The organism is Lysinibacillus sp. NPDC093712 (assembly GCF_050280025.1).
GTDB lineage: Bacteria > Bacillota > Bacilli > Bacillales_A > Planococcaceae > Lysinibacillus.
Genome location: NZ_JBNNUU010000009.1, coordinates 78,120 through 135,790, shown reverse-complemented (window position 1 = coordinate 135,790; position 57,671 = coordinate 78,120). Strand labels below are relative to the sequence as shown.

General features: G+C 36.6%; 52 protein-coding genes and 2 riboswitches (1 of these 54 only partly in view). Of the genes, 40 read left to right on the top strand and 12 right to left on the bottom strand.

Features of this window, described 5'->3' with window-relative positions; translation table 11 throughout:
• Nucleotides 1–18: 18 nt before the first annotated feature.
• Genes phnC through phnE (ACQKNX_RS22360) form a run of 3 tightly spaced genes read left to right on the top strand, consistent with a single transcriptional unit; the run spans nucleotide 19 to nucleotide 2,411 of the window.
• Nucleotides 19–804 (top strand): phosphonate ABC transporter ATP-binding protein, encoded by a 786-nt coding sequence (gene phnC, locus ACQKNX_RS22370; RefSeq protein ID WP_427430742.1) that lies wholly within the window; start codon nucleotides 19–21, stop codon nucleotides 802–804.
• Entirely contained in the window at nucleotides 779–1,594 is an 816-nt protein-coding gene (gene phnE / locus ACQKNX_RS22365) for a phosphonate ABC transporter, permease protein PhnE (RefSeq protein WP_427430741.1), read from the top strand. Before phnC ends, phnE (ACQKNX_RS22365) begins: the two co-directional genes overlap by 26 nt.
• A 10-nt stretch (nucleotides 1,595–1,604) precedes the next feature.
• Nucleotides 1,605–2,411 (top strand): phosphonate ABC transporter, permease protein PhnE, encoded by an 807-nt coding sequence (phnE, locus tag ACQKNX_RS22360; RefSeq protein WP_427430740.1) that lies wholly within the window; start codon nucleotides 1,605–1,607, stop codon nucleotides 2,409–2,411.
• A gap of 312 nt (nucleotides 2,412–2,723) precedes the next feature.
• Here the strand turns inward: phnE (ACQKNX_RS22360) and ACQKNX_RS22355 are convergent, their stop codons facing one another.
• The gene (locus tag ACQKNX_RS22355) at nucleotides 2,724–3,182 is read right to left on the bottom strand and encodes a hypothetical protein (protein ID WP_427430739.1); all 459 of its coding nucleotides are present in this window, start codon (nucleotides 3,180–3,182) and stop codon (nucleotides 2,724–2,726) included.
• A 40-nt stretch (nucleotides 3,183–3,222) separates the two neighbouring features.
• Between ACQKNX_RS22355 and ACQKNX_RS22350 the strand changes: the two genes are divergently transcribed.
• Nucleotides 3,223–3,369, top strand: coding sequence for a hypothetical protein (locus ACQKNX_RS22350; RefSeq protein WP_427430738.1), 147 nt, complete (start codon nucleotides 3,223–3,225; stop codon nucleotides 3,367–3,369).
• A gap of 271 nt (nucleotides 3,370–3,640) precedes the next feature.
• On the opposite strand, the gene ACQKNX_RS22345 is transcribed toward ACQKNX_RS22350, so the two are convergent.
• Nucleotides 3,641–3,781, bottom strand: coding sequence for an amidohydrolase family protein (locus ACQKNX_RS22345; protein WP_427430737.1), 141 nt, complete (start codon nucleotides 3,779–3,781; stop codon nucleotides 3,641–3,643).
• A gap of 223 nt (nucleotides 3,782–4,004) precedes the next feature.
• A complete protein-coding gene (locus tag ACQKNX_RS22340; protein ID WP_427430736.1) occupies nucleotides 4,005–4,949 on the bottom strand; it encodes an urea transporter in 945 nt (314 codons plus the stop codon).
• Between the two features lie 513 nt (nucleotides 4,950–5,462).
• Here ACQKNX_RS22340 and ACQKNX_RS22335 point away from each other — a divergent pair.
• The gene (locus tag ACQKNX_RS22335) at nucleotides 5,463–6,311 is read left to right on the top strand and encodes an MBL fold metallo-hydrolase (RefSeq protein ID WP_427430735.1); all 849 of its coding nucleotides are present in this window, start codon (nucleotides 5,463–5,465) and stop codon (nucleotides 6,309–6,311) included.
• A gap of 329 nt (nucleotides 6,312–6,640) precedes the next feature.
• On the opposite strand, the gene ACQKNX_RS22330 is transcribed toward ACQKNX_RS22335, so the two are convergent.
• Nucleotides 6,641–7,819 carry a NupC/NupG family nucleoside CNT transporter gene (locus ACQKNX_RS22330; RefSeq protein WP_427430734.1) on the bottom strand — a complete coding sequence of 393 codons (1,179 nt, stop codon included), beginning with the start codon at nucleotides 7,817–7,819 and terminating at the stop codon, nucleotides 6,641–6,643.
• A 387-nt stretch (nucleotides 7,820–8,206) separates the two neighbouring features.
• On the opposite strand from ACQKNX_RS22330, the gene ACQKNX_RS22325 reads away from it, so the two are divergent.
• The 3 genes from ACQKNX_RS22325 to ACQKNX_RS22315 all read left to right on the top strand — a co-directional run bounded on the left by ACQKNX_RS22325 (nucleotide 8,207) and on the right by ACQKNX_RS22315 (nucleotide 10,854).
• Nucleotides 8,207–8,914, top strand: a complete 708-nt coding sequence (locus tag ACQKNX_RS22325; RefSeq protein WP_427430733.1) for a DNA alkylation repair protein — start codon at nucleotides 8,207–8,209, stop codon at nucleotides 8,912–8,914.
• A gap of 52 nt (nucleotides 8,915–8,966) precedes the next feature.
• Nucleotides 8,967–9,428, top strand: a complete 462-nt coding sequence (locus ACQKNX_RS22320; RefSeq protein ID WP_427430732.1) for a GNAT family N-acetyltransferase — start codon at nucleotides 8,967–8,969, stop codon at nucleotides 9,426–9,428.
• A gap of 556 nt (nucleotides 9,429–9,984) precedes the next feature.
• Nucleotides 9,985–10,854: a M23 family metallopeptidase gene (locus tag ACQKNX_RS22315; protein ID WP_427430731.1), complete on the top strand. Its 870-nt coding sequence runs from the start codon at nucleotides 9,985–9,987 to the stop codon at nucleotides 10,852–10,854.
• 73 nt (nucleotides 10,855–10,927) lie between these two features.
• On the opposite strand, the gene ACQKNX_RS22310 is transcribed toward ACQKNX_RS22315, so the two are convergent.
• Both ACQKNX_RS22310 and ACQKNX_RS22305 read right to left on the bottom strand, forming a co-directional pair.
• Nucleotides 10,928–11,299, bottom strand: coding sequence for a hypothetical protein (locus ACQKNX_RS22310; RefSeq protein ID WP_427430730.1), 372 nt, complete (start codon nucleotides 11,297–11,299; stop codon nucleotides 10,928–10,930).
• A 1,139-nt stretch (nucleotides 11,300–12,438) separates the two neighbouring features.
• The gene (locus ACQKNX_RS22305; RefSeq protein WP_427430729.1) at nucleotides 12,439–18,243 is read right to left on the bottom strand and encodes an NPCBM/NEW2 domain-containing protein; all 5,805 of its coding nucleotides are present in this window, start codon (nucleotides 18,241–18,243) and stop codon (nucleotides 12,439–12,441) included.
• A 243-nt stretch (nucleotides 18,244–18,486) separates the two neighbouring features.
• Nucleotides 18,487–18,570: riboswitch (cyclic di-GMP riboswitch) on the bottom strand.
• A gap of 379 nt (nucleotides 18,571–18,949) precedes the next feature.
• On the opposite strand from ACQKNX_RS22305, the gene mntA reads away from it, so the two are divergent.
• The 3 genes from mntA to ACQKNX_RS22290 all read left to right on the top strand — a co-directional run bounded on the left by mntA (nucleotide 18,950) and on the right by ACQKNX_RS22290 (nucleotide 21,315).
• The gene (mntA, locus tag ACQKNX_RS22300) at nucleotides 18,950–19,237 is read left to right on the top strand and encodes a type VII toxin-antitoxin system MntA family adenylyltransferase antitoxin (protein ID WP_427430728.1); all 288 of its coding nucleotides are present in this window, start codon (nucleotides 18,950–18,952) and stop codon (nucleotides 19,235–19,237) included.
• A gap of 358 nt (nucleotides 19,238–19,595) precedes the next feature.
• Nucleotides 19,596–20,630, top strand: a complete 1,035-nt coding sequence (locus ACQKNX_RS22295) for an ABC transporter permease (protein ID WP_427430727.1) — start codon at nucleotides 19,596–19,598, stop codon at nucleotides 20,628–20,630.
• A gap of 1 nt (nucleotide 20,631) precedes the next feature.
• Nucleotides 20,632–21,315 carry an ABC transporter ATP-binding protein gene (locus tag ACQKNX_RS22290; protein WP_427430726.1) on the top strand — a complete coding sequence of 228 codons (684 nt, stop codon included), beginning with the start codon at nucleotides 20,632–20,634 and terminating at the stop codon, nucleotides 21,313–21,315.
• A 202-nt stretch (nucleotides 21,316–21,517) separates the two neighbouring features.
• On the opposite strand, the gene ACQKNX_RS22285 is transcribed toward ACQKNX_RS22290, so the two are convergent.
• Nucleotides 21,518–21,967 carry an AraC family transcriptional regulator gene (locus tag ACQKNX_RS22285; RefSeq protein ID WP_427430725.1) on the bottom strand — a complete coding sequence of 150 codons (450 nt, stop codon included), beginning with the start codon at nucleotides 21,965–21,967 and terminating at the stop codon, nucleotides 21,518–21,520.
• A 167-nt stretch (nucleotides 21,968–22,134) separates the two neighbouring features.
• Between ACQKNX_RS22285 and ACQKNX_RS22280 the strand changes: the two genes are divergently transcribed.
• The gene (locus ACQKNX_RS22280) at nucleotides 22,135–22,773 is read left to right on the top strand and encodes a hypothetical protein (RefSeq protein WP_427430724.1); all 639 of its coding nucleotides are present in this window, start codon (nucleotides 22,135–22,137) and stop codon (nucleotides 22,771–22,773) included.
• Nucleotides 22,774–22,949: 176 nt separating this feature from the next.
• On the opposite strand, the gene ACQKNX_RS22275 is transcribed toward ACQKNX_RS22280, so the two are convergent.
• Complete coding sequence (locus tag ACQKNX_RS22275) at nucleotides 22,950–23,849, bottom strand: 3-hydroxyacyl-CoA dehydrogenase (protein WP_427430723.1); 900 nt, start codon at nucleotides 23,847–23,849, stop codon at nucleotides 22,950–22,952.
• 479 nt (nucleotides 23,850–24,328) lie between these two features.
• Between ACQKNX_RS22275 and ACQKNX_RS22270 the strand changes: the two genes are divergently transcribed.
• Nucleotides 24,329–25,387 (top strand): S-layer homology domain-containing protein, encoded by a 1,059-nt coding sequence (locus tag ACQKNX_RS22270; protein WP_427430722.1) that lies wholly within the window; start codon nucleotides 24,329–24,331, stop codon nucleotides 25,385–25,387.
• A 138-nt stretch (nucleotides 25,388–25,525) separates the two neighbouring features.
• Here ACQKNX_RS22270 and ACQKNX_RS22265 read toward each other — a convergent pair whose 3' ends face one another.
• The gene (locus ACQKNX_RS22265) at nucleotides 25,526–26,212 is read right to left on the bottom strand and encodes a zinc transporter family protein (RefSeq protein ID WP_427430758.1); all 687 of its coding nucleotides are present in this window, start codon (nucleotides 26,210–26,212) and stop codon (nucleotides 25,526–25,528) included.
• A 284-nt stretch (nucleotides 26,213–26,496) separates the two neighbouring features.
• Here ACQKNX_RS22265 and ACQKNX_RS22260 point away from each other — a divergent pair, with 284 nt between their 5' ends.
• The 3 genes from ACQKNX_RS22260 (at nucleotide 26,497) to ACQKNX_RS22250 (ending at nucleotide 30,993) form a co-directional block, all read left to right on the top strand.
• Nucleotides 26,497–27,201: a tryptophan-rich sensory protein gene (locus ACQKNX_RS22260; protein ID WP_427430721.1), complete on the top strand. Its 705-nt coding sequence runs from the start codon at nucleotides 26,497–26,499 to the stop codon at nucleotides 27,199–27,201.
• Nucleotides 27,202–27,347: 146 nt separating this feature from the next.
• Complete coding sequence (locus ACQKNX_RS22255) at nucleotides 27,348–29,036, top strand: FAD-dependent oxidoreductase (RefSeq protein WP_427430720.1); 1,689 nt, start codon at nucleotides 27,348–27,350, stop codon at nucleotides 29,034–29,036.
• Nucleotides 29,037–29,304: 268 nt separating this feature from the next.
• On the top strand, nucleotides 29,305–30,993 hold the full coding sequence (locus tag ACQKNX_RS22250; RefSeq protein ID WP_427430719.1) for a GNAT family N-acetyltransferase: 1,689 nt from the start codon (nucleotides 29,305–29,307) through the stop codon (nucleotides 30,991–30,993).
• A gap of 75 nt (nucleotides 30,994–31,068) precedes the next feature.
• Here ACQKNX_RS22250 and ACQKNX_RS22245 read toward each other — a convergent pair whose 3' ends face one another.
• Nucleotides 31,069–31,674, bottom strand: coding sequence for an NUMOD4 domain-containing protein (locus tag ACQKNX_RS22245; RefSeq protein WP_427430718.1), 606 nt, complete (start codon nucleotides 31,672–31,674; stop codon nucleotides 31,069–31,071).
• 202 nt (nucleotides 31,675–31,876) lie between these two features.
• Between ACQKNX_RS22245 and ACQKNX_RS22240 the strand changes: the two genes are divergently transcribed.
• From ACQKNX_RS22240 to ACQKNX_RS22190, 11 genes are all read left to right on the top strand, one after another.
• Nucleotides 31,877–32,080 carry a helix-turn-helix transcriptional regulator gene (locus ACQKNX_RS22240; protein WP_340822660.1) on the top strand — a complete coding sequence of 68 codons (204 nt, stop codon included), beginning with the start codon at nucleotides 31,877–31,879 and terminating at the stop codon, nucleotides 32,078–32,080.
• Nucleotides 32,081–32,163: 83 nt separating this feature from the next.
• Nucleotides 32,164–32,382, top strand: coding sequence for a hypothetical protein (locus tag ACQKNX_RS22235; RefSeq protein WP_427430717.1), 219 nt, complete (start codon nucleotides 32,164–32,166; stop codon nucleotides 32,380–32,382).
• A gap of 40 nt (nucleotides 32,383–32,422) precedes the next feature.
• Nucleotides 32,423–32,875, top strand: a complete 453-nt coding sequence (locus tag ACQKNX_RS22230) for an SACOL1771 family peroxiredoxin (RefSeq protein ID WP_427430716.1) — start codon at nucleotides 32,423–32,425, stop codon at nucleotides 32,873–32,875.
• 162 nt (nucleotides 32,876–33,037) lie between these two features.
• Complete coding sequence (locus ACQKNX_RS22225) at nucleotides 33,038–33,673, top strand: sugar transferase (protein WP_427430715.1); 636 nt, start codon at nucleotides 33,038–33,040, stop codon at nucleotides 33,671–33,673.
• Nucleotides 33,674–33,691: 18 nt separating this feature from the next.
• A complete protein-coding gene (locus ACQKNX_RS22220) occupies nucleotides 33,692–34,816 on the top strand; it encodes a glycosyltransferase family 4 protein (protein WP_427430714.1) in 1,125 nt (374 codons plus the stop codon).
• A gap of 1 nt (nucleotide 34,817) precedes the next feature.
• Entirely contained in the window at nucleotides 34,818–36,491 is a 1,674-nt protein-coding gene (locus ACQKNX_RS22215; RefSeq protein ID WP_427430713.1) for a GNAT family N-acetyltransferase, read from the top strand.
• Nucleotides 36,472–37,218: a hypothetical protein gene (locus ACQKNX_RS22210; RefSeq protein ID WP_427430712.1), complete on the top strand. Its 747-nt coding sequence runs from the start codon at nucleotides 36,472–36,474 to the stop codon at nucleotides 37,216–37,218. Before ACQKNX_RS22215 ends, ACQKNX_RS22210 begins: the two co-directional genes overlap by 20 nt.
• Nucleotides 37,206–38,222 carry a polysaccharide deacetylase family protein gene (locus tag ACQKNX_RS22205; RefSeq protein WP_427430711.1) on the top strand — a complete coding sequence of 339 codons (1,017 nt, stop codon included), beginning with the start codon at nucleotides 37,206–37,208 and terminating at the stop codon, nucleotides 38,220–38,222. The genes ACQKNX_RS22210 and ACQKNX_RS22205 overlap by 13 nt, the downstream gene beginning before the upstream one ends.
• 220 nt (nucleotides 38,223–38,442) lie before the next feature.
• Nucleotides 38,443–39,711, top strand: a complete 1,269-nt coding sequence (gene hutI, locus ACQKNX_RS22200; protein WP_427430756.1) for an imidazolonepropionase — start codon at nucleotides 38,443–38,445, stop codon at nucleotides 39,709–39,711.
• A gap of 1 nt (nucleotide 39,712) precedes the next feature.
• Entirely contained in the window at nucleotides 39,713–40,711 is a 999-nt protein-coding gene (locus tag ACQKNX_RS22195; RefSeq protein ID WP_427430710.1) for an agmatinase family protein, read from the top strand.
• 309 nt (nucleotides 40,712–41,020) lie between these two features.
• Nucleotides 41,021–41,908, top strand: coding sequence for a 5'-3' exonuclease (locus ACQKNX_RS22190; protein ID WP_427430709.1), 888 nt, complete (start codon nucleotides 41,021–41,023; stop codon nucleotides 41,906–41,908).
• Here the strand turns inward: ACQKNX_RS22190 and ACQKNX_RS22185 are convergent.
• Complete coding sequence (locus ACQKNX_RS22185) at nucleotides 41,901–42,404, bottom strand: C39 family peptidase (protein WP_427430708.1); 504 nt, start codon at nucleotides 42,402–42,404, stop codon at nucleotides 41,901–41,903. The two genes, ACQKNX_RS22190 and ACQKNX_RS22185, sit on opposite strands and share 8 nt — an antisense overlap.
• Before the next feature lie 301 nt (nucleotides 42,405–42,705).
• Entirely contained in the window at nucleotides 42,706–43,050 is a 345-nt protein-coding gene (locus tag ACQKNX_RS22180; protein ID WP_340826431.1) for a thioredoxin family protein, read from the bottom strand.
• A 461-nt stretch (nucleotides 43,051–43,511) separates the two neighbouring features.
• On the opposite strand from ACQKNX_RS22180, the gene ACQKNX_RS22175 reads away from it, so the two are divergent.
• The 13 genes from ACQKNX_RS22175 to ACQKNX_RS22115 form a co-directional block, all read left to right on the top strand.
• A complete protein-coding gene (locus ACQKNX_RS22175) occupies nucleotides 43,512–45,896 on the top strand; it encodes a 3-hydroxyacyl-CoA dehydrogenase/enoyl-CoA hydratase family protein (protein WP_427430707.1) in 2,385 nt (794 codons plus the stop codon).
• A gap of 44 nt (nucleotides 45,897–45,940) precedes the next feature.
• On the top strand, nucleotides 45,941–47,113 hold the full coding sequence (locus ACQKNX_RS22170; protein ID WP_340822676.1) for an acetyl-CoA C-acetyltransferase: 1,173 nt from the start codon (nucleotides 45,941–45,943) through the stop codon (nucleotides 47,111–47,113).
• Between the two features lie 71 nt (nucleotides 47,114–47,184).
• Complete coding sequence (locus ACQKNX_RS22165; protein WP_427430706.1) at nucleotides 47,185–48,969, top strand: acyl-CoA dehydrogenase family protein; 1,785 nt, start codon at nucleotides 47,185–47,187, stop codon at nucleotides 48,967–48,969.
• Between the two features lie 142 nt (nucleotides 48,970–49,111).
• Nucleotides 49,112–49,279 carry a hypothetical protein gene (locus ACQKNX_RS22160; RefSeq protein ID WP_427430705.1) on the top strand — a complete coding sequence of 56 codons (168 nt, stop codon included), beginning with the start codon at nucleotides 49,112–49,114 and terminating at the stop codon, nucleotides 49,277–49,279.
• Between the two features lie 259 nt (nucleotides 49,280–49,538).
• Nucleotides 49,539–49,892, top strand: a complete 354-nt coding sequence (locus ACQKNX_RS22155) for an arsenate reductase family protein (RefSeq protein ID WP_340822678.1) — start codon at nucleotides 49,539–49,541, stop codon at nucleotides 49,890–49,892.
• A gap of 81 nt (nucleotides 49,893–49,973) precedes the next feature.
• Nucleotides 49,974–50,354: a glycine cleavage system protein GcvH gene (gene gcvH, locus ACQKNX_RS22150; RefSeq protein ID WP_340822679.1), complete on the top strand. Its 381-nt coding sequence runs from the start codon at nucleotides 49,974–49,976 to the stop codon at nucleotides 50,352–50,354.
• A 240-nt stretch (nucleotides 50,355–50,594) separates the two neighbouring features.
• A complete protein-coding gene (locus ACQKNX_RS22145) occupies nucleotides 50,595–50,936 on the top strand; it encodes a hypothetical protein (RefSeq protein ID WP_401012717.1) in 342 nt (113 codons plus the stop codon).
• 13 nt (nucleotides 50,937–50,949) lie between these two features.
• On the top strand, nucleotides 50,950–51,261 hold the full coding sequence (locus ACQKNX_RS22140) for a thioredoxin family protein (RefSeq protein ID WP_427430704.1): 312 nt from the start codon (nucleotides 50,950–50,952) through the stop codon (nucleotides 51,259–51,261).
• A 55-nt stretch (nucleotides 51,262–51,316) separates the two neighbouring features.
• A riboswitch (SAM riboswitch) is annotated at nucleotides 51,317–51,421 on the top strand.
• 84 nt (nucleotides 51,422–51,505) lie between these two features.
• Nucleotides 51,506–52,534 (top strand): methionine ABC transporter ATP-binding protein, encoded by a 1,029-nt coding sequence (locus ACQKNX_RS22135; RefSeq protein WP_427430755.1) that lies wholly within the window; start codon nucleotides 51,506–51,508, stop codon nucleotides 52,532–52,534.
• Nucleotides 52,524–53,192: a methionine ABC transporter permease gene (locus ACQKNX_RS22130; RefSeq protein WP_427430703.1), complete on the top strand. Its 669-nt coding sequence runs from the start codon at nucleotides 52,524–52,526 to the stop codon at nucleotides 53,190–53,192. Before ACQKNX_RS22135 ends, ACQKNX_RS22130 begins: the two co-directional genes overlap by 11 nt.
• 62 nt (nucleotides 53,193–53,254) lie before the next feature.
• Entirely contained in the window at nucleotides 53,255–54,118 is an 864-nt protein-coding gene (locus ACQKNX_RS22125) for a MetQ/NlpA family ABC transporter substrate-binding protein (protein WP_427430702.1), read from the top strand.
• Nucleotides 54,119–55,065: 947 nt separating this feature from the next.
• Entirely contained in the window at nucleotides 55,066–56,391 is a 1,326-nt protein-coding gene (locus ACQKNX_RS22120) for a nucleotide sugar dehydrogenase (RefSeq protein ID WP_427430701.1), read from the top strand.
• 16 nt (nucleotides 56,392–56,407) lie between these two features.
• A protein-coding gene (locus ACQKNX_RS22115) for a polysaccharide deacetylase family protein (RefSeq protein ID WP_427430700.1) crosses the window boundary here: on the top strand, nucleotides 56,408–57,671 show its 5' portion. It continues 167 nt past the right edge of the window; the window shows 1,264 of its 1,431 coding nt (coding positions 1–1,264); its start codon is at nucleotides 56,408–56,410; its stop codon lies beyond the right edge, outside the window.

Below are 57,671 nucleotides of genomic sequence, written 5' to 3'. Positions count from 1 at the left end.
AAAGAATGGAGTAAAGAAATGATTGAATTTAAACAAGTACAAAAACAATATCCCAATGGTTTTTCAGCATTGAAAAATGTAAACTTGCAAATTCAACAAGGCGAATATGTCGCCATTATTGGGCTATCAGGGGCAGGGAAGTCAACATTATTACGCTGTATTAATCGTATGCATGACATCACAGGAGGCACATTATTGGTTAATGAGGTGGACATTCGTGCGTTGAAGGGGAAAGGCGTACGTCAATTTCGACGTAATATTGGCATGATCTTTCAATCTTTTAATCTAGTCACACGTATTTCTGTTATCAACAATGTGCTCGTTTCTTTTGTTCCAGAAATGCCATTTTGGAGAAAATTACTGGGGGTTTTCACTGAACAACAAAAGAAGGAGGCTTTAATGGCATTAGACCGTGTAGGTATTTTAGATAAAGCTTATGTACGAGTAGACCAGCTGTCAGGAGGTCAACAACAACGGGTGGCATTGGCACGTACGTTAGCGCAAAATCCGCAAATCATATTAGCCGATGAACCAGTGGCCTCATTAGACCCAGTAACAGCTCATCAAGTCATGGAAGATTTCCGCAGGATTAATAAAGAGCTCAACATGACGGTACTTATGAATATTCATCACGTGGAATTAGCACTCGAATATGCCACTCGCGTGATTGGTATTCGAGCTGGAGAAATCGTCTATGATGGAGCGGCAAAGGATGTTACAGATGCAGTGCTTCAGCAAATTTATAAAGGGCAGGTAGTAGAAGGGAGTAGCGTAGTAGATGTTCGGAAAGCTGTTACCAATTAAAAAAATTACACTGCCAAATGGAAAGGTAGTGACCGAAAAACGTACGCTTACACCTTTCGTTGTGGTCGTAATTCTTGTGCTTACTTATTTCTCGGCTGTCATCACAGACTTTAATGTTGCAACGATTATAAAACGAATCGGGCAATTTTTTGTGATATTACAACAAATGGTTCCTCCAACTTGGACGTATTTTCCTCACATTTGGCAGCCACTGCTAGATACCATTAAAATGTCGCTTTTAGGTTCTTTACTTGGAGCTCTTTGTGCATTACCTTTAGCAATCCTTGCTGCAAGTAATATTACGAGATGGAAGTCGTTATCAGCAACAATGAAGTTGCTGCTCAGTTTACTGCGTACGCTACCAACTTTAATTGCTGCATTAATTGCAACCTTTGTTTTTGGATTAGGAACGGTCGCGGGTACAGTGGCGATTTTTTTATTTACAATTGCTTATGTAGGGAAATTAGCTTACGAGCAAATTGAAAATGCTAATATGGAGGCTTTTGAGGCAATGCGTTCAATGGGCTTAACAACCATCCAGTCATTTCGTTATGCCATTTTACCTCAAATCCTTCCAAATTATTTATCGGTCTCGTTATTTTGCTTCGAAGGAAATGTGCGATACGCCTCCATTTTAGGCTATGTTGGTGCCGGTGGAATTGGGCTCTTGTTAAATGAAAGTTTAGGATGGAGAAATTATGCGAACGTCGGCATGATATTACTTTTATTAGTTGTGACGGTCTTTATGATTGAAACAATTAGTGAACATTATCGAAAGAAATTAATGTAGGAGATTATATATGGATGTCATTCAAAAACAATATGAGCTCGAACCGAATCGTCGTGTCCCACAATTAGTAACCATCGTCATTTTATGTCTTCTTTTTGGATGGTCTTTATCAGCAATTAAATTTGAGCAGCTTGCAACAAATGGTTTTACCATTGCTAAAAATATTTTACTAGGTCTTATGCAACCGGATTTGTCCTTATTAGTAAATTTTACGACAAGTGGAGTTCCATATTTATTGATTGAAACGATGGCGATTGCATTTTTAGGAACAATCGTTGGTTCTATTTTAGCCATTCCATTTGCTTTTTTATCTGCTTCTAATATTGTGCCAAAACCGGTAGCGTTTATTGTTCGATTTCTATTAATTATGATTCGAACAATTCCAGCCATTGTCTATGGGTTAATGTTTATTCGAGTAACGGGACCTGGCCCTTTTGCAGGTGTCCTTACGATGTCTGTTGTCAGTATTGGCATGCTATCAAAATTATATGTAGACGTCATTGAAGATCTAGATATTTCCATTCTGGAATCGATGGAATCAATCGGCTGCACAACGGTAGAAAAAATCCGATTTGGTATATTGCCGCAGCTTTTGGCATCATTCTTATCGATTGTCATTTATCGTTTTGATATGAATTTACGAGATGCAACAGTGCTAGGTTTAGTGGGAGCAGGAGGTATTGGTGCTCCATTAATATTTGCGATGAATGCCTATCGCTGGTCGGAGGTTGGTTCGATTTTACTTGGCTTAGTTATACTTATTTTAATGATAGAATTTATCTCCAATAAAATTCGAACGAAATTAGTTCAGGGATAATAATAAGTTTCGTATGTAATTTTGCAAAGAAGATGACTCCGGCTCAGGACGGTCTAGGGGTTTCGGCTTACTGTAAATTTAGGGAAATCGCCACCAAAAGCCTGGGAATCGCCAGTAAACCTAGGGAAATCGCCACCAAAAGCCTGCGAATCGCCCGTAAACCTAGAGAAATCGCCACTAAAAGCCCATTAATCGCCACTAGACCTAGAGAAAAAATAGCAACCACCGCCGTAGCGAACATCAACCGCATAGCTAAAAAGTGTTAGATTGATCGCCATCAATCTAACACTTTTTCTATTCTACGCAATCCTGTTAAGAAACCGTTTCCTCCACAACGACCATTCCTGAGGCAATAACCGCCAGAACAGGTGCTTTTTTCGCCTTCGGAATTAAGAAGTATAAGAACAGAATAATTGCGAACAATGCCATCGCGATATAGTCGATCGTATGGACAGCGGATGTAAGGCCGGCTGCAGTTGCTGTGGTAAAGATGGACTCGAATGAAACCCCTAAAGATGTAAGATGTTCAGCTAATGCACAATTTTCGTCAGTGACTGTTTGACCAGCGGCTAGTAGTGCGGCTGAATGCTCGCTGCCGGCTTCCGTTGTGGAAGCTAGTAAAGTCTCTTTACATGCAGTGTCTTTAAAAATGGAGAATAGCACAATACCTGAGACAGAGTCTAATGGTGTGCCGAAATCGCGGATGAATGAGAATAGGCCTGCGCCTGCTGCTAGCTTTTCTTTTGGTACTTCATTTAAGGCAAATTTCATTAAGATGGGTGTGTTGGCTACGGATAGGAAACCAAGACAAATGGCTAATGCCAAAATACCTGAAGAAGGGGCGACAGCACAGGAAATTACGAATCAGGTGTATGCACATAAGCCTGCAGAACTTGGTGGAATCTCAACGTTTAAAAAAGCAGTAAAACTGGATAATGAACTTGAACTTAAATTTTAAATAAGTTGGCGTTACTAGTTGATTGGAGTGGAGGGCGCGACACTCCTGCAGCAACAGCACATTCTGAAAATCCATTTTTACGGAAATGCCGAAAAATTAGTCGAAGTCAGTAAGTTTACAGGCCTATAACAGATACTTTTGCTTGAGAATTAAGGAAACTACTGACAAATGGGGAGTCAGTAGTTTTTTAATAATATATAAATAGATACTATCGGGGAAATAGTAATTATTTTATCTTTGATAATGCTAACTCATTATTTTTAAATACAATTTAGCCATTAATTATTGTAAATAATATATTGATATCTTTAATGGTCATAGGATCAACTGCTGTTGGATCCTTATCTAAAATTGCAAAATCTGCGAATTTTCCTATTTCAATACTACCTAAATCTTGTTCGTCGAAGTTCAATTGGGCTTCATAATTGATCTTAATGCGGTTGCAACATCAATTTTTTGTCCTCCACTCGTCACACGATTAACTGCTGCCCATATTGAAAAGAGTGTCAAAAGATAATAGAAATACAAAGTACGCAAAACAACCAGTATTTAAGTAAGATTTTTTTATTGGTAGTTTTCACGTACTTAGGAAATCCTAAAACAATTCAAACCCCCTACCTAAATCAATCTTCTATTTACAAATTAGGCATTACCTTTCTAGCACCTAAAAAGAGCCAAGTACTAAGTACAAATGGCATCGTTAGAACAGGGAGGCCATATGGTAAAAGCCAAGTACTAAAACTAGCAGTAAGCGGTATGGTTAAACATGTCGCTAGAATGCCTGAAATAATTCTAAAACGATTAGATTTGGTACTAAATACAGTAGAGACTGCCATACATGTTAATATCGCATTGTAGCCGTAAAGACCTCCTATTATTAAAGAGTGTTCTCCTCCAAGTCCATATGATATGAGTAAAGCGACGACACTTCCTATCACAGCATTTAAACCAAGTTTCCAACTAGCCCAAAATATAGCGGTATAAAGAAGTACACCTGATAAAGGATGATTCAAAAAAAAGATTTGCTCAATGTTATTCAAAAAACCTACAGTCCAATTTAACTCACCTGCAATATTTAGTTGCCAGTACGATAAACTTTGGGGTACTAAAGATTCACTTAAGTGGAATACGTTTAGTTTGTAAGAAGCTAAAAGGATAAACCATGTTAGGATGATAAAAGGAAAAGTAAGGATTGGCATGTCTATATTTTTCAAAAAATGCATCATTGTTGCTGTCAAGATCGCTGCAATCATTGCTCCTAATAGAGCGATGCCCCACCTAGAAGTTTCAGTTAAAAATAATGAAATGGCCAAAGCTGTTAAGACAGAATTATATCCAAATAGACCAGACCTAACACTATTTTCTTGCGCACCTCCTATTTTTCCAATTAGTGTGCCGACAATAGAAGATAAAAGTGAAATGATGCCCAATTTATAAGAATAAATAGTAATAGCTAATAAAATAATGAAGCCTGAAATGGCATTTTCAATAAAAACGACTTGAGAAAATCCCATGAGGGAAGCCAGTATAACGGAAGTGAATTTTCCTTTTGAAGTATAATTATTCATATTTTTCAACATACAATCACTCCTTCAAAAATCATTGTATTTGAAATTAAACCTACATATTGTGGAAAATAGTGGTTAATTTAAATACTAAATATGGTAATTATATAAATAACATGGTATAAAATGCAATTTAAAACCTCGCTAACCTAACTCATCATTTATAAAGTAATAAAAGATGGAATGAAAATATAATTTCACTCCATCTTTTTAATTGGTGACCAGTGCAAAAACTTTCTCATCGATATCGTATTGAACTTGAATTTTTGTAAATGAAATGCTGTTGTTTATATGACCTGTACTCTACGATTAGCATTTCCGCCACTATCATGTCGTAGTTAAATTTTAAGCACTATTTGCCCTTAACTTTCTAATTCCAAACCTTTTATATCTTTTAAGTCCTCGATATTATCAACCAAAGTAGAATAAAGCGCCATGCAATTGCTTCTTATTCACAAAAAAATTCTTCTAAAGAGTAAATTATTACTTTTTGAATTAAACTATTATAAATGGAAGGAGAATTTTATTATGCACTCAATTAACAAAATAGGTGAACGTTTTTGGTATATCACGCCAATATCAGAAACCGATCGCCCCATTCTAGGAATGGTAGTTGGCAATAACAAGACATTAATGATCGATGCAGGTAACTCGGAAGATCATGTACAATATTTTCAGGAAGAACTTTTAAAAATGGGGGTTCCTAATGCTGATATAGTAGTTTTAACACATTGGCATTGGGATCATATTTTTGGCCTGTCAGCACTACGTAATATTGTATCCATCGCTTCCAAAGCTACAAAAGATGAAATGGAGAAATTAATTCCGTTCTCATGGTCTGATGAAGCAATCGATGAGCGAGTAAAAGAGGGAATTGAAATTGAATTTTGCGCTAGAGCCATTAAAGAAGAATTCAAAGATCACCGAGATATTAAGATTGTTTTACCAGATGTGACGTTTGAAAAACGAGCGGAAATGGACCTTGGCGGAGTAACTTGCATCATTCAACATGTTGGAGGGGACCATGCTTCTGATTCAGTAGTTGTTTATATTAAAGAAGAAAAGATTCTTTTCCTTGCTGACTGTATTTATCCTAATCTTTACGCTGTAATAGAAAACTATACAGTTAAGGAAACGTTGCGCTTGTTGGATGAATTAGAGCAATTTGATGCGGATACATATATCCCTTCACATCAACAGCCGATTTCTAAAGAAGAGTTTAATCAAGAAGTAGCGAAACTTCGAACAATCGCCAACTTTACAAATCATTTCGGCGGAGACAAGCAGAGCATTATGGAGGAATATGAAAAACATGTACAAAGAGAACTGACAGAAGACGAAATCGAAACAATTTCGAACTTTGTAAATGGTTATTAAATTAAAATAAAAATACTGCCGTTGATTTGGATTACGAGCGGCGCTTTCCGCGGGCACACAGTAAGCGCAACCCTCGCTATTGGTCTGTTGCGTCTTACGTGCGTTCTGAGCAGGAGTCACCGCCCTCCACTCCAATCAACTTTATATGTATTGCTAGCAGTCTACAATAATTGCTACTTGGACATGGCAAACAGCTTCATAGAGAGGGGATGCTCGAAGAGTATGGCAAGAAGAAAGTAAGAACAACAAAAGGGATTAAGATTTTTATTCTTAATCCCTTTTATCTGGACGCGCTGAGGAGGTGGTGTACGCCACTTCCTTTCTCTTTTTTATAAAATTAAGCTAACAATGATACCTGATAGTACACTTACAAGTGTAGCACCAAATAATAATTTTAATCCAAAGCGTGCGACTACATTCCCTTGCTTTTCATTTAGACTTTTGACAGCCCCGACAATGATACCAATTGATGAGAAGTTGGCAAAGGAAACGAGGAAGACAGAAAGAATACCCATTGTACGTTCACTAAAGTGATGATCGCCTCCGGATAAATCCAACATCGCCACAAATTCATTCGTTACTAGTTTAGTCGCCATAATTGATCCAGCACTAATTGCCTCAGAGAAAGGAATCCCCATTATGAAGGCAACTGGTGCAAAGATATAGCCTAGAATACTTTGGAACGAAATGCCGAACAATAGCTCAAACACACTATTGAATCCAGCCATCAATGCAATGAACCCAATTAACATGGCCCCGACGATAATGGCAACTTTGAAACCATCAAGAATATACTCGCCGAGCATTTCAAAGAAGGATTGCTTTTCATGCTCGATTTCTAATATATCCTCGTTAGGGTCAATTTGGTACGGATTCATAATTGTAGCGATAATAAAACCGCCAAATAAATTTAATACTAATGCCGTAACAATATATTTTGGTTCGAGCATCGTCATATAAGCACCAACGATGGACATTGATACAGTCGACATGGCCGACGCACATAGAGTATATAAACGTTGATTTGAAAGTAGGCCGAGCTGTTTTTTTAATGTAATGAAAACCTCTGATTGACCGACCATCAATGAAGCAACAGCATTATAAGATTCAAGTTTTCCCATTCCGTTTACTTTACTTAATACCCATCCAATACCCTTCATAATGAATGGTAGGATTTTTAAATGCTGAAGGATCCCAATTAATGCCGAAATAAATATAATTGGTAGCAACACTGTTAAAAAGAATGGAGCTTCTCCTTCGTTCGCCAAGCCGCCAAAGACAAAGGAAACACCTTCACCTGCATATTCGAGCAACTTGTTAAAAACAGTAGCTATACCTTTGATAATAATTAATCCAAATTCTGTATTTAATAATAACAATGACAATAGAATTTGAATGACAATCATTGTGATAATTGGTTTAAATTTTATCTCTTTTCGATTGGAACTTGCCAACCAAGCCAAAAATAACACAATGAGAATACCTAAAATTGAAATAATGTATTGCATATGTAACCTCCTGATGAATTAAATCATGATGTGTTAGCTTTTAATAAAATTACTTTTCGCAAAGAAACTTCTTTTATTTTGATTGTAGTTATAATGTGTATATTGCCCAATTTAATAAAAAGAAACCGTACGTATTTAATTTTAATTAAGCTTTACTGAATAATGGTAACTAAGTGATATTAATAGAAAGTTGATAAAAAAGCAAAAAAAATGATTGTAGCAGAATTTTTGGTGGGTATTAGGAAATAAAAGGTGGAAAAAGCCATTTATTAACATATCGATATTAAAAAATACCTCTGCTGACAAATGATACTTTGATAGAGGATAATGGTGATATATTCGAGATTGTAAAAATAGTAAAATGCTAAAACGAAGGGAGTGCAAGAAATGAATTTTGAAATAGTAATGCAGGAGCTTGAAGCGCTAGGGAAGGAACGGACTAAAAAAATGTACATGTCCAATGGTGCACATGAGCCGCTTTTTGGAGTGGCAACAGGTGCAATGAAGCCTATAGCGAAGAAAATAAAGATTAATCAACCTTTAGCGGAAGAGCTATATGCTTCCGGGAACTATGATGCAATGTATTTTGCTGGCATTATTGCAGATCCAAAAGCAATGACGGAATCTGATTTTGATCGTTGGATAGATACGGCATATTTTTATATGTTGTCTGATTATGTGGTAGCTGTTACTTTAGCGGAAGCGGATATTGCACAACAAGTTGCTGATAAATGGATTGCTAGTGGGGAAGAGCTGAGAATGTCTGCGGGCTGGAGTTGCTACTGCTGGCTTTTAGGAAATCGAAAAGATGTTGAATTTTCCGAAGACAAGATTGCCAGTATGTTAGAAATTGTGAAAAATACTATTCATGATTCGCCAGAACGAACGAAATCTGCCATGAATAACTTCTTAAACACGGTGGGTGTTTCGTATATACCACTGCACGATATGGCGCTTGCAACAGCTAAAACGGTTGGTCCAGTAGAACTTAAAAAGGACAATAAAAAAAGTAGCTTCCTTCACGCTTATGAAAGTATTCAAAAGGAAATTGATAAAGGAAGAATTGGCTTTAAACGCAAATATGTTAGATGTTAAAAAGTCGCCAAATCGACCTAGTGAGACTACCATCGTAATAGGGAGGACTTTAATGAACCAATATAAAATCAGCATCATGCCATACAGCCCTGAATTTGCTGAGCAAACAGTGGCAATGTGGCGAGATAGCAAGGAACAGGCAATTGGACAGAAAGAAATGCATAGCGTTGAAAATCATATTTATTTTTTAAATCATATATTACCTGAACAGTTTCAAATAGATGTAGCGTTCATAGAGGAAACAGTTGTTGGCATGATTGCCTATAATGATAGTGAAATAAGCCAACTGTATATTCATATCGATTACCAGGGGTGCGGTATAGGTCAAACATTATTAAATAAAGCGAAGGCCCAATCAAGTGGGAGATTAACATTATACACATTTGAAGTAAACGACAAGGCACAACGTTTCTATGAAAAGCATGGATTTGAGGTTATCGGTAGAGGTCATGAAAATGAAGAGAATTTACCTGATATTCAATATGAATGGATACGCCAAAATGATAACTTCTAACTATGATTTCCGCTGCAGGCGGACGCTTTCCGCGGGCACACCGTAAGCCACAACCGTCGCAGTCGCGCCGCCTGTTGTGTCTTACGTATTGTGCTGTTCCCGCAGGAGTCGCCGCCCTCCGCTCCAATCAACTGAAAAAAATAACAACTCCTCCCGATGATTTCCGCTGCGGGCGGACGCTTTCCGCGGGCACACCGTAAGCCACAACCGTCGCAGTCGCGCCGCCTATTGTGGCTTACGTATTGTGCTGTTTACACAGGAGTCGCCGCCCTCCGCTCCAATCATCTGAACTGGGCGGTAGAGAGACGTTATTTTATGACCATCAAAAAGATAGTAAGTGACAACTACTTAATTTTTTATTTTCATGCTATGTTTGTTCATCTAGCCATATGTCCAACTCCTTTACTGTTTTGTACTATGTAAAGGAGTTTTTTCGTAAAATAACAACCTTTACATACATTTTATGAGTAATTGTTATAAGTATCTAAAATTGAAACTTATTACCCAAACAATCGTATACTTATAATAGTAAGATTTTGTAAAGGGGATGTTTCATATGCGAAGTAGTTCAATTAAACAAGTAACACCTCAAAATTTCGGAATGCTTTTTTTACAAGAGAGATTTGGTGAGATTTATAAACAATGTAATGAAGATTTTAAAAAGATGGTTTCTATTGAGCAATTTAATGAGCTAGCGAAGTCGTTTAACTCGAATGTTAAAAACTATGAATTAATCAGTGAAATTACAATAAATAACGTAAATCAATATATTTGGGTAGATGATCAGCAAGAAAAAGCTATAAACGTAATGATAGATTCAAACAATATGATACATGGGCTATTATTAAAACCTTTTTTGATTTTTCCGGAAAGTGATAAAAATTATACGCAAAATACATATATTATGCCTGTTAATGATGAGTGGTATGTATTTTGGGGAGGGGTAAATGAATTTGTTAATTACCATTATGCTTACGAAACACAAAGGTATGCTTATGATTTAGTTATTATGAAGAACGGAACAACATTTAACGATTCTTCAATACTTAATGAAAACTACTTTGCTTTTAATAAAGAAGTGATTGCACCAGCAGATGGTGAGGTGGTCAAGGTAATTGATTATCTAACCGATAATGTTCCAGGTGAAATGTATGAATTAGAGCCAGCAGGAAATCTAATCATTATCAAGCATAAAAATAATGAATATAGCATGGTGGCCCATTTAAAAAATAACGCTAGCCTTGTACAAGTAGGAGATACTGTTAAACAAGGTGATGTGATAGCACTTTGCGGAAATTCAGGAAATTCCTCAGAGCCACATATACATTTTCAAGTGATGGACTCACAAGACTATATGAATTGTAAATCTATACGCATTCGCTTTACAGAAGATAAAGAACCAATTCAAGGTGATATTATAAAATAATACATTCCCTAACCTAATGACTACACAAAAAACCGATGAGCGATTTTCTCGTTCATCGGTTCTTTGTTGTCATTTAAATATTTTGGATTAATTCACTATATTTTAGTGAAAGCAGGTTAAGCGAATAGTTTTTAATTTTATCGGTTGCGATGATTCCTGTTAAGATGCACTCAATCATGTCTTTATATTGATGAATCAAATGTATTTCGTTCATAAACTTTGTATCGAGCGTTATTCCTTCTTTAATAGTTTTCAATACTACTTGTTGTTCTTCGTATAAATAAACTAATTCGTATTTTGAATTATATATTAATGTAGTAATTTCGGGAAAAATTTTATCGTCGTTTAAACGCTCTAGAATGCTATCAACCGATTTTACGCCTTCAATAGATTGCAAATGTGAAAATGTTTCACGCAGTTTATCTTCTAAAAAATCAGTACTCATTAAATATCTCCTTCTTTATTTTTTTGTTATATATCCATTTTTATAAGCTAATTAATAATTTTGTGATTATTGTATCATGCGACAGTAGTAATAATTATTAAAATAATTACTGTTTTTTGAATTAATCGGGATACTTTTATTTTAAATAAAATATTAATGGTAGTAAATACTATATAGATAAAAACATAAATATAGTCTATATAGACTAGTTATATCCATTTTATTGAAAAAAGGAGTCCGCTCTATGCGATAGGTGATCTCAATAAATACATAGCTTTGGAAGGCTCATAAGCAGCTTCACAACAACAACTTCATCTTTACAAGAAATAAGCGCCGTCGCAAATGATTTACGTAATTAAGCAATGGACTTACAAACCATTGTTGGTCGTCACTTTAAAATCTAAAGAATAAAAAAAGACGAACAGCTTTAGGTGCTGTTCGTCTTCTTTATGCGACACTTTCCGCTCAACACAACGTAAGCTAATACTCTCGCTACTACCGATTTGTTGAATCTAACATTCCACTTTTATTCACTAACCACATGATAATAACAATCTACTATCGTTTCTTATTAAATAATTTTCAGTAGGGAATAAAAATAGTAAAATATAAAAAAGAATTTTCACAGCATTTTATATAGGTGCAGATTATGAATTATGTTACGGTTGAAATAATTGATACTGTGGGGTTAAATCCAAGAGAAAGAAAAATGTTGCAAAATACTGTGTTAAATTTTGTTGCTATGAGTAATGCGTTAATTTAGAAAGAAGATGTAGTAATCAATCCTTTAGAACAGGACAACGAAAATATTGGCGTTGTCTTGGTTTATGCAAAACCATTGAATGATGAACAAAGTGGGGCCATCACACAAGCTTTGTCCAAACGATTCATCACGTATTTTAAAATGAGTGAGTTAGATTTGGAAGCTCTTATTAGAGTTCATTGAGTAAACATTGGTTAATAAAGAATATGAACAAACCTCGAGTAGGGACACTTTATAGTGTTACTATTTGGGGTTTTTCTTTGTTCAATTAGATTTCTTTGTTTCCATTTAACTATTGTCTACAATCAAAAACGCCCACGGGAAAATCCGTGGGCGCTATATTTAAAAGGGGAGGAGTTGTATGGCACAAAAATGACTAGTTTTTCACAAAATAAGTTAATTGGATAAGTGTGTCTTCGTTTAGCTTATACGCAATGACTAGCATGTACATGCCTTGTTCTTCTTGAGAAAGATCGATTGTAAAGTGGTCTGCGTTCGGTGTAAGCTGGTCCACATCTACTGAAATCTCTTTCATTGTTTTCGTATTTCTTAGCGCTATTTGGTAAGGGTTAAGATAGTTACCATCTAATCCTTTTACTAGATTTTCCACTGTTAGTTCAGGACCCGTTAAGCTAGATACTTCAACGATTTGTGGGTGCGCAGTGATGTTTTCTAATTTACTTAGATTTTTCAATGGCGAGAAATCAGTAATACTATTAGCCGAAATATCAAGTGATGTTAAATTTTTAGCATATTGTAAGCCTTCTAGACTTGTAATACGTGCATTTGGTGCATGTAGACTTGTCAGTGTAATCATATCACCTAAAGTGATTTCTCCTGACAGTCCTAACGTTTGCTGGATCACTACTTTAAGCTGGTTGTCTGCAATTGGTATAATTTGATCGAAGTCAATTGCTACTAAAGCAGTTTTTGCTTGTAATAGCTCCTCTAAAGCTTGATCGATTTGTGCTTGTGAAGCTTGTGTATTAGCAAGGAGTTCTTGTGCTTTTGCCATGCTCGCTTGTAAAGCTTGGATTGTGTCAGCTGTGTAGTTTTCTACATTAACTGTTTTAGCATCTTCAAGTGCTAGTGTTAAATCTTCAGTGAATACGCGATCCGCATTAGCAAAATGTAATTTCGTATCGCCCCATGATGCATGGTCCGAGCCGTTTCCGTTGCCACCGTCTGTTACGACAAGTTTAAGCTCTTTAGCGCCAGTAATGCTCACTTCAATGTACTTTTGAGAATCACGAGATTGCATTAAGCCACTATCGAATTGCTTTTCTCCATCAACAAACACTTGGAATGTTACTGAGCCTATCGTACCGTACATTTGGCGGTCTACACCAACAAATGCAGTGAAGAAATCTGCGTTTTTATCTGTTAAATCATAAATGATTGTTGAGTTAGAATGGGCACCGATGCCTCGTTCGTATGTTTTCTCACGGCCATCGTCTGCTGTTAAGCGAATTGCGTTATGACTGATTGAGATATCTTTAACAGGAGCTGTATAGCTGTTTTGCGTAGATTGCCATTCAAAATCAGTTAAGTAATGGTAATCTTCCATATTTACCACTGAAATTGTGCGTTTTTTCGTTACTTCATTGCCATCACTATCAACTACAGTGTAAGTAATGTCGTAGTGACCAGCTCGATTGAAGTTCACTTGCTCTAAGCCAGTTACTTGTACTTGAGATGTTAAATTACCATCTTCAGCGTCCGTTGCTAAATAAGTTTCGTCGATATTAATAGGCGTGCCTACTTTTGTAGCGACTGATTTAGGAATTGTTAATTCTGGCTTACCATTTGATAAGTAGAACTTAGCATCAGCAAAGTTCGCATGATCTGATGCATTACCATTGCCCGAATCATTTGCAATCAGTTTTAACTCTTTCACACCTTGAAGCGGTACTCGCACAAGTTTTGCTTCTGTTTGATATTTCATGACACCACTGTTATATACTTCTTGCCCGTCAGCTAATACTTTAAATGTCACGCTAGAATTTCCGTTTTCAGCGATATTGCGATCAATACCAACGAGTGTTTCAAAGTAATCGTAGTTTTTATTTGTTAAATCATAGACGATTTCAGAGTTTGCGTGTGTACCAATCCCTTTGGCAAATTCTTTAACTTCTCCGTTTGTTAGTACTTTTATTGAACCACCTGAAGACGATTTGTCTTTATTGACAGTACTATACGCTGTTTGAGCAGATTTCCAGCCGATGTCTGAGGCGAATTTCTCATCGCTATAGATATACACATTTCTTGTCGCTGTTGCAACGTTGTTATCACTATCAGTTACTGTATATTCGATTTGGTAAGTACCTGTTTTATTTGTATTGAAGCCATTTGTAGTTACTTTAATTTGTTTACTTAAATCACCGTCTTCAATATCAGATGCTGTTACATCTTTTAGAAGATCAAAGTCACTATTTAACTTCACAAATGTCAATTCTTCTGAAAGTGTTAACGTAGGTAGACTTGAGTCTTTGCCAAATTTCGCATCAGCCCAAATAGTATGGTCAGAGGAATTACCGCTATCATTGGCATCCGTTGTAATTAACTTCACTTCTTTTGCACCTGTAACAGGAACGTTAACATAGCCATGATCAGTATTGGCTCTGAATACATCACTTGCAAATTTCTTTTCCCCATCGACCCATACTTCAAAAGTAGCAGAAGATTTTTGGCCTTTTGCTGCTTGGTCGATTCCGATATAACTTTCAAAGAAATCAAAGCCTTTTCCTTCAATGTCATACACTACTTCAGAGTTCGCGTGTGCACCAAGCCCTTTGGCATATGTTGCATCCATACCTTGTCGTAGTAATGTAATAGTACCACCAGCTACGGATTTATCTTTTTGTAATGAGCCCCAACCTACTTTTGCAGATTTAGCTGTCATATCAGAAATATATTGCATGTCACTTATTACGTTAACATTCATTGTTTTTGTTTCTGCAATGCCTTCATCATTTATTTCATAAACAACTTCATAGCTGCCCTTTTTCGTAACATCAACAGTACTTGATTTAATGCTAATTGTTTTTGTAATATCTTTACCGCTATAAGAAATGGCTTTTACATAATCCATTGGATTAAATGCTTGATGTAGTTTAATTGTGACAAAGTCTTCAGCAGATAGGGTAGGGGTAAATGCTTTTACTTCTAAAGGTTTTAACGTATTTAATTTTTTGTCATAACCAACGATTTTGTACGTATAATTTTTTGTTGTATCTACATTTTTATCGATAAATTGTTCAGTACTAGTAAAGCCGATTAATTCATCATCTCTATAAATTTCATAGCCTAAGAAATCATCTTGATACGCATTATCGATTGATAAATATAATGTATTTGTTTTGGCAGCTTGGTTTGAGGCGAATGTTACGTTTACTTCTTTACCTTTTAAACCATTACCTTTATAGTCGACTGCACTATTATTTAAATACCATATTTTTTTATCTGGTTTTGGATATTTACTTGTTTTTGCTTTCGTTTCGTCAGTTACAACAAAACCATGGCGAGCAAAATGCTCACTTAAATCTAATCCAAGTGCTTCAGAAGAGAATTCGACTAAATATTGTTGTTTAGATCGATCACCATCTGTTAGTGTCACATTACGTTCGCGATAGAAAGAGTTTAATTTACCCCAATATCCTGGACTATACATTTCAAGTTGCCAATAGACAGCTAGTTTTTCAAATAGACCTTGGTCATTATAATCTTTTGTGTTTTCTTTCAGTACGTTTTTATAGATGTTCTCTTCATATGGAATACGTCCATCAATTTTGCCGTAAAATGCTGACATATGCTGCGGAAGCATGTTGTTCGTAACTTCACCGTAAGTTCTTACGCCAATATCCATTCGATGACCGATTTCGTGGATTACGCCCCATGAACCGCCTTTTTCTTCGATAGGAACTAGAATATCAGACACAACATCATCTAATGTGCCGATATGATCGCCAGCTGCATACATATATGCATAAGGCTGTGCAAGTCGTACATTTTCTCGAATTAATTTCGGGTCATTTTTTTCATTATGACCATCTAAACCGTTATATTTAAATAATTCATCCATTAGACGATTGTACGATTCAATAGTTTGTAGTGGGCTATAGCCATTTTCTATATACGTTTTATAAGCACCTGTTGCAGTACCTGTCCAGAATAAATGGTCACTTACAACTTCTACGATATCTAGTACTTCGCGATCTTCAACTTTTGAATGTTTCACAATGTCTTCATCGATTTTTTTCTTATAGTCGATTAAAAATTGTTTGAACTCTTCTACATTGGTAGATTTCGTAGCAAAAGGAATTCGGTCAACACCTTCAAAACGTAATGTGGGTGCTTTCCCTTGCTGTTCAGCTGTGTATGGATTTTCAATATAAATTGTGCCACCTGGTGTTACGGCCTTGTTATAAGCAGAAGTTTTAGTAATTGCAGGAACAGTAATAACGTTTTTACCAACTTTTAAGCTGACGTCTCTTCTCCAACTATTCCAAGCACCTTCTTGTTGCGTAAATGATAAGTGCGGTAGGGGACCATTTGCTGCTGCGTCAACGTAAACGATGATTTCATCGCCAGGTTGTGCAGCAAGTCCAGTTGGTTGTAAATTATTGCCGAAACCAAATTTTAAATTATCATTGGCGTGTTTTACCATGTTGCCGTGTTGTTCTGCTACGATGATTCTGCCGTCTGTAACGACTTCACCTTTAATGATTTTTTTTGCTAACGCAATGTTTTCTTTATAAGTATCGTACAGTGGATGTTTTTTTGCTTCTTCCTCTAATGCGTTAATTTGTTCAAGGCTATTGAATTCTGGTGAAACAGTATCCATCGTTCCATCAGTAAATAACTTTGCCATTTTATCGTTTAACGTATCTTCTTTATAAAAAGCTAATTCTGATAAGGTTGCCCAATTTCGATCGGACTTTTTAAACTTAAACTTTACTCGCTTAAATGTAGTCGGTTCAAACTGCGCCTCTACTAATCCAGCAACTATATTCTTTTTACCTGTTGCAACATGCTCATACGTATCGCCCTTTGATGTTTGTGAAGCATAAATTTCAAATTCTTCAGCAAAGCCTTTAAGGTCTGATGGTCTTGCCCCGTAAATCACACGATTTAATGTTACAGGCTCGATAAATTCGACTTCTACTTCATTTGAGAAAGTAGTCGTGTTGCTACTATTTGTTTCCCAATATGTATTGACATTACCATCGATGGCATTTTCGATAACAGCACTAGCCCAGTGCCCGCCATTATTGCGAATGCCCTTAATATTTTTGTTGTCCATTCTAAATAACTGAGAATATGCTTCGTTTGCGTAATGGCTAAATGACGAAGTGACTGCTGTTGTTGCTTCGATTGCTTCGGTGCTTAATAGAGCTTTGGCATTATCGATATCTTCTTTAAATTGAGCATAGAAAGGATGTTCTTGTGCTTCAGCATCTAATTGGTCGAGTGCATCAATTGAATGGAACTTGTCGCTTACAGCACTCATTGTGTTATCTGTAAATAGGGTTGGCATTTTGTCAGAGACAGTGTCTTCTTTATAAAACTGAAACTCTGATGCACTTGCCCAATCTTGATCTGCTTTCTTGAAAACGAATTTTACTCGTTTAAATTCTGTAGGCTGGAACTGAATTTCAACGATATCACCAGAAGATCCTTTATATTCACCTGATGAAACAAGTGTAAAGTCATTGCCTGAATCCGTTGTTGAGCTATAAATCTCAAATTGTTGGGCAAAGCCTTTGCCTTTTGCAGATGATTGACGTGCAGCGTAAACAATTCTATTTAACGTAGCTGCGTCATTGAACTGTATTACGACTTCATTTGTGAACGATGCACTATTTGGTGTCCCTGTTTCCCAATGGGTATTCATGTCGCCATCAATCGCTTTATCAATAGTAGAACTTGCATATTTTCCACCGTTGTTAGTAATCGATTTAATGTTAGTACTAGCCATCTTAAATACGTCATCGTATGCCTTTAAAATATCTTTTCCGTACAAATCAAACTTTTTCACCGAAGCAATCGTATGTTTAGTACTCGCTTCAGCTGAAGTTTTGACAATGTTTCCATTCGGATTTTCACTTGCCAAAACATTCAATGGACCGCCGACTAAATTTAAAGCTAGAGCAGATACTGTTACAATCTTTACAACTTTCATATATTCTTCCTCCTTATGAAGTTTTGAATTTCTTCCTACGGAGTACATAAAAAAACTACTCATAAAAGAGTAGTTTTATTTTAAATAAGGATACTATAAAAAATATACAAATATACCCATGTGTTTATGGACACTGAAAAAGCTAAAAGATTAAAATTCACCTTTTAGAAATTATATTAATAAAATATTTTTTCAGTTATTTGTTTTTTTATGACCTTAAAAAACAAAAAGTAGTATGTACTCTTCGGCAACTGGCTGACATAGTTATAAACCTTAGTCCCTATAGCTTTGCGTCCCTAAATTTCTTTAGGTTTGCCTATTCAATTTTTCTACTATAAAGAATAGCATAGTGAAAATAATTACCAAAGAACAATTTGTCCTATATTTTACCACCCTTCATTAGGGTAATATGGTGAAGGTTTATTGTTAAATAGTATAATAGTGTAATTTATTGATAGGCAATATAGTATGTGTAAATTACTTTAGTAAGAGGAATGTAGTTTAGTTGTAAACTACTTTTGTCGTGGTAGTGATTATGAAAAATATTTACAACAGGTGGAAAGGGTTTAACTTGGACAAATGCGAATGCTTTTAGGAGGTTTTTTGTTGATGCATTAGTTAGCTGTCTTTCTAAAGAGCTGTGTAATTTTCACCACTTATCGGTAGAATAAATGTATTAACTACACTACATTAAGGGGGGCTGAAAGTGTTATCTAAAGAGCTAAAAAATACAATTAAAGAAGTATTACAAGCCCATGTTCAGCCATCCTTTATTTTATTGTTTGGTTCCCATGCAAAAGGATTGGCACGTGGGGACAGTGATTTAGATATTGCATACTTTTCAGAAACAATCTTCACGAATTATGAACGATTTTTACTTGCTGGGGATTTAGCGGAGAAATGTCATGTTGATGTAGATTTGGTGGATTTGCAGCAAGTTGATACAGTATTTGTGGCACAAATAGTACGTAAGACGCAACAGACCACGCGTTAGCGAGGGTTGCGGCTTACGATGTGCCCGCGGAAAGCGTCCGCCCGTAGCGAAAATCAACGGCAGTAGTCATCACCTATATTAGTTTTAAACAAAAAAAGACTATAGACAAACTCGAAAATCTTCTACTTCAGTTTATGAGTAGAAGGTTTTTTCGTTAAAAGAATTTTTGGTGAAAGGCCAAACAAACCAGTGCTGACAATCGTTCGTACACTTGCAAAACCTGTATAAAAATAATTGATGATTTCAGCATGGATTCAATTGTAATGGTTTGTTCATCTTCCGTTCATTTTCAGTTCATGCTCTGTTCATTTAGGCTCTATATTCTAAGAATGTGAAAAGAAATAGGAGGGGTTTTAAGATGAACCTAGCTATAAAAGAAATGAAGAAAAATAAAGTAAGATTTTTGATTTTAGGTTCCATTGTTTTTCTGGTGAGTTTATTAACCTTTATTATTTCAGGTTTAGCTAACGGACTATCGCAAGACAATGCAGCGCTAATAAAAGATTTACCAGCAGGACAGTTTTATATGAACGAGGATGCAGATGAAACGTATAATCTGTCAAAAATAGATAGCAGTACTCAAAATGAAATGTTAAACAAACAAAAGGATGCTGTAGCCTTCTCAATTCAAATGGGCTTTATAAATGATGAGGCAGGCAAGCAGCAAAGCGTAGCCTTTGTAACTGCTACCGATTCACCACTATTTGAAAATGTGAAACATGAGGAAATTATTTTAGATAGCTCATTAGAGGATAAAGGTATACAGGTAGGCGATACAGTAACAAATAATCAATTTAGTGGCAAGTTTATTGTAAAAGGATTTGTTGAGCAAAAGAAATATAGTCATGCTCATGTTGCTTATATTAGCATGGAGGATTACAAAGAAATTTATCGTGTCGAAGAAATGCAATTAGTTTTCGCTCCAGATGGTGATGCTACTCAAGCCTATACGGGTTTACAAGCATTTTCAAAAAATGATTTTTTAAATACAATTCCTAGTTATAGCGCAGAGCAAATGTCTCTTAATATGATAGTTTGGTTTTTAGTTGTGATTAGTGGCATGCTGTTTGCAATCTTTTTCTACATGATGAACGTTCAAAAGATTGGTTTGTACGGTATTTTAAAAGCAATCGGTTTAAAAACAAGTAAGCTATTTAAAATGATTTGGACGCAAATGGTCGCTATTACGATTATTTCCCTTGCGTTATCTATTGCGCTAAGTCAAATTTTCAATCAATTTGCACCACAAGGAATGCCATTTAGTTTAAGTTTGGCAACGACAACACAATTGTCGATAGTATTCATCATTATTGGTTTTATTGGTGCAACAATTTCAGGTATCCAAATTAAAAAAATTCAACCATTACAAGCGATACAGCAAGGAGAGGTCTAATATGACGCTATTTACAATGGAGAATGTTAGAAAAACGTTTACGAATGGTGAAGTGCAAGAAGAAATATTAAAAGGTATTAATTTGACGCTTAAAGAAGGTGAGGTAACGGCGTTAGTAGGTGCTTCTGGCTCTGGTAAAAGTACACTTCTAACGATTGCTGCAGGGTTGCAACCTACATCTGATGGCCAAATTATTTTTGAAGGGAATAACATGACAGCTTTGACTAAAGAACAAGTGCGACAAGTTCGGGCAAGTAAATTCGGCTTTGTTTTTCAATTTGCTCACTTAGTTCCTTTTTTAACAGTAGAAGAACAACTTTTACTTATGCTTGAAGTGTCTGAATCAGCATTAAAGAAACACGAGCAGCAAAGAGAGGTAGAGCGACTTCTAAAATTAGTCGGGATGGATCATCGGAAAAATGCCTATCCTTCATCATTATCAGGTGGAGAGAAACAACGAGTTGCCATTGCACGAGCAATTATTCATAAACCGAAAGTTCTTTTTGCGGATGAACCTACAGCAAGTTTAGATTCCAAAAGATCTAAGGATGTCATGGAGTTAATTAGAAATCTGACAAAAACATTAAACATTACAACTTTAATGGTTACACATGACGAAGAAATGCTGTCATATACAGATCAGGTCATTAAAATGAATGATGGTAAAATTGTACAAAATGTGTGATTCAATTATAGTCTGAAAAGTGTAGTGTTAGATTGACTGTTATCAATCTAACACTTTTTTTTCTGTATGCGTTGCTTTCCCCACAGGCAACCCTTGCTACCGTACGGTTTATTACGTTTTACGCTATGTGCTCTGTCACAGTAGTCATCGCTTCACTTTCAACAACTTGTTGTTAAATGGAAGATGGAAATACCAAGTTTCGTTACTGAATAGGAACTAATATTTCACATAGATGATTTTCAATCATTTGCGAGGTATATCTTTCAATTATTGGTTGTTGTCTAATGGATAGATTATGTTTTGCGATTTCAGAAAAAATATTGCCCCAAAATTCGCTGACTGCCTCTTTCGTATGGTCTAACAGGAAAACTGCATATTTCCCTCCAGTGAATGTACCAACCTGAGCAGGCTTTGCCACGTAATAATCGTTTTGAATAATGACGCAAACATCATAACGACATTCTTCTTTCGGTGTAACTTCAGGATTATCTTGTGGTATAGCTAAAATTGGTGAACTATCAAATACCCCATTTTCCAGTGCCCATTGCTTAAAGGATTCCATTAGTTCTTTGTTTTGCTTTTCACCATATTCACCGACGTTTCTAAAAAAGGCAATTCTTGATTCTGCTAATTCTTCTATAGTTATTTTCATCACTTCATCCCCCTTCCTAAGTAAAGGTAATATGATTAAAAATATTTCTCAAGTGCTTATTAAAAGTATTTTTTTGTGGAACTTACGCTAGTGGTAACAAAAGAGACTTTTGGTTAGGGCATTTTTTATGTCTTCGATGACATACCTTCTTAAGTAGGAGGGATAACATGTTCAAAAGGAAATGGATTATTATAGGAACACTTACTATGGTAATAGTAATATTTAGCCTAGTCGCTAGACTTTTTGAGGTGGATAGTTCTGAAAATAAAGAGGCGCAGCAATCTTTCGTTACTAAAGAACAGTTAAGTATTGCTAAATTGAAAGAAAAACTGCATGAAATATATGTTGGAGTTGATGTGAAAACGACGACAAAGAAAGAATTGGTGTTACAAGTTGTGGCGGATGAAGATTATTTTAATTTTGTTAAAAAAGATATGGAGCCGATAGCCAAACGTGTTATGGAAACTTCCCCATTTAAGGACTATACAGTTATTTTTGAAAGGTGGGAATTTACAACAGAAAATGAAGGAAAAAAACTAATAGATAAAGAATTATCCTATTTTTTAAAAGCTATTGTAGAAGGTCTTAAAGAATTTGATGTATTTAAAAATATAACGACGGATCAACACACATTTATCACTGTTCAAACTTCTATCAGTGGTTCGGAGAAAAATGCACAAAAGGTTGCACTGGAAATGGAAGAAATCATATATGGAATTTTACGTTCACAAGAGAGAAATGTAACTCTGATAAATGAATTTAAGGTTAAAGTAGTGAATTCGCAAGGGGACGTATTAAATGAGTAGAAGATAGAATTGTTTGGGTGCCTGACACTTAGCTCCAGCATTACTAGCTCCTAAAATCGTAAAAATCCACTGCGCTTTCTGGGTACGCAGTGGATTTTTATTATGCTAGTCATCAAATGCATGACTAGCGTAGTGAATTGTAGTGAATTGTAGTGAATTGTTTGCGTGGCAGGCACTTATCCTTTAAGGAAATCAGGTTTTGAGAAGCTTGGGTTTGGATATTTGTAGAAGCCTTCTCCTGTTGCTCGTCCTAATTTGCCTTTGTCTATATACTCTGTTTTTAACAAGTTAGAAAGCTTTTTCATGTTTTCATCACCAGTTGCAGCAGCTTTTGCCTCAACAATGTTATGAGCGGTATTGATACCTACAACGTCTAAAATAGCAAATGGTCCAAGAGGAGCACCTGTCCCAATCATCCAAGTTTTGTCGATTGTTTCAGGATCAGATACTTCTTTTACTAATAGCATTTCAGCTGCATCTAACAATGGCACGAGTAGAGAGTTTAAAATATAGCCAGGTTGTTCTTTATATAATGTTAGTGGAACCATTTCAATAGCACGAGCAAATTCAACGACCTCATCAAACACTTTCATATCTGTACCTGGATGTTTCATAATTTCAGCTGTATTGTTTACCCAAATTGTATTAGCAAAATGTAATGCTAAAAACTTCTCAGGGCGACCTGTAGCTTCAGCAAATTGGCTTGGTAATAAAGTAGATGAGTTTGTTGCGAAAATTGTTTTTGCTGGAGCAACTTTGCCTAAATTAGTGTAAAAGTCTGTTTTGATTTTTACAACCTCAGGAATCGCTTCGATAACAAGATCTGCGTTTGCTACAGCCTCTGCTAAGTCACTTTTAAATGAAAGACGGGCATAAGCAGCATCTACTTCTTCCTGTGTCGCGCCCAAATCTTGTTGGTATAAAGGTTTTAACTTTGTAATGCGATCCTGCGCATTTTTTAAAGCATCGTCATTAATATCGTACACAGTAACGTTAAATCCTTTAAAAGCAGACTGGTAAGCAATCTGACTACCTAATACGCCACTTCCTGCTACAGTAATGTTTTGATAGTTCATCTGAATTCCTCCTCTGATATTGTTACGTTAATATAATATTTTTGATGTAGAATAATTTTCTTATTACAATTCCATACTACTTCTTTCGTTGAATGAAAATCAAATTATAAACTCAATTATTATAATGGTATAAAAATATGTCCGATTTCTACTGAAATTTATATGCTTCAAGTTTGTGTTTTATTGAGGATGAAAATAACCGTTAGCCTTAATATTTTATTTTTTAAAAGGAGGCTTTAGGAAAATATACGGTTTAGTGCAAATGTATTATTATTAACAATTTGGTTTTGATGGGTATTTTTGTCTTTTGTTAATGACGTCTTCAAGCATTTAGACTTAGAAGTGTAAAGATTTAGTCGGAGTAAATTGATTTGCAAAAATAGGGCTATTTTATAATTTTTAATAATTTACATATATTTATAGATTTGTTAATAGGTGTTTTAGTACACTGAAGTTATGAATTGAAAGGGGTAAGAGGAATGAAGAAAACAATTTTAGCTGGAGCCTTAAGTATTGCATGTTTTACAGGAGGTTTTGGCTTACAAGCATATGCACAAGAAAAAGTCGATGTTGCAAACATTATTCATCCTAAACAAGTCGTTGCATCGACTAATCAAGTACAATCGATGTCCTATCAAGATATTTACAAAATGTTTTTACTTTCTAAGCTAGTCAATGAGGATGATGATGTAACAATAGTTACATCTAAAGATAGCATTATTATAAAAATGTCCCTTAAAGGATTAATAGCATCCTACACAGATGGGACAAACTTATTCCCAGAAGGTGAACAGGCATTACAAGAAAACTTTGATGAGTTTAAAAAGCTGTATGGTGATGAGATTCAAATGCGCATTACTCAATCTGGTAATGGCTTCAAGGCTGAAATTTTTACAGCGGGGAAATGGGAAGACGCAAGTAATACAGATATGAGTGATTTAATTACGGTATTTAACCGTGCTGACCTTGATTTAAAACCAGGTGGGTATTTTACAGATGCGATTGGCCATTGGGCTGAAAGCTATATCCAATTGCTTTATCAGGCTGGCATTGTAACTGGTACTACTGATACAACATTCAATCCGAATGGGCAAGTCACTCGTGGGCAATTAGCTGCAATGATTTTCCGTGCTTCAGGCTTAGATGTAAATGATGATTATGAAGGGCCTGCTTCATACAAAGATATGCAAGGTTTCTGGGGAGCTAAGGAAGTAGCGATTTTACAAGAGTACGGGTTACTCGACATTTTCGACGGTAATTATTTTGAGCCTAACAAACCTGCTACACGTGAAGAGATGGCTCATGTTACGGCAAGTTACTTAGAAGCAATGGAATTCGATATCGAAAAGGCTAACAAAAATAATACCTTTACGGATAAGGATCAAATGCGTAAGGAAGCTGTAGAATCTATTGGTTTATTACAGCAATTAGGGATTATTGAGGGTGCGAGCGGGAAGTTTAATCCAAAAGGCAATTTAACACGTGCGCAGTTTTCTAAAATTTTATCTCTAACGTTGATGACAGTGAGTGAAGAGTAATATTTTCTGTGAGATGAAGCTAAAATTTCAAATCTAATAAAAATCCACTTCGCAGTGCTTTGTTAGGCGAAGTGGATTTTTAAATTTTTTAAGTGCCAGTCACCCAAACGATTTTAAAAATTCAAACAATATATGTGCTTATCCTACAAATACATGAAACATATAGCTTAAAAAATAGCCGAATAAAATATATGTCATAAAGGATTTTAAGGTTACTGATCGTACATGGTGCAAAATAAATTCTGAAATACTAGCCGTGCCGATTAATCCTATTGAGAGGCCCATTAACATTCCTTGTGCCTTAATTGTTAAATTCCAATATTGACCAATGAAAACGAAAAATACAAAGAATATCGAAAATCCGATGAAATAAATGAATAGTTTCCATAGCTTTCCGCTTTGTGAAAGAGATGCTGTTGTCAGTGCAAACCCCTCAGGAAGATGATGAAGAATGATTGATGCTGTCATAGTAATACTCAGTGCGGAATTACCAAGTAAGTTTCCAATGGTAAGACAAATAGGAACTGTATGAATGACCATTGCTATTGCAAGCAAAGAAACGGAGGGATTTTGATGGTTTGTCGGGTGAAATAAACTACTAAGTAATTGAAATATTAAATAGCCAATAAGTATGCCTAATAGTATGCCAAAAGACTTGTACATTTGAAAAGAGGATGGAATGATATCTAGTACAAGCAATCCTACTAAAAAACCACCACATAATAATGATAAACCTTGGGTTGTATGTTGAAACAGCTTAGAGAAAACCCAAGCGATTGTTCCACCTATGCTAACGCTGAAAAAAAGAAATCCACCAAGTATCATTGCACTCAACTGCGAAATTCCTCCACCCTATAATAATCTGAAGTCCGTTTTACAAAATATATGCAACGTAAAGGGTTATATGATGGAGCACAGTTAAAATAAATGACCACGTTTGCGTTTAAATAATGAAAACTATACACGTAAATCGAAACAGTGCGTACAAAAGAAATGAAGCTGGATACTAAGCATTCCTAAAAAGATTTCATTTTTTTAAAGTAGGGTAGTTATATTTATGAATTAATTAGTTATATAGTAGCTTAATTATGATAATAGGGGGGATTGCAATGAAATGGGCTGCACTTTTGAGCTTTTTAATCATGATTACCGTTAATGTTATAGCAAGTACAATAGGTATTAATGGCAAAACAACAGGAGAAGTATCTAACCAACTACAGGTGCTGTTTATGCCAGCAGGCTATGTTTTTTCTATATGGCTTGTTATTTATATACTTTTAGGAATATGGCTTGTTATTCATTTATTCCGGAAGAACGCCAATCAAGAGACAGCCATCATAAGTCTTGTAACGTCAACTTGTCTGTATAATATTGCTTGGCTTTTATGTTGGCATTATGAATACTTTTCGTTATCGATCGTCATGATGATTGGACTCCTAGTCAGTTTAATTTTTATTTATAGAAGTTATCCGAAAGGGGATACCCGTTTTGCAGGGAGATTACCTTTTTCGATTTACTTGGGCTGGATTAGTGTTGCCTTAATGGCGAATATTAGTTATGTTCTGACGTACTATCAGTGGGATGGCTTTGGTATATCAGATGTATGGTGGGCAAATTTGTTGCTTTTCGTTGCCGCATGTCTTGCTATGTATATTCGCTATGTTGAAGTAGATTTTTTGTTTCCAATAGTTATTATTTGGTCTTTTATCGGCATTGCTGTGAAAAATGGGGTAGATGCTGGAAGCTTATTTTATATGCCTTTACTGTATAGTGCTGTGCTTGTTATATGGATTTTTATCGGAAAGCGAAGATAATGAAGCGTCACTTTATACGTAAAGTGTTATTTGGAAAAAAGAGGGTACATTCAATTGACTGAATATTACTTTAATTCTATACTTTTGAATAGAAATACTAGATTCATTGATTTAGTCAACTACTAATGAAGGTGAGGAATGTAAGTATGAAATGGGATGCGAGTTATGATGTAGTAGTAGTAGGATCAGGCGCTGCAGGTTTGACAGCAGGACTAACAGCAAAGTTGCAAGGGATGAAATCATTAGTCATTGAAAAAACTGATCGTTACGGTGGAGCATCTGCCCTATCAGGTGGAGCACTATGGATTCCAAATAATCAGGTCATTAAAGGTGCAGGTGTTCCTGACACGCATGAACTAGCACGTTTGTACTTAGATTCAACTATTGGTGATCGTGTGCCAGCCGCATTAAAAGAGGCATATATAACACAAGGACCTGAAATGTTATTGTTTTTAAATCATCATACTAACCACATGCGTTTCCAATATGCTACAGGCTATTCGGATTATTATCCTGAAAAACCAGGTGGCCTTTCACAAGGGCGCTCTATTGAGCCACTTATTTTTGATTTGCAGAAGATGGGAACTTTAGCTGATACGATGCGCCGGTCTACTATGTCAACGAAAGGCTTCACGATGAATAGCTATGAATTCCATAAGGTAAATATGATAAGACGTACAATGAAAGGAAAAACAACAGCACTAAAATTAGGGATGCGTTTAGTGAAGTCTAAAATAACAGGTAGTGAGCCTGTAGCGTTAGGACAATCTTTAATTGCACGCTTACGTATGTCACTTGCAGAAGCGAATGGGGAGTTATGGGTTTCGACTGCATTTAAAGATTTTATCGTAAAAAATAATCGCGTGATTGGTTTAATCGTAGAGCGGGATGGACAAGAAATGCAGATTGAAGCCAAACAAGGTGTAGTGCTTTCATCTGGTGGCTTTTCACACAATCAAGCGTACCGAGAGAAATATTTGCCTTCCCCAACCAATGCCAAATGGACATCGACTCCAGAAGGACAAACAGGTGATTGTATTGAACCAAGCGTTAAAATTGGGGGAACGTTAGATTTAATGGATAAAGTATGGGGGGCGCCTTCAGTAATAGATCCAGAAGGACATCCTTTTTTCTTAGTGGCAGACCGTGGCGTACCCAATATGATGGTGGTAGACAATTTAGGCAATCGTTTTTTAAATGAAGCTGCCCCTTATCATGAATTTGTAGACAACATGTTTGCGCACCATAAAAAAACGAATACTGGAATACCTTCTTGGATTCTTATTGATGCAACTGCGAAGAGTCGATATATATTTACAGGTTTGTTCCCTGGACAAGCTTTCCCAAAAAGCTGGTTTGACAATGATATTGTGAAAAGTGGGAAAACAATAGAGGAATTGGCAAGTCAAATGGGTGTACCGTCAGAAAATTTAGTTGAAACAGTTGCGCGCTTTAATACATTTGCACGTAATGGACACGATGATGATTTCAATCGAGGGGAAAGTGCTTACGATAACTATTATGGTGATCCTACATTAAAAAACCCGAACTTAGCTGAATTAAAGGATGCACCTTATTATGCACTACGGTTATATCCAGGTGATATTGGTACGAAAGGAGGGCTCGTTGTAGATGAACATGCTAGGGTAGTAAAGAAGGACGGAACACCAATTGAAGGCTTGTATGCGTCTGGTAATTGCTCCGCTTCGATAATGGGCGAAACATATCCAGGACCGGGTGCTACACTCGGACCAGGAATGACGATGAGCTATATCGCAACGTCGCATATGGTGAAAAGTAGTAAACAAGAAATAGCAACTCTAATTGAAGCTTAATTTGTACTATACAAAAAACCTTCTTACTTACGATAAGGAGGTTTTTTTGTCTCGTTAAAAGTTTGAGAAGTGTACATGTAGAATGCCTTTTTTCTAATGAAATCAGGCTATTGGTATGTACAATCGTTCTAATTTTGTTCGTTTTTGAATATAGTGGCTACTGGGTGAAGAAATAGGACTGCACAATGAAATGCTAAAAAACAATAACTGGGTTTTATAAGGAAGGCAATGCTTTGTTATTGAAAGTGAAAAAGGAGTGACTACACACGTGCTAGAGTATAAACTCGTGACAACGATTAACGAGCTAGAGACATATAAGGATACTTGGTCTGAAATACTTGAACGTGAAAAAAACGATAATCCATTTATAGAATATGAATGGATTTCGACGTGGTGGATGATAGTTGGGCACGATGTGAATGTGGAAATTTACATTGTTGAGCATAAGGGGGAAGCTATAGCATTTTTCCCATTAGTTCACACAAGTAGATTTGGTAGTATTCACCAATTTAGCTTTTTAGGACAAGGACTTGCTTCTTATATGGGGGTAATTGCCGAAAAAAGATGGAAAGAGCAGGCTGTGCATTATTTATTCAAGGAAATTACAAGTAAATTTTCCCGAGTTCTCTTCGTATTACATGGCTTACTCGAAAGTAAGGATACATCTCAAATATTAGAAAAATATACGTTAACACATCAATTGCCCTATTCAGTTTTTCGTGTTGTCACTCCTTATATAGATTTTAAGTCGATTGAATTACCCGAATTTTTAACGAAGCATAAGCGAAGATTTAAGAGTATTAATCGTCGAGAAAAACGGTTGAAGGAACTTGGCAACATAACATATCAAAAAGCACATGCTGGAAGTTTAGATAACATGTTTCGATTGTTTGAAAGAAGATGGCAAAAGAAAATGGATACGAGTGGTTTTACGGACGAACGAACGAAGGCATTTTTTGAACAGCTTGCAAAGCAGCAAAATGGAGCATTATGTTTAAAAGTTCACAGTTTGCAATTTGAGAATACTTGGATTGGCTTTACTTTAGACATTTGTTGTCGAGGGAGAAATTTTTGTCATGCTATGGGTCATGAACCTGATTTCAATCTGTTTGGACCTGGACGTTTAATTGAGAAGGAAAATATGCTAAAGGCACATAAAATGAATTACCGTCTATACGATTTTGGTATTGGGTATGAGCCTTATAAGTTTGACTGGTATACACATTTAGATTTTACAAGAAAATTTATTATGAGTACTACAGGGATGAGAGAGCGAGCACTTCGTAATGTAATGGTGCTGCAAGAATCGATATTAGCCATGGTGAAAACAAATCGTAGGATTGTAGAGTGGAAACGTAATACATTAGGAGAATTACGATACTTGTTCACAAAAGCCAATATGAATGAGTGGTTTTCGATGCTAAAATGTAAGATTTTTAATGGACATGTATTTACTATTTATTATTTAGATGAAAAAATGTGCGACAATAAACCTAACTTCCAGGAAATATATATTCAATCGGTACTCGACCACGATCAGCGAACTGAGCTCCTTGCTCATTATTTTAAAGGCTATAAGTTCTATGGACAGAAACAGGAAATTTCATTTTTGCGACATGATAAACTAATCCACGAGGAAGTGGATGGGTTTATGCAAGAATTGCCACCGAATACTACATATATTAAAAATTATGAACTACCTAAACTCCAAATTATTGTAAATGAAGTGCAACGAGAAGGGCGTGCAATTTGTACCTCGGCTAATTGGTTTGAGTGGCGAAAACGTAGGACGTTGAATGCATTAGGTTTTCGAAGAGTAGAACGTGTATGGGTAAATCAACTGTTAAAGTGGAAAAAAGTGCATCGTCAAGAAAAGAAATGGATGAAATTTTTTTCAAAACAAGGACAGCAATCAGAACATAGCTGGCACCTAGCACTGCTTTCCTTCCTAATATAACAAAAAATCCTTAGCGTCTTTTTATAGGCGCTGAGGATTTTTATTTGGCTTGTATCAGAGCTGTATATGCTCTTGTTAAAAGTGAATGCCTGGCTTGTCAATTAGCTTACAGCCTGTGCCATATTTCGCTTTTAAGGCACCTTTAAAGTTTGTTTGTTCAAGCTCTGGGAATGCCTGCTTCCAAAGTTCAAATACATTATGGTTTGATGCTGTGCCATCTTTTGTTAAACGGACAATATGAAAACCATATTCATCATTGCAACGAGCTAATGCACGATTTTCGCGCACTGTAATAATGCGTCCGCTTTCAGTTATTTCATAGAGTTCTTCATAGCCTGCGATTGCACGGCTTTGTTCATCTAAATTAGCCGCTTTAATAACAGCCTTTTTAACAGACTTTTGCTCATTAGCCTCATTAGCAGAAGTTTCGGTGTTATTTTCCTCAGGAAGTTGCTCGACGATAATAAAATCCTTATTTGAAGCTTTATCACTCATCGTCGCCATTACGTTCATAATGGCACCTACATAATGCATTGGTTTATCATTACCTTCTTCATATACGAAAATATTATAGTCGGTTTTATTAATCTTTTTCATAATAATATTGCCTGTTGAAATCGTAAAACCGATAAATTTATTTTTATTAAGTGCTTGTAGTGCTTGTTGTTTAGTTAAAGTCATTACTAAATCTCCTAAATAATTGTTTTTTCTATTTTACCATAAAATAAGTCTCACTGTTTTTCGATGGTTGTTATTATACAAAGCAAAGAAGTTATTGTGTTATTTTCCGAAAATTCGAGAAAAAATGTAAAGTATGCTTTACATATAAAAAATAGTAAAGTACACTTTACGTAAAGGTCGCTTTACATCGGGGTGGTGAAACATGGAACAACGTATTAAAGAACTAAGAGCATCATTTGGTTGGACACAAGAACAGCTATCCGAAAAACTAGGAGTTTCAAGGCAAACAATTATTTCTATAGAGAATGGTCGTTACAATCCATCTTTAGAGCTTGCGTATAAAATCGCAAAATCATTTCAACTAAGTATTGAAGAAGTATTTATTTTTGAGAAAGGTAGTGATTAAATATGAGTTTGGAGCAGATGTTACGATTTCTTGGTATAGTGCTTGGCATTTGAGGTCTTTTTGGTCTTTGGTGGGGACGTAGGATGGCGGCACGTAAAAATGGACTCGATGAAAGATATGAAAAAATTACAGTAAGCTCACTAGCGAATGGGTGGAAAATAACGGTTATCTCCATTTATGTTCTATTTCTGTTGTTAATAGCGGGTGTTCAGTTATCTACCGCTCAAGCTTTAGGAATTCTTTTACTAATTCATATGGCTGGATGGGCATTTTCAACAGTTTATTATAATTTAAAATATTAATTACATTTAATGGTAAATTAAGCGAAAAGGAGCAATGTAAATGCAGCACAAGTTTGGTATGAATTTATCATGGTCACAAGGAAGAAATGGTACAGGGAACTTAACGTCAACTAATTTGAATACAATCGTATCTATTCCTCGGGAAATGAATGGACCTGGAATCGGAACAAATCCAGATGAAATGTTATTAGGTGCTTCAGCAACTTGTTATTTAATTACATTTGCAGCATTACTGGAAAACGCCAAAATACCAGTAGAGGCATTGTCGATGGAGTCAGAAGGGTTTGTAGATGTAACGGATGGTGTTTTTACATATGAGAGGATTGTCCATAAACCAAATGTAAAAGTACCACATCTCCCAGAACGTGAAGAAAATCTTATTAATCGGCTAGCACAAAAAGCAGAACAAACGTGTATGATTAGTAAAGCATTAAAGGGAAATGTTCATATCGAATGCCACCTTCAAATTGAGCAGGCGTCTGATTGTCAGTAATTAATTTAATCTCTTGATTATTAAAGGAATTATGCCAAAAGTTTTTCTGGTGTAATTCCTTTTGTCATATTTACAGGGTATTTGCTTTGTCTGAAATAGTTCTATAAATGGGCGAAATGAATATATAAAGTTAAGCACTAAAAAAATGTAAAGGATGATGTATTGCACGTACAGACAGCTGAGACAATCACATTTTACGGTCAGTATGGTAAACGAATTTTTGATATAGTCGGGGCATTCATTTTATTACTTATTACAATTCCTCTTATGTTAGGTGTACTCCTCCTATTATTCGTTACTACAGGACGTCCCGTCTTTTTCAAACAAATTCGAACTGGTTATGAACATCAACGTTTTATCATTTGGAAATTAAGAACAATGGCTATTCAGGCAACACCTGTCAACATGCCTGCGATATGTACAGAAGGTATTCCAGATGATTACTATTTCAAAACTGACCAAGATACGCGCATTACAAAGGTAGGAGCGATATTACGTAAGTTAAGCATCGATGAAATTCCGCAGCTTTTAAACGTATTAAAGGGGGATATGAGTATTGTTGGACCAAGGCCCGAAGTACCGACAATTACAAATAGTTACAGTGCATTACAGGCACGCCGTTTGGAAGTAAAACCAGGTTTAACAGGGCTTGCACAAATTAACGGACGATCTAATATTTCACATGGTCAAAAAATCTCCTATGACATTCATTATGTAGAAAACATAACGTTTTGGATGGATTTAAAAATTGTTATGAAAACCTTTTTCGTCGTTCTAGCTAGAACAGGGGCTTACTAAAAGAGCAAGAGGTGAAGGATGCTGAAAATTGTTCAACTAATAACACGTATGGATAAAGTAGGGGGAGCTCAAAAACATGTGGAGGCACTTGCGATAAAGTTAAAGCAAGATGCCCATAAAGTTACGATTGTTACAGGTTATTATGATGCTTCATTATGGCGTTTACAAGATGAGCAAATTGATGTCATCAGTATCCCTGCCATGCAGCGGGCAATTCATCTAACAAAAGATATCCAAGCACTTTGGCAATTACGAGCTGCTTTTAAAAAAATACAGCCTGATGTCATTGCTACACACTCTTCTAAGGCAGGGGCAATTGGACGTATTATCGGCGGCCTTTTGCGCATCCCGACGATTTTTACCGCACATAGCTGGAGTTTTACAGAAGGGGTGCCACAAAAAAAGCAACTAATGTATCGTCAACTTGAAAAAACGGTCCAGCCATTAACAACTAAAATCATCACCGTTTCTGATTATGATCGTAAGTTGGCATTAACAAAAGGCATTGCACCTGCTCGTAAAATGCAGACGGTTCATAATGGCATTGAACAATTAGAAACGAAAATAGCACCAAATAGAGTGAGAAATGAGCATCCGCAAATTGTTATGGTTGCTCGCTTTGAGGTGCCAAAAAGGCAAGATTTACTGTTGGAGGCTTTGATGGAGTTATCGGATATCCCTTGGCACCTTCAATTTATTGGTGATGGTTCTTTGCGTCCCCAATTAGAAAGTTATGTGAAAGACAAAGGTTTTTCGGAGCGAGTTACGTTTTTAGGCAATCAATTAGATGTCACAGCATTGCTTCCTCAGAGTCATATCTTTGCCCTGCTATCAGATTGGGAGGGTCTACCCATTTCAATTATTGAAGCGATGAGAGCAGGACTTCCTATCATTGCCACGAATGTTGGTGGAGTTAATGAGTTAGTGACGGATCAAGAAAATGGATTTTTAATCGCTCGTGACGATCCAAGCCTACTGAAAAAAAGGCTTAAACAGCTGTTAACGGATGAAACGCTATGTGAAAAAATGGGCGATGTAAGTGAACGACGTTTTTTACGTGATTTTACGTTTATTCCTATGTATCAAAAAACATTATCAATCTATGAACAGGCAATTTCAAAGTTTGCTAAAAAGGGTGATTAAATTGCAATTAATTCGCATTAGAACAGAAGATGAACTTGTGTATTTTAAGGGGATTTGGGATGAGATATTAGCGAATGAACACAATGATAATCCGTTTATTGAATATGCATGGTTTTATAACTGGTGGATTACTATTGGAAGAAAAGAGCGTGTAGAGCTATATGCTGTGCAAAAGGATGATGATATTATTGCATTTTTGCCATTTACGGTTCGAATGCTTTGGGGTGTTCGTCTATATACCTTTACAGGTGAAAATATCGCTAATTATTCGGGTGTTATCGCAAGGGGAAAATGGCAATTACCTGCTATAACTTTTGTATTTGATGAGCTTATGAAAAAGCATCGTCATGTACTATTTTCATTTCATGGATTACTTGAAAGTAAAGAGTCCTCGAAAGCAATTGAGCAGTATTTCGTTGAAAGGCAATTACCGCCACATATTTTTCGAGTAGTAACACCATATCTTACTTTTCAAGACGTCGACTTCAATAGCCATTTCAATAATCGTAGAAAAATGCATGGGATAGATCGAAGAGAAAAGAAGCTGCGTAATTTAGGGTCTTTACGTACAAAAACACCTGAACAAGAAGACCTTTGGCAAATGTTTAGATTATTTGATCGACGTTGGGCAAAAAAGATGGATACGAGTGGTTTTACAAAAGGCAAGAAAAAGGAATTTTTTGAACACATTTTTCATCTTAAAGGGGAAGCGATGCAAGTAGAAGTAGACGCACTTGTTTTTGAAGATCAATGGCTTGCCTTTAACTATGGTATTTGCTGTCGAGGACGCTATGTCACTTACGCACTCGGACATGAGCCGAACTTCAATATTTTTGGAATTGGTCGTTTACTTAATCAAACGACGATAAAGCGCACTTTTTCAGAAAATTATCGTATGTTCGATATGAGTATTGGTTATGAGGCTTATAAATTTGATTGGCGCTCTGGCATCGATTTTACGCGGCGTATCGTCGCAAGTAGTAAAACAAAACGAGCAAAGGTTTTGCTTGGTTGGATTGTAATGAAGGAACGTTTAAAGGAAATGCTGAAAAGTAGTCAGCGTTTCGTTGGATGGAAACGTCACACTCTTGGTGAAATACGCTATTTAGTAAAGTATGGAAAAGTGAAAGATTGGCTAGAATATGGACAACAATTCGTTGAAAAGTTTGTTCGTTTTAAGCAAGTGGAATTGTACGAGTTATCCCCATCTGATCGGGTCGTTCCACAACAACCAGTAGGGGAGTTGTTTGAGGAAATGTCGATTCAAGAGGCCATGTCACTCGATCAGGAAGAGATTATTTCATTATTTTATAAGGGGTATACCATTTATAAAGATTCCTTTGCACAGACGACGAAGCCTGCATTTGCATTACATACGAAAAACTTACGTGTGGATGCATTGCAAGTCGTTGAATCGTTGCCTAAACAAACCTACTTTTTGAGCTACGATCTCTATAAAGAGATAGGCGTTGTTACAGCATTTATTCAAAAAATAAAGCCAAATGAAACACTTTGGGTAACGGCAAGCTTTTGGCAATGGCGTAAGCGAAAACGATTGCAGCAATTAGGCTATAAACGTATTTCTCGAATGAAGCATTTTAAATGTGCTCGTTATGAGCGCAATCATGTAGAAAATTACACAGAGAGTGGGGGCGGTGTTCATTCTATCCATTAGAAGTAAGCGATGGAATATCGCGATGCAGCATATTTACTTTGCAGAAAAGTTGGCAAATACTAGAAAATCAATGAAGTTAGTTTGTCACACACATTCACTTGTTCCGAGCCGTAAGCTTGTTAAACGTGAAGCGGTTCATATTCCATTAACAGATCATGAGTGCTCGATGTATACAGCACTTTCGAAAAACAATCGAAAACTGCTACGTCGCGCACAAGAAGAGCCCTATCAAGTATTTTTATATACAGAGCCTTCAGAAGAGAACTTACGAGCTTTTCAACAGTTTTATAATGATTTTGCAAAAAGGAAAAAAATTGAACAAATTACAAAATCGCAGATGGAATCCATTATGCTTTTAAATCAAAAAAACGCTTTGTTTTTGTCAGAAGTACGTAGTATGTGTGGACAAACATTGTGTTATCGATTGGATATTGTACATGCACAAAAAGCGATGTCCTATTATGTAGCGACAAGTGATGCTTTATCATTGCCTGCCCATTTAAAGCGTCCATTACGGTATGCGAATCGTTTCTTGTTATGGCACAATTTAATGTATTTAAAACAGCAGGAATTTGTACTATACGATATGGGCGAGTTAACAGATGTCGATACGATTCGTCAATTTAAATTGAGCTTCGGTGGACAAGTTGTTAACGTATATTCAGGCTACATCGCACAATCGAAAATGAGTGCGTTGTTATTGGGCGTGCAAAAGTGGAGAAAATAGCAATTAATGAAAAACATGGTGGTTTAGTGATTTCACTGGACTTTGAGTTAAATTGGGGTGTCCATGATGTATTTCGGCATGGACAATACAATAAAAATTTATATGGTGTTCGTCAGGCATTACCTAAAATTCTGATGCTGTTTAAGCAATATGAAGTACATGCGACATGGGCTACTGTTGGCTTATTATTTGCAGAATCTAAAGGTGAGATGGCTCATTACTTGCGAGGCATTCCAGTGAAATATAAACAAATGCGATATGCAGCACATTCCCAGCTTGCAAAAGTAGGAGAAAATGAGCAAGAAGATCTTTTACACTTTGGCAAATCGTTAATCGAAGAAATTATTCAAACACCCCATCAGGAAATTGGTAGTCATACATTTTCCCATTTTTATTGTTTAGAAAGTGGACAAACAGAAACGGATTTTCTTGCGGATTTACAAGCGATGAACATGATATGTGATGGGTATATTGAACCGATGAAGTCCATTGTTTTTCCACGAAATCAAGTGAATGACGATTATTTTGCAATTTGTCAGCAAGCAGGTTTTGTTTGCTATAGAGGAAATGAACTACATGATTTATACAATCCTAAAAAGTTCACTAAAAAAAATCGACTATCATTTGGAGTAATGAAATGGCTGGATAGCTATGTTAATGTAACTGGAAATCATATGGTACGACTAGAAGAGATGCAAGGGGATGCATTTATTAATGTTCGAGCAAGTGCATTTTTAAGACCATATAGTAGCTTGTTGCGTGCATTTGAGCACCTCAAGGTAAAACGAATTAAAGAAGGAATGCTAGCTGCTGCAAAGGAAGGGGCTTTTTATCATTTGTGGTGGCATCCGCATAACTTTGGAAAACATATTGATAAAAACTTGGCGATGCTTGAGGAGCTTTTGCAATATTATCAAGAATTACAGAAGGATTATAATTTCCAGAGCTATTCCATGCATGAGGTCGCCAGACTATGTAATGTAAGCAATAACATTTCTGAATAGAGTGTTATTGCTTTTTTATTTTAGTTGCTTCAGCATTCGTCTTCTACTTAAATGAGGTTCTGTTTTGTAGAATTTTTAAGAGAATAAGAGGGAAATTACCTGAGCGTGACGAAGATGTAAGTTACTTCGTGTTAATTTAGAATTTTAGGGTGTTTGCCCTATATAGAACAAGCAGAAGGAAAGAAGTAGCTTTCTACATAACAAAGGGGAGTTAGGGATGATGGAAAAGCAACAAAGGCCGATTTGGATTCAAAATATTTCTCAATTAGTGACAGTTGCAAGTGACAAGAAGGGACCTCGTGTACGTGAAGAAATGCGGGAGCTCGGAATTATTGAAGGTGGAAGCGTCTGGATTGAAGATGGTACTATTCAAGATCTTGGTACGACTCGTGACATGATACTGAAATATTTACCCCGTGCACAGGAAGCAGAGATTGTAGATGCAACGGGAAAAATTGTGACGCCGGGATTGATTGATCCTCATACACATGTTGTTTTTGGCGGAAGTCGCGAGCATGAATTTGAGATGCGTTTAGAAGGTGCAAGCTATATGGACATTATGAATGCTGGGGGAGGCATTCATGCAACAACTCGAAAAATGCGTACATTGACAGAAGAACATATTTTCAATCAAACGACGAGACGCTTGGACTTATTTTTACAGCATGGTGTCACAACATTAGAAAGTAAAAGTGGCTACGGACTAGATTTAGAAAATGAGTTAAAGCAACTACGTGTCATGCAGCGCCTACAAAAAAAGCACCCAATGGACATTGTGCCAACCTTTATGGGAGCACATGCAGTACCGGAAGAATATCGAGAGAACCCAGAGCAGTTTGTTGATTTAGTGATTGATGAAATGATTCCTGCAGTTGTTCAAGAAAATCTGGCAAAATTTATTGATGTATTTTGTGAGGTCGATGTCTTTACACCGGAGCAATCAGAACGTATTTTATTGGCAGGCAAGGCGCAAGGGCTCACCCCTAAAATACATGCCGATGAAATTGAAGAAAATAAAGGTGCGCATGTTGCGGCAAAAGTAGGAGCTATTTCTGCCGAGCATTTATTAAAAGTTTCGGACGAAGGCATTGAAGAGCTTGCTAAATCAGGTGTTATTGCATGTTTATTACCTGCGACAGCATTGTATTTAGGAGAAAAACCGGCACGTGCTAGAGACATAATTGACGCAGGTGTACCTGTAGCCATTTCGACTGATTGTAATCCTGGATCCTCTCCAACCATTTCGCTTCCACTTGTAATGAATCTGGCATGTATCACCATGAAAATGACACCAGCAGAAAGCTTATGTGCTGCTACATATAATGCTGCTTGTGCATTGCAAATTGAAGATCGTGTAGGTTCCATCGAAGTAGGAAAGCAAGCTGATTTAGTTCTTTGGGATGTCCATAATCATCAAAAGCTACATTATATTTTTGGTGTGAATCATGTGAAAAAAGTTTGGAAAAAAGGCGTGAAGGTGGTCGGTTAAAATGTTCATCCAACCTGAATGGCAGTGGAAACAAGAAAATGGCTCAAGTATGCATCAGTGGATTAAGCAAAAACAAAATCCACATGCAAATGATGTGGATATTATTGTGTATGGAGCATTATTATCATATGCAAATGATCCATCCAAAAAAGCACAGTATCCTAATGCTTTTCGCAAGGCATGGTCCAGTTTTCAATCTTATAATTTAGACGAACAAGTTGATTTACGTGCACTAGCAATTGTTGATATTGGTGATGTAGCCATAGATCCGAATAATCGGATGCTTTCGGAATCGGCAATAGAGGCGGCAGCGGAAAACTTAAGTATTGCCTATCAAAAAAGCTTCACATGCCTTATTGGTGGAGATCATGCGATTACTGCTTGTTCATTAAGGGGGATTAAAAGTGCTTTTCCGAAAGAGCGCATAGGCATTATTCAGCTTGATACACATTTAGATGCAAGAAATCAAGAAGAAATTGGATTAGCGTTGAACTCGCCAATTCATCAACTCATTGCATCAGGCGTTGTAGAGGGAAAGCATATTTATAATGTCGGCTTGCATGGCTTTTTTAATTCGCCTGAAATGATTTATTATGCACGTGAGCAAGGAATGCATATGATTACGTTAAAGCAGATGCGACGCGATGGTATACAGTTGACTATTCGTGAAATGCTGCGTCAGCTTATGCATGAAGTAGACAGAATTTATGTGTCCGTTGATTTAGACGCACTGGATATTACATTTGCGCCTGATGTACCTGCGGCCACACCTGGTGGGTTAACAGCCTATGAATTATTTGATATTTTAAAGCTTATTGGCGAAAATGAGGGCGTACGTCATATTGATTTTATTTACGCTGATCCAAAACACAATGAACTTCGTATAGAAACGGTGAAAACGGGCGTTACGGCATTTTTGCAGTGGCTAACGGGCATTCAATTGGATCACCGCAATCGCATATCGAGGAAAGAAAAGGCAGGCTATGGGGCTACTCCATAGTCTGTTATTTGTATAAATAAAAATAAATATTGCCGTTGATTTCCGCTACGAACGGGCGCTTTTTTGCGGGCAAAACGTAAGCCGCAACCCTAATTGTTTGAGTGCCTGGCACTTTCAACTTATGCAGTTTCCTCAGTAGCGTCCGGGTTTTTCTGTGAGTAAAGAGAAAAAATACATGACCGGCAAGGTAAATTGTTTGAGTGCCTGGCACTTATATTAAGTCGATAGTTTGCTATAATAGAAAAATGCTTATTATTCTTTAGATAATGACTAAACGCTAGAATAATGGATTAGAGAGGATTTTTCATCATGACTATAAAACCAAAATTGCTCATTGTTGATGGCATGGCATTGTTATTTCGTTCTTTTTTTGCTTCAGCTGCAATGGGGCATTTTATACGCTTAGAGGACGGCACACCTTCTAATGGTGCGCAAGGGTTTGTCCGCCATGTTTTGACGGCACAATCTATTATGCAACCAACACATTTAGCTATTTGTTGGGATATGGGTTCACAAACATTCCGAAATGAATTATATGATGGCTATAAGGCTAATCGCCCAGCACCGCCAGAGGAAATGCTTCCTCAATTTGATATGGCTAAAAACTTATCTCAACATATTGGGTGGCAAAATTTCGGTGTTGTCGGTATGGAGGCTGATGATTTAATCGGCTCAATGATTACCAAATGGCAAGACGAAGCCGATATCACGGTTATTAGTGGCGATAAGGATTTATTGCAATTGTTGACACCTACAACGCAAATAGCGTTTACGAAAAAAGGTTATACAGAGTATGACCTTTATACACATTCTCGATTTAAGGAAGAATATGGTATAGAACCGATTCAATTTGCACAAGTAAAGGCTTTTATGGGTGATACAAGTGATGGCTATCCAGGAGTTAAAGGGATTGGTCCAAAACAGGCGCTGACACTTATTCAAATGTACGGCTCTATTGACAATGTTATTTCTTCCTTGGAGGAATTAAAGCCTGGTCAACGTACGAAAATTAAAGACAATCTTGACATGCTGAAGTTATCACACGAACTAGCAACAATTCAAACGAATGTACCGATAGAAGCAGATATTGCTCAATTAGTAGTGCCAAACTATGAGCAACAAACATTTAAAGCGATAGAAGAACGTGGCTTTTCACTTATTGCAAAGCAGGCACGTTCATTGTATTCCCTTATTTAGGTGCAACTTTAACGAAGCTTAACACTTTTTCATTATTTTGAAATAGAGCAGTACGAATTTGGCTGGCGCGATTTTTGCCACCATTATCATGGAAAATTAACAATAGCTCACCGTCTTGCACGTCATAGCCAATGAGTGGTACCCAATGATAAACAAAGGTAGATTTTTTATCAAACCATTGCAGGCTAAAATAACGGTCAAAGCGCATTGCAACGGGGCGTCCTGCATCTATTTCCTGCAGCGCCTCTTTTAACGTACAGTTGCGTATTTCCCATGTCGGTAACAGTTTCCGAAGGTTATGAATTAAACGCCATTTAAACAAGCCAATTTTTGTGCCACCGAGTAGTTCATAAAGTTCGTTAACCGATGGGGCTGTCGGATTATAGTAGTGCAGAATGACATGGATTGTTGTTGGCCCACAGGCAGAATTACGATATTTAGGTGCAATGGATGTTTCGTATTGTGATATTCCGTGTATCGGCAAATACTGTTTCATAAAAATCTCCCTTCGAAAAAGAACTTTTTATATGTAAGTCTTAGGTGCTTTCACACATAATTACGTGGAATCCTTCTTTATATAATGAATCAAGCTGGGACAAAAGAGAAAAAGTGTTAGATTGTTTGCAAACAATCTAACACTTTTTTGCTGAGACAGTTGATGTTCGCCATGACAGGCGCTTTCCACGGACACACTGCATGAACGCAACCCTCGCGATCGCGTAGTTTGCTGCGTCATACATTTTGTGCTTTTCCTGCTGGAGTCACCGCCTTCGCTACAATTAACCAGTACTATCTATTTATTGTTGAGCAGCTAAAAACTCAGTAACTTGCTGAGGTGTTTTAGCGTTAGCACTATGTAAGTGTGCTAATTTTTCACCGTTTTGGAAAATTAATAAGCTTGGAATACCCATTACATCGTATTTATCTGCGATTTCAGGAAGCTCGTCGCGGTTAAGCTCGTACCAATCAAATTGATTGTACTCTTCAATAATTGGATCGATAAACATATTCATGCGTGTGCAATCAGGGCACCATCCAGCATAAAATTTCACAAGCACTTTTTGCTCACCAGAGATAAGCTCATTAAATTGTTCTGCAGTAGTTATTGTTTTCATTAGTAGTTCACTCTCCTTGCTAACCATTTTACACATTTTCTCTTCATCCTGAAAGTTATCTGTTTGGGATATATAGACTCTACTTATTGTCCTGTTTTCGCTCGTAAAAAACAAAAAAAGTTGTATATTGCAAAAATAAATGAAGAAAAAAGATTGCTAATTTAGACAAAATAATCTACACTAAAAACAGAAAAAGTAGTTTTATTTTCATTCAGTGGAAGACTTTTCTCACGCTGTATTTGAGTTGTATATCAACTGACTGAAGATAAGTCTCTGGCGCTTGTCACAGATTATGAAATGACATCAGTTAAAATCTTTTAGCTAAAAATCTACGACAATGTAAGTGATTGCGACTAGCTAGCATACATTGTAAAAGGTCAACGTGAATGTCAAAATCTAAGCAAAAAACGCCAAAGCGAAATTTTGATTTTTTTTGGCCAAAAAATGAATGGCTATTCATTCAATGGGAGAATAAGGGGGAATTGCTTGTGACTTATAACATTAAAAAAGCGGCTGTTCTAGGTTCTGGAGTAATGGGTTCTGGAATTGCAGCACATTTAGCAAACATCGGTATTCCAACATTATTATTAGACATTGCACCGAAAGAACTAACGAAAGAGGAGGAAGCAAAGGGTTTAACTTTAGAGCATCCAGCTGTAAGAAATCGCTTTGTGAATAGTGCTCTTCAAAAGTTAGTGAAGCAAAAGCCAGCACCACTTACTTCTAAGAAAAATTTATCGCTACTAACGGTGGGGAACTTTGAAGACGATTTAGACAAATTAAAAGATGTAGATTGGGTAATTGAAGTTGTTGTTGAAAATCTAGCAATAAAAAAAAGCTTATATGAAAAAATTGATGCTGTACGTTCTGCAGGTACAATTATTAGTTCTAATACATCAGGAATTAGTATTAATGCAATGGCGGAAGGGCGTTCAGAAGATTTCCAAAAACATTTTTTAGGGACGCATTTCTTCAATCCGCCACGCTATTTAAAATTACTTGAAGTAATCCCTGCAACGACAACTGCACCGGAAGTTGTAGACTTTATGAAAAAATTCGGTGAGGACATTCTTGGCAAAGGGGTCGTACTAGCAAAAGATACACCGAACTTCATTGCCAATCGCATAGGCACATATGGACTGCTCGTTACTTTACAGGAAATGATGAAAGGCGGCTATTCAGTTGGCGAAGTAGATTCAGTAACGGGGCCACTTATCGGTCGTCCAAAATCTGCTACTTTCCGTACATTAGATGTCGTTGGCTTAGATACTTTTATCCATGTGGCAAAAAACGTATATGACCAAACGTCAGGAGATGAACAGCAAGTATTTGCAGTGCCGGAGTTTTTGCAAAAAATGGTTACAAACGGCTGGCTAGGTGCTAAGTCTGGGCAAGGTTTCTTCCAGAAGCAAGGGAAGGGAATTTTAGAAATTGATCCAAACACATTAGCTTATAGCCCTGTGAAAAAATTACAAACTCCTTCAATTGAAATGGCGAAGCAAACGCGAGGATTAGCTAATAAAGTTAAGGCATTAACGTATGCTAAAGATCGTACAGGTGAGCTGTTATGGGGTATTTTTGCACCGACATTAATTTACTCTGCACAGCTGCACGGTGAAATTGCCGATGATATTGTGGCAATAGATAATGCAATGAAATGGGGCTTCGGTTGGCAACAAGGTCCATTTGAAATATGGGATGCCATCGGTGTTACAGAATCCGTTGCCAAAATGGAAGCGGAAGGTCGCGAGGTTCCTGTATTTGTAAAAGACATGTTAGAGAAGGGCTTTACTTCATTCTATTCAGAACTTGAAGGTGACGTAGCGTATTATAACGGGTCACAATTCGTAAAAGTTCCTGTTAATGAAAAAGAAATTAACTTAAAGCGCTATAAAAAGAAACATGGTGTTATTAAGTCTAATACAGGTGCTAGCTTAATAGATTTAGGTGACGGAATTGCCCTACTTGAGTTCCATTCCCAATCTAATGCCATCGGTTTAGATATTATTCAAATGATTAACTACGCAGTAGATGAAGTGGAAGCAAATTATAAAGGCTTGATAATCGGAAACCAAGGTAAAAACTTCTGTGTCGGTGCTAACTTAGGAATGATTTTAGTAGAAGCACAGGATGATAACATTTTCGAACTAGACTTTGTCATTAAAGCATTCCAAGATGCTATGCAAAAAATAAAATATTCTAACAAACCTGTTGTGGCAGCACCGTTCGCGATGACGTTAGGTGGGGGCGCAGAAGTATGCTTACCTGCTGCACATATCCAAGCGACGATGGAAACTTATATGGGCTTAGTAGAAGTCGGTGTTGGTCTAATTCCAGGGGGTGGCGGTAATAAAGCGCTTTACCAAAAGTTCTTAAAAGGTTTACCAAATGGCGTTGAGATAGACTATCAAAATATTGCTAATAAAGTATTCGAAACAATTGCGATGGCAAAAGTTTCAACTTCAGGTGAGGAAGCGCGCGATAATAACTTCCTAGATTTTGCAGATGGTATTTCAGTCAATGCAGATCACCAAATTTATGATGCAAAACAGGCTGCTTTGGCACTTTATGATGCAGGCTATCAACCACCAGTGCCAACAAAAGTTCCTGTTGTCGGTGCATCGGGCTACGGTACGTTACTAATCGGTGCTCAAGGGATGTTTGAATCAGGTTTCATTAGTGAACATGATTTAAAAATTGCGAAGAAGTTAGCGTATGTCATTGCAGGTGGAAAAGTTCCATATGGCACATTAGTAGATGAGCAATACCTATTAAACTTAGAGCGTGAAGCATTCTTAAGCTTAGTTGCAGATCCGCTATCTCAACAAAGAATGCAACACATGTTATTAAAAGGGAAACCACTTCGTAACTAACTAGACTAAAATGTTTGCACATGAAACAAAGGGGGATTTAGACGATGCGTGAAGCCGTTATTGTAGCAGGAGCACGAACTCCTATTGGAAAAGCGAAAAAAGGTTCATTAGCAACAGTAAGACCGGATGATTTTGGGGCAGCAGTTGTCAAAGAAACGTTAAAAAGAGCGGGCTATGAAGGTCCTGTCGATGACTTAATTTTAGGTTGCGCAATGCCAGAAGCAGAGCAAGGGATGAATGTAGCTCGTAGTATCGGAGCGCTTGCAGGGCTACCAGATACTACACCTGCACTGACAATTAATCGATTTTGTTCATCAGGTTTACAGGCAATAGCATATGCAGCTGAACGTATTATGCTTGGTCATTCAAAGGCTATTCTTGCTGGCGGTGTTGAATCGATGAGTATGGTGCCAATGGTAGGAAATACACCACGCTTAAATCCAACATTAGCTGAAACTGCACCACAATACTATATGGGGATGGGGCATACAGCAGAGGAAGTAGCACGTCAGTACAATGTGAGTCGTGAAGATCAAGATGCATTTGCTGTACGATCACATATGCTTGCGGAAAAAGCAATTAAAGAAGGTAAATTCAATGATGAGATTGTTCCGATTGAGGTGGAACAACATTATGTGGACAACAATAATAAGCTACAGGTGAAAAAATTTACCTTCAGTGTCGATGAGGGCGTTCGTCCGGGCACATCAGTTGAAGGCTTAGCTAAACTTCGTCCTGCATTCCATGTAAAAGGAAGTGTTACAGCAGGTAACGCTTCTCAAACTTCTGATGGCGCAGCTGCAGTTCTAGTAATGGATCGTGAGGAAGCAGAAAAGCAAGGAATGACACCGATGGCTAAGTTTTTAGGCTTTGCGGTTGGCGGAGTTCCACCAGAAGTAATGGGTATCGGCCCAATCGTGGCAGTTCCCAAAGCGCTTGAAATTGCAGGTTTATCAATTCAAGATATTGATTTGTGGGAAATTAACGAAGCGTTTGCATCTCAATCATTACAGGTGGTTCGTCATTTAGGTATTGACCAAGAGAAAGTAAACGTTAATGGTGGTGCAATTGCATTAGGACATCCGCTTGGCGCAACAGGTGCAATTTTAACATTGAAATTAATTCATGAACTGAAACGTCAAGGCAAAAAATATGGTGTGGTTACAATGTGTATCGGCGGTGGTATGGGCGCTGCTGGAGTATTTGAGATTTTATAAGTTATGTGAAATTATTTGAGAATTGCGAATTGTATGAGTGCCTGGCACCTAAAAATAAGGAGGAATTTAACATGACAGAAAAAACAACAGATATCATTAAAGGCGGCGGATTTATCATTGAGGACGTGGCATTGGACCGCGTATTTACACCAGAAGATTTTACAGATGAGCATAAAATGATTGCCAAAACTACTGAAGAGTATGTTGCTAATGAGGTATTACCTGTAGTTGAAAACTTGGAGCATCATGAGTTCGAGCATTCAGTACGTCTACTGAAAAGTGCTGGTGAACTTGGTTTATTAGCTGCAGATGTACCAGAAGAATACGAAGGTCTTGGCTTAGATAAAGTATCTTCTGCATTAATCGCTGAAAAAATGTCAGTAGCTGGAGGCTTCTCGATTACACATGGTGCACATGTAGGGATTGGTTCATTGCCAATCGTGCTATTCGGGAACGAAGATCAAAAGCAAAAGTATTTACCGAAGCTTGCTTCTGGTGAATTAATTGCAGCTTACGCATTAACAGAGCCTGGTTCAGGTTCGGATGCTTTAGGTGCCAAAACGACTGCAAAGCTAAATGCTGCTGGTACTCATTATGTATTAAACGGTGAAAAACAATGGATTACGAACGCTGGTTTTGCTGATGTCTTTGTTGTGTACGCAAAAATCGATGGCGATAAATTCTCAGCATTCATCGTGGAACGTGCCTATAATGGTGTTTCTGTAGGACCAGAAGAAAAGAAAATGGGTATCAAATCTTCTTCAACTCGTACATTAGTGCTTGAGGATGCAGAAGTACCTGTTGAAAATCTACTAGGTGAAGTAGGTCGTGGACACGTCATTGCGTTTAACATTTTAAATATCGGTCGTTATAAATTAGGTGTAGGAACAATCGGTGGCTCAAAACGTGCTTTAGAGCTAGCTATTCAATATACAAACCAACGTCAACAATTTAAAACGAAGCTTTCTGATTTTAACTTAACGAAAGAAAAACTATCGACAATGGCGTCTCAATTATATGCGTCTGAGTCATTAAATTATCGTACGGTTGGTTTATTTGAAGATCGTTTAAGCCAGTTAAGCCCTGAAGAACAAAAGCAAGGGAAAGTTATTGCAAATGCAATAGCTGAATATGCAATTGAGTGTTCGATTGCGAAAGTGTTTGGTTCGGAAACATTGGATTATATCGCAGATGAAGCGGTGCAATTACATGGTGGCTATGGCTTCATGGCAGAATATGAAGTGGAGCGTATTTATCGCGATTCCCGAATTAACCGTATTTTCGAAGGTACGAATGAAATTAACCGCATGATTGTACCAGGTACATTTATGAAAAAAGCGTTAAAAGGTGAATTGCCATTATTACAGGTCGCGCAAAACTTACAACAAGAACTTCTTATGCTAATGCCTGAAGATGTAGGCACAGAGCCACTAGCACAAGAAAAATACCTTGTGAAAAATGCTAAGAAAATTGCTGTATTAGCAGCTGGTATGGCAGCACAACGCTACGGAGCGAAGCTTGACCAAGAACAAGAGGTATTAGTGAACATTGCCAATATCGCCAACCAATTATTTGCTATGGAGTCTACTGTTTTACGTACAGAAAAGGCAATTGCGCGTGAAGGTGCAGAAAAATCACATCAAAAACTACTTTACACACAAATCTTCTGCCAAGAAGCATTTGCAGAAATTGAGAAAGAGGCAAAGGATACAATTCTTGCTTCAGCAGATGGAGATGCTGCACGTATGACATTGTCAGCATTACGTAAACTGACTCGTAACAATCCTTATAACCTGATTGCTAAAAAGCGTGAAGCTTCAGTTAAACTAATCGAAGCAGAAAAATTCATCGTATAATATAAACTTTGACCTAGTTACTTGCTATAGGATAGTTAAGATTAGAGTGTCGCCAAAAGGCAACGAGAAAATCATTCTTGTTGCCTTTTGTTATGTGGGTGCCAGGCACTCAAACAATTCTGAATTTTGCTAGTAGATATTAATGGAAGACGAAACAGGCCGCGTGCTAGCGAGGGTTACGGCTTACACTGTGCCCGCGGAAAGCGCAATGGATTTTTACGATATAGGAGCTGACATTATGCCAAGTGCCCATGCCAAAGTGTCAGGCACACAAACAATTCTAACTTTGCATTTTAAGACTACTAAGTAAAAATCCACGTAGACTCCTGCGGGAACAGCACAGAATGTAAGACGTAATAGACCGCCCGCTAGCGAGGGTTACGGCTTACACTGTGCCCGCGGAAAGCGCAATGGATTTTTACGATATAGGAGCTGACATTATGCTAAGTGCCCATGCCAAAGTGTCAGGCACATAAACAATTATGAAATTAACCAATAAATGTTTCGTTTTGGCTCATACTAGTTATGATGGTATACTACAGGAAATGATAGCAGAGGAGCCTATAAATATGATTCAATTTATCCATTACCCTAAATGTACAACTTGTAAAAAAGCACAGAAGTGGTTAAACGACAATGGCGTTTCATACGAAGAGGTACACATTGTTGAACAACCACCTACGAAAGAGCAAATAAAAAGTTATTGGCAAGCTAGCGGACAGCCACTGAAGAAATTTTTCAATACATCTGGCATGAAATATCGTGAACTTGGGTTGAAGGATAAACTGGCGGAAATGCCGGAAGATGAACAGCTCACACTACTTGCTTCTGACGGTATGCTAATTAAGCGACCAATTGTTACTGATGGAAAAAAAGTAACGTTAGGTTTTAAGGAATCAGATTTTGAACAAGCGTGGAAATAACAGCTTTAATCCTTGTTTTTATGAAAGAAATATGGCACACTGAAAGTGAATATATTACATATTTATGGAGGGGTTTTTGGCATGAGCACACCTAAAGACTTACGTTACTCTGAAGAACACGAATGGGTAAAATTAGAAGATGGTAAAGTACGTATCGGTATTTCACATTTCGCACAATCTGAATTAGGAGATATCGTTTTCGTTGAGCTTCCACAAGTTGGCGACGAAATTAAAACAGATGATCCATTTGGAAGCGTAGAATCAGTAAAAACTGTTTCTGAATTATACGCACCCATTTCAGGTACTGTAGTTGAAGTAAATGCAGATTTAGAAGATAGCCCTGAATTCGTAAACGAATCACCATATGAAAAAGCATGGATGATCGTTGTAGAACCTGCTGATGCTTCAGAAATTGAAAGCCTTATGACTGCAGAACAATACGAAGAAATGATTGCAGAATAAACAAGCCTATAATAGAAAAACGTCGGCATACATACCGGCGTTTTTTATTATATAGCACGAGGTATTAGTTGCCTTGACTCTGCAAGTAAACGATAGTACAGTGACTCACCATAAAATGTTGTCCAAATTGCGAAGCGACATGTGAAAATGATTGTTAACATGTAGATCTATACATCGTGTGGAATCCTGTAATTGCGATGAATTGTTGTAGTAAATAACTGTCTAAATGGGGGTGGCGCGATGTTCGAAGGGAAATGTTTAATCGTGGAAGGCCGTTCGGATAAGCTTCAAATAGAACCTATTTTGAGTGAAGATGTTACAATACTTTGTACGAATGGTACAATTGGTGTGCATCAATTAGAAGAATTACTCGACCCATATGAGGGCTGTGAGCTATATACATTTTTTGATGCAGATGCATCAGGAGATAAACTACGAGCATTAATGGACAGACATTATCCTGAGGCGGAGCATTTGCGGACAATGCCTACTTATAAAGAAGTAGAAACTACACCGAGGAAAGTGCTTGCGATGATTTTATTGCGCGCGCATTTTTCCATCCATAATGAATATATTTTGTAAGGTTGCGTGAAAAATGGAAGAATGGTCAAAAGAGCAGTGGGAAACGGCTGTAAAATCTGGTGGAAAAACTGCCTTTTATTTATATACACCGATGTGTGGAACTTGTGCAGTTGCATCTAAAATGATGGATATCATAGAACAGTTACTGCCACAGTTGAAATTAGGTAAGGCAAATATTAATTTTTTAGAGCAAATAGCTTATGATTTTCAAATCGAAAGTGTACCTTGTTTACTCGTTAGCGATGGAGGAAAAGTTATAGAGAAGGTTTATGCATTTCAATCCGTACCATTTTTATACGAATTGTTAAAAAAACCAATTGACTGAACTTTGCTAGCATGGTAAAGTAACAACTATATTAAAAACTATTAAATATATCGAACTCTTATAAAGAGTGGCGGAGGGAAGTGCCCTATGAAGCCCGGCAACCATCACATATGTGAAAAGGTGCCAAATCACTCAAAGATTTTTCTTTGAAAGATGAGAGAACGGTTTAGCGTATAAAATACGTGACCCCTTCTACTTGTCTATGAGTGAAGGGGTTTTCTATATGAGAAAAGGAGTATTCGCTATGATACAGCTTCAAAATATTACGAAGAAATACAAAACCGCAAATGGCGAATTAACTGCTGTTAAAGATGTCAATCTTACGATTAACAAAGGTGAGATTTTTGGCATTATCGGCTATAGTGGCGCTGGTAAAAGTACGATGATTCGTTTATTAAACGGTTTAGAAAAGCCGACAACAGGTTCGGTGAAGGTGAACAATCAAGAATTTTCATCTATTAAGGGCCAAAAGTTGCGTGATGCTAGACAAAAAGTAAGTATGATTTTCCAACATTTTAACTTGCTTTGGTCAAGAACAGTTGCTGAAAATATCGCTTTTCCACTTGAAATTGCAGGTATAGCTAAGAGTGAGCGAGACGCACGTGTGAAAGAACTTATTGCACTTGTTGGTTTAGAAGGACGTGACAAGGCGTATCCATCACAGCTATCAGGCGGTCAAAAGCAACGTGTTGGTATAGCACGAGCACTTGCCAATAATCCTGAAGTGCTGTTATGTGATGAAGCTACATCGGCACTCGATCCAGAAACAACAGATGCAATCCTTGATCTGCTTGTCGACATTAACGAACGATTAGGTTTAACGATTGTATTAATTACCCATGAAATGCATGTAATCCGCAAAATCTGTCATCGTGTAGCAGTAATGGAAGCTGGAGAAATTGTTGAACGTGGTGAAGTATTACAAGTGTTCCAAGCACCACAAGCAGCGATTACTAAAAAATTCGTTTCGCAAATTACCGATACGAAGGAAACCCAGGAGACAGTCGCACAACTTAGAGTAAATTATCCAACGGGACACCTTGTTAAGCTTGTCTTTGTTGGTGAAAAAACAGAGCAACCTGTTATATCGCATTTAGTAAAACAGTTTGATGTGGAAATTAGTATTGTCCATGGCAATATCTCACAAACTAAAAATGGCGCATACGGTACTCTTATAGTGCAAATTGATGGCACGGATACAAATGTAGCAGCTGCACTAAATTATTTAAATACAGTTGAAGTACAAACGGAGGTGATTGCAAATGCTAACTAGTCTCTTTCCGAATGTCGACTGGGAAAAAATGTGGACAGCCACATATGAAACACTTTATATGACCACTCTTTCAACAGTCGTAACATTTATACTTGGTTTAGCCATTGGCACAATCCTCTTTTTAACGAGTCCAAACCAATTGTGGGCTAATAAAATCGTTAACTTTTTAACAGGATCGGTCGTTAATATCTTCCGTTCAATACCATTTATCGTGTTAATTATTTTACTAATACCATTTACGAAGTTTTTACTTGGGACAATTCGAGGAGCAAACGCAGCCCTACCAGCACTTATTATCGGTGCTGCACCATTCTATGCACGAATGGTATTAATTGCATTACGAGAAATTGATAAAGGCGTTATTGAAGCCGCACGCTCGATGGGTGCTAAAACGTCCACAATTATTTGGAAAGTACTAATTCCAGAATCATTACCGGCACTTATTTCTGGGATTACCGTAACGGCTGTAGCACTCGTTGGGTATACGGCAATGGCTGGAATTATTGGTGCTGGCGGCCTAGGAAACTTAGCCTTTTTAGATGGCTTCCAACGTAATCGCCAAGATGTGACATTAATGGCAACTATTTTGATCTTAGTAGTCGTATTTATCATTCAATGGATTGGCGATATGATTACAACAAAAACAGACAAACGTTAAAAAGGTTAACCCGGTTTTTACCGCTAACATATTGTTTGAACAAATAAAGGGAGTGTATACAAATGAAGAAGTTATTAGCAGGATTATTTTTATCAGTACTTGTACTAGCTTTAGCAGCTTGTGGTGCTGGTAACAAAGACGAAGCAGGTTCAACATCTGGAGACAAGGCAGACGACAGTGCAAAAACTGAAGAAAAAGTAACATTAAAAATAGGTGCTTCTAACACACCTCACGCAGTTATTTTGGAACAAGCAAAACCGATTTTAGCTAAAGAAGGTATTGATTTAGAAATTGAAACGTACCAAGATTACGTACTACCTAACCAAGATTTAGATTCAAAAACTATTGATGCAAACTATTTCCAACATATCCCTTATTTAGAATTACAAATTAAAGATAATGGTTATGATTTCGTAAATGCTGGCGGCGTACATATCGAGCCAATCGGTATTTACTCTAAAAAATATAAATCTCTTGAAGACCTACCTAAAGGTGCAACAATCTTATTATCAAACTCAGTTTCAGACCATGGCCGTATGCTGTCATTGTTAGAAGCAAAAGGCTTAATTAAATTAAAAGATGGTATCGACAAAACAGCAGCAGAAATTAAAGATATCGTTGATAATCCAAAAGACTTTAAATTCGATGCAAATACTGCACCAGAATTACTTGTTCAAATGTTTGAAAATGAAGAAGGCGATGCGGTTCTTATCAACTCTAACTATGCAATTGATAACGGCCTAAACCCAATTGAAGATGCAATTGCACTAGAAGATAAAGAATCTCCATATGTTAATATTATTGCGGTACGTGCTGGAGATGAAAATAAGCCAGAAATTAAAAAATTATTAGAAGTATTAAAATCTAAAGAAATCCAAGACTTCATCCTGAAGGAATGGAAAGGCGCAGTAGTACCAGTAAAATAATGAAAACTTTTATAAAAGAGGATGTAAGTATGAAAACTTACATTCTCTTTTTTCGTGAAAAATGAATTGCAGTTGGATTACTGGAAAATATAACTGTTTGTAAGTGAGGTAATTTCGCATGCATTAATTTAAATTACCAAAAATTTTATATAGAAATGGTTTGGTAAGTTTTATAAAATAAATGAATCAATCATCGCTCAATATGTCTTGTACAAACATGTCAAATTGAGATACTACGTGAGAAAAATCTTTTGTATAAGTGATGGTATTGGATTATTTTTTTATCCTTTCACTAGAATAGGAAGCAAATTCTAATCAGCCATCTAGTATCGATTCTCAATCGATGTTAGGTGTTTTTTTATTTGAACAGCGAGTAGTGGCTTTAGAAGTATAAAAAGGGTATATAAAAGGTTTATATAAACAATTTTTGAAATGTAATGTTAATTTAGAAGATTAACATTCCTCAGTATTACAATTGTTTTTTCTATAATACTGTTAAATAGAGATGCGTGACAAGGTAATGAACATACATGAAGGAGACTTTTCATATTATGAAACAAAATGCTTAGGCGGTACGGAATTTCAGGGGTTATTAGAAGTGAATATAAAATTTATAAAATTTTTTGCGACAAATAATTACAGCTCCTTATCTAATTGTTTATATTCAAAAGAGGAGTATATGTAGTAAGTTGCTGAAAAAAATATGATACAAAAGAATTATGTCTTTATTAAATTAAGTAATTATCGATTTATAAACAGGTCTATTAACTTCTTCTTGAAAATTGTTTAGAAAATGTTTAGTTAAAATTAGTACTATAGGAATGTTAACAAAATGTGTTTTAATGTATTCTCAAATGAACTTAAAGAATGAATCGTAATGCTTTTACGACGCAAAAAGGTTTAATTTGTATTTATTTTATAAAATTAGGTGAAGGAGTTATTTGTTTATGGGGATAAAAATTGAATCATCAAAAGAAGCCTTATCAAAGAAAATAACAACAGGACAAGCTACAATTGGCGTAATTGGACTTGGTTATGTAGGTTTACCATTGGCTTTAGAAATAGTCAAAAAAGGATATCAAGTTATTGGTATCGATAAAAATAACGAAAAAATAGCCAAATTAAAAAATGGCAAAAGTTATATTGCGGATATATCTAATGCCATTATCGGAGAAGCCTTGAAAGAAGAGAAGTTTGAAACGACAACTGATTTTTCAAAGCTTGTTTGTGTAGATGTAATTATTATTTGTGTTCCAACTCCAACAGCTGCAGATGGAACACCGAATATTTCTTACATTGAAGATGCGGCTGAAGCGATTGTGCAGTATATGTCTGCAGACACATTAATTATCCTTGAAAGTACTACGTACCCTGGAACGACAGAAGAAGTAGTTCAACCGATTTTAGAAAAAGGTGATTATGTTATTGGACAGGATATATTTTTAACCTATTCCCCTGAACGTGTAGACCCTGGAAATATTAATTTTACAGTCTCTAATACACCGAAAGTAGTTGGAGGCGTTACAGAAGCTTGCTTAGAAATATCAAAATTATTTTACGAAACTATAGTAAATACAAATGTCTATACCGTTTCTAATCCAAAGGTCGCTGAGATGGAGAAGTTACTGGAAAATACCTTTCGCCAAATCAATATTGCATTGGTCAATGAGTTAAGCAAAATATGCTATAAAATGAATGTGGATGTTTGGGAAGTAATTGAAGCTGCTTCGACAAAACCATATGGATTTATGCCGTTTACACCTGGACCTGGGGTAGGCGGTCATTGTATTCCGATTGACCCAAAATATTTATTGTGGGCAGGCCAACAACATGGTATTACGGCTTCATTAATTGAGACGGCAGATAAAATTAATGAGTCGATGCCAAGTTTTGTAGTAGAGAGACTAGAAAATTATCTTATTGCACAGAAGAATGAGCATAAAGCTGGGAAGATTGTCGTTATTGGTGTCACTTATAAACCAAATATTAATGATTTTCGTGAATCACCGGCGCTTCATGTCATTCAAGAATTAATGGAAAAACAGTATGTGGTAATGGTTGTTGATCCATATATTGAAACATTTTCTGTTAATTATTGTGATATTAATACCGTTCCTTTATCGAAACAATTAATCCAAGAAGCTGATGCTGTATTAATTTTAACGAATCATACAGCAATTGATTATGCAATGGTCGATCAAAATGCTGCTTTAATATTTGATACACGAAGTACACATTTTTTATTTTCAAATAAAAACTATTATAAATTGTAAGGAGAAATTTGTGGTAATGAAAAGACTAAAATTATGTAGTCTACTATTCATTTTGTTCATAGCAGGGTGTCAATCCGCAACACAAAGTAATCTGGCTGCACCAGTAGATTCAACGATTGAAATAAAAGAGCATGATGGAACAATGAGTGACATCATACGTCATGCAAATATCCTTAGTCCAAAAGTAGCTTTAACTTTTAATGGTCTTGCAGACAATGAAACAATGCAAAAGTTATTAAAGGTGCTAGATCAATTTAATATGAAGGCAACGTTTTTTGTAGAAGGTATGCGTTTAGCACAAGAACCTGAATTGGTTAAGAAGATATTGGCGAAAGGACATGAAGTAGAAAACGGCACATTAACTTTCCCTGATATGGCAGAGTTAGATTATGAAGATACTTATAAGGAAATATATTTAACAAATAAAATTTTTGAAGAGCAATTAGGTTATACACCTAAATATGTGAGAAGTCGCTCGGGGGATTCAACCGATAATATGCGCTATGTCACAAAAGTACTCAATATGAAAGCTGTCGTAGAAGCTTCCGTTAATCCTAAAGATCGCAATATGCAAAGTGCGGAAGAGATGATGAATTATATTCGACATTACGTAGATAGTGGTTCAGTCATCCATTTAAATACGTATATTAATCCAGCAATTATTGATGTTGTCCCATTACTGGCTCAGTTTAGCGAAGAAAAAGGTTTTATTTTATCTACGTTAACGGAAGTATTTGAAAATGAGTATTTAGTCAAATCTTTAGAAGAAATAGAAGGCTATGATGCTATTAAAATAAATCCAGATTACGAAAATGTGCAACCAAATGTGTTTTACCGTAAAAATACATCGAAAAAAGAAATTGCATTATCCTTTGATGATTGGGCAAGTGAGAAAAGAACTAAAGAAATATTAGATATTTTAGATAAGTATAATATCCATTGCACATTTTTCTTAATTGGTAAGGGCGTAGAAAAAAATCCTCAATTAGCACGATTAATTGTTGATAGGGGGCACGAAGTGGCGAGTCATTCCTATAACCATATTGACGTTACGTCCATGACACCAGAGGAGCTACAAGAGGATGTAATGAAAGCACATCAAGCATTAACGTATGCTTTACAGGAATCTCCGTTATTGTATTTTAGACCAAATCAAGGTGTTATCAATGAAGAGTCGGCAAAAATTATTGCTGCCACAGGTGTTAAAGCAATTGCCATGTATGATATTGCATCTTTTGATTGGAACTTAGATTTTTCGGCTCAAGATATTTATAATCGGG

Bases quoted from the DNA above. Each gene is read 5' to 3' on its own strand.
- ACQKNX_RS22315 (WP_427430731.1), top strand. From the start codon at position 9,985: ATGCGAAGTAGTTCAATTAAACAAGTAACACCTCAAAATTTCGGAATG.
- ACQKNX_RS22330 (WP_427430734.1), bottom strand. From the start codon at position 7,819: ATGCAATACATTATTTCAATTTTAGGTATTCTCATTGTGTTATTTTTG.
- phnE (WP_427430741.1), top strand. From the start codon at position 779: ATGTTCGGAAAGCTGTTACCAATTAAAAAAATTACACTGCCAAATGGA.
- ACQKNX_RS22120 (WP_427430701.1), top strand. From the start codon at position 55,066: ATGGGGATAAAAATTGAATCATCAAAAGAAGCCTTATCAAAGAAAATA.
- ACQKNX_RS22240 (WP_340822660.1), top strand. From the start codon at position 31,877: ATGGAACAACGTATTAAAGAACTAAGAGCATCATTTGGTTGGACACAA.
- ACQKNX_RS22260 (WP_427430721.1), top strand. From the start codon at position 26,497: ATGAAATGGGCTGCACTTTTGAGCTTTTTAATCATGATTACCGTTAAT.
- ACQKNX_RS22290 (WP_427430726.1), top strand. From the start codon at position 20,632: ATGACGCTATTTACAATGGAGAATGTTAGAAAAACGTTTACGAATGGT.
- ACQKNX_RS22220 (WP_427430714.1), top strand. From the start codon at position 33,692: ATGCTGAAAATTGTTCAACTAATAACACGTATGGATAAAGTAGGGGGA.
- ACQKNX_RS22275 (WP_427430723.1), bottom strand. From the start codon at position 23,849: ATGAACTATCAAAACATTACTGTAGCAGGAAGTGGCGTATTAGGTAGT.
- ACQKNX_RS22310 (WP_427430730.1), bottom strand. From the start codon at position 11,299: ATGAGTACTGATTTTTTAGAAGATAAACTGCGTGAAACATTTTCACAT.
- ACQKNX_RS22270 (WP_427430722.1), top strand. From the start codon at position 24,329: ATGAAGAAAACAATTTTAGCTGGAGCCTTAAGTATTGCATGTTTTACA.
- hutI (WP_427430756.1), top strand. From the start codon at position 38,443: ATGGAAAAGCAACAAAGGCCGATTTGGATTCAAAATATTTCTCAATTA.
- phnC (WP_427430742.1), top strand. From the start codon at position 19: ATGATTGAATTTAAACAAGTACAAAAACAATATCCCAATGGTTTTTCA.
- ACQKNX_RS22130 (WP_427430703.1), top strand. From the start codon at position 52,524: ATGCTAACTAGTCTCTTTCCGAATGTCGACTGGGAAAAAATGTGGACA.
- ACQKNX_RS22340 (WP_427430736.1), bottom strand. From the start codon at position 4,949: ATGTTGAAAAATATGAATAATTATACTTCAAAAGGAAAATTCACTTCC.
- ACQKNX_RS22355 (WP_427430739.1), bottom strand. From the start codon at position 3,182: ATGAAATTTGCCTTAAATGAAGTACCAAAAGAAAAGCTAGCAGCAGGC.
- ACQKNX_RS22280 (WP_427430724.1), top strand. From the start codon at position 22,135: ATGTTCAAAAGGAAATGGATTATTATAGGAACACTTACTATGGTAATA.
- ACQKNX_RS22255 (WP_427430720.1), top strand. From the start codon at position 27,348: ATGAAATGGGATGCGAGTTATGATGTAGTAGTAGTAGGATCAGGCGCT.
- ACQKNX_RS22170 (WP_340822676.1), top strand. From the start codon at position 45,941: ATGCGTGAAGCCGTTATTGTAGCAGGAGCACGAACTCCTATTGGAAAA.
- ACQKNX_RS22320 (WP_427430732.1), top strand. From the start codon at position 8,967: ATGAACCAATATAAAATCAGCATCATGCCATACAGCCCTGAATTTGCT.
- ACQKNX_RS22265 (WP_427430758.1), bottom strand. From the start codon at position 26,212: ATGATACTTGGTGGATTTCTTTTTTTCAGCGTTAGCATAGGTGGAACA.
- ACQKNX_RS22230 (WP_427430716.1), top strand. From the start codon at position 32,423: ATGCAGCACAAGTTTGGTATGAATTTATCATGGTCACAAGGAAGAAAT.
- ACQKNX_RS22155 (WP_340822678.1), top strand. From the start codon at position 49,539: ATGATTCAATTTATCCATTACCCTAAATGTACAACTTGTAAAAAAGCA.
- ACQKNX_RS22135 (WP_427430755.1), top strand. From the start codon at position 51,506: ATGATACAGCTTCAAAATATTACGAAGAAATACAAAACCGCAAATGGC.
- ACQKNX_RS22245 (WP_427430718.1), bottom strand. From the start codon at position 31,674: ATGACTTTAACTAAACAACAAGCACTACAAGCACTTAATAAAAATAAA.
- ACQKNX_RS22325 (WP_427430733.1), top strand. From the start codon at position 8,207: ATGAATTTTGAAATAGTAATGCAGGAGCTTGAAGCGCTAGGGAAGGAA.
- ACQKNX_RS22165 (WP_427430706.1), top strand. From the start codon at position 47,185: ATGACAGAAAAAACAACAGATATCATTAAAGGCGGCGGATTTATCATT.
- ACQKNX_RS22180 (WP_340826431.1), bottom strand. From the start codon at position 43,050: ATGGTTAGCAAGGAGAGTGAACTACTAATGAAAACAATAACTACTGCA.
- ACQKNX_RS22295 (WP_427430727.1), top strand. From the start codon at position 19,596: ATGAACCTAGCTATAAAAGAAATGAAGAAAAATAAAGTAAGATTTTTG.
- ACQKNX_RS22285 (WP_427430725.1), bottom strand. From the start codon at position 21,967: ATGAAAATAACTATAGAAGAATTAGCAGAATCAAGAATTGCCTTTTTT.
- ACQKNX_RS22335 (WP_427430735.1), top strand. From the start codon at position 5,463: ATGCACTCAATTAACAAAATAGGTGAACGTTTTTGGTATATCACGCCA.
- ACQKNX_RS22350 (WP_427430738.1), top strand. From the start codon at position 3,223: ATGGCTAATGCCAAAATACCTGAAGAAGGGGCGACAGCACAGGAAATT.
- gcvH (WP_340822679.1), top strand. From the start codon at position 49,974: ATGAGCACACCTAAAGACTTACGTTACTCTGAAGAACACGAATGGGTA.
- ACQKNX_RS22235 (WP_427430717.1), top strand. From the start codon at position 32,164: ATGGCGGCACGTAAAAATGGACTCGATGAAAGATATGAAAAAATTACA.
- ACQKNX_RS22145 (WP_401012717.1), top strand. From the start codon at position 50,595: ATGTTCGAAGGGAAATGTTTAATCGTGGAAGGCCGTTCGGATAAGCTT.
- phnE (WP_427430740.1), top strand. From the start codon at position 1,605: ATGGATGTCATTCAAAAACAATATGAGCTCGAACCGAATCGTCGTGTC.
- ACQKNX_RS22160 (WP_427430705.1), top strand. From the start codon at position 49,112: ATGGAAGACGAAACAGGCCGCGTGCTAGCGAGGGTTACGGCTTACACT.
- ACQKNX_RS22305 (WP_427430729.1), bottom strand. From the start codon at position 18,243: ATGAAAGTTGTAAAGATTGTAACAGTATCTGCTCTAGCTTTAAATTTA.
- ACQKNX_RS22190 (WP_427430709.1), top strand. From the start codon at position 41,021: ATGACTATAAAACCAAAATTGCTCATTGTTGATGGCATGGCATTGTTA.
- ACQKNX_RS22125 (WP_427430702.1), top strand. From the start codon at position 53,255: ATGAAGAAGTTATTAGCAGGATTATTTTTATCAGTACTTGTACTAGCT.
- ACQKNX_RS22185 (WP_427430708.1), bottom strand. From the start codon at position 42,404: ATGAAACAGTATTTGCCGATACACGGAATATCACAATACGAAACATCC.
- ACQKNX_RS22140 (WP_427430704.1), top strand. From the start codon at position 50,950: ATGGAAGAATGGTCAAAAGAGCAGTGGGAAACGGCTGTAAAATCTGGT.
- ACQKNX_RS22195 (WP_427430710.1), top strand. From the start codon at position 39,713: ATGTTCATCCAACCTGAATGGCAGTGGAAACAAGAAAATGGCTCAAGT.